The sequence below is a fragment of the Alterinioella nitratireducens genome, assembly GCF_013155465.1.
In the GTDB taxonomy this organism is placed as follows: domain Bacteria; phylum Pseudomonadota; class Alphaproteobacteria; order Rhodobacterales; family Rhodobacteraceae; genus Alterinioella; species Alterinioella nitratireducens.
Window position 1 is genome coordinate 1 of record NZ_JABJVX010000014.1, and the last position, 55,139, is coordinate 55,139.

Here is a 55,139-nt window from a genome sequence, read left to right on the forward strand (position 1 = left end):
GGTTCGTTCCTTCCTCCTTTGAACACCGACACCCTACACGAGCGGCGGCGGGAGGGGCGGGCCATCCATAAAGGGGGCAGACCCGCACCTGCCCCCATCGTCTTCGTTTCGGGCTTTTCAGGGTCCGGTCGAAACGGGGGATCGGTTTTCGCGTTCGAGCGCAAAGCGCGGGAGGCAGAGAAAACCGATGCATCTCGACCCTGAAACGATCAAAATACCTGAAATCCCGACCGCGACGCCGGGCGCGCCGTCTATTGTGACGCCTTCAGTTCCAGCCTGCGCCGATGCAGCACCGGCTCGGTATAGCCCGAGGGCTGCACCCGCCCCTTGAACACAAGGTCACAGGCCGCCTGGAAGGCAATCCCGTCGAACCCCGGTGCCATCGGCACGTAAGCGGCATCGCCCGCGTTCTGCTTGTCCACCACGGCGGCCATCTTCTGCATCGCCTCCATCACCCGGCCCTCGTCGACGACGCCGTGATGCATCCAGTTGGCGATGTGCTGCGCCGAGATGCGGCAGGTCGCGCGGTCCTCCATCAGGCCGACATCGTTGATGTCGGGCACCTTGGAACAGCCGACGCCCTGGTCGATCCAGCGCACGACATAGCCCAGGATCCCTTGCGCATTGTTCTCGACCTCGGCGATGATCTGCGCCTCGCTCCAGGCGCGGTAATTCGCCAGCGGAATATCAAGGATATGCTCGACAAAGGCGCGCTTGCCGCCCGCCCTGATCGCATCTTGCCGCGCGAAGACATCGACCTGGTGGTAATGCAGCGCGTGCAGCGTGGCCGCCGTGGGCGACGGCACCCAGGCGCAATTGGCCCCGGCGCGCGGATGCTCGATCTTCTGTTCCAGCATCGCGGCCATCTGGTCGGGGATGGCCCACATGCCCTTGCCAATCTGCGCGCGGCCCTGAAGCCCGCATTCCAGCCCGACATCGACATTCTGCGCCTCATAGGCCGCGATCCAGCCCTTGCGCTTGATGAACTCCTTTCGGCTGAACGGCCCCGCCTCCATGGAGGTATGGATCTCGTCCCCGGTGCGGTCGAGAAACCCGGTATTGATGAAGGCCACGCGGCTTTTCGCGGCGCGGATACATTCCTTGAGGTTGACAGTCGTGCGCCGCTCCTCATCCATGATGCCCAGTTTCACGGTATGGCGCGGCAGGCCGAGCACCTCTTCCACCCGGTCGAAAATCTCATCCGCAAAGGCCACTTCTTCCGGCCCGTGCATCTTCGGCTTGACCACATAGACCGAGCCGTGCAGCGAATTGCCGCCCTCGCGCTGTAAATCGTGCATGGCGATCAGCGTCGTCACCATCGCATCCATCAGCCCCTCGAAGACCTCGCCGCCATCGCGGTCCAGGATCGCGGGGTTGGTCATCAAATGGCCGACATTGCGCACCCAGAGGAGCGCCCGCCCCTTCAGCGTGACCGCCTCGCCATCCGGCCCGGAATAGCTCTTGTCGGGGTTGAGCGCGCGCGTGAACCTCTTGCCGCCCTTCTCGACCTCCTCGCTCAGATCGCCCTGCATCAGCCCCAGCCAGTTGGCGTAGCACGCCACCTTGTCCTCGGCATCGACGGCGGCGACGCTATCCTCGAAATCCATGATCGCGGTCATCGCGGCCTCGATCCGGATATCGGCCATGTTGGCGCGGTCATAGCGGCCGATATAATGGTTGCCGTCAAAGACCAGCTCCACATGCAGCCCGTGATTGACCAGCACCACCGCGTCGGGACACCGCGCCGAGCCGCTATGGCCGACGAATTTCTCAGGGCTCACCAACGGGTGCCCATCCATCACCAGCGCGCCATCGACCACCTCGTAACGGCGAATATCGGCATGGCTCGCGCCCCTGATCGGGAAATGCGTGTCCAGCAGGACGCGGGCCTGCGCCACCACCCGCGCGCCGCGCCCGCGCTCATAGCCCTTGCCCTCGGGCCGGCTGCCAAGCGCATCGGTGCCATAGAACGCGTCATAGAGACTGCCCCACCGCGCATTGGCCGCATTCAGCGCATAGCGCGCGTTCATCACCGGCACGACCAGTTGCGGGCCGGGCACGCGCGCGATCTCGGGGTCGACATTGGCGGTGTCGATGGTGAAATCCTCGCCCTCGGGCACCAGATAGCCGATCTCTTCCAGGAACGCCTTATATGCCTTGCGGTCATGCGGGCCGTCGCGATTGGCAATGTGCCAGGCGTCGATCTTCTCCTGCAGATCCTCGCGTTTTTCCAGCAGCGCCCGGTTCTTCGGCCCAAGGTCATGCACGATCTGCGCAAACCCCGCCCAGAACGCATCCGCCTCCACGCCGGTTCCGGGCAGCGCGCGGGTCTCGATGAAATCCGCCAGGTCCGCAGCCACCTGCAGCCCCTGCTTGTCAATCCGCTTGCTCATCCGACTCTCTCCTACCAATGCCTGACATCCGGTCCGCATACTGTCGCATACCGTGCTTGGCGCAGAGCTAGTCCAAAATCCGCTCAAGGGCAAGAAATCCGCGCGTCAGCGCCCGCGCTCGGCCCCGTGCCTCTCTTCCATAAGCCTATAGAAATCCTGCAATTTCTTGCCCCTTTCGGGTTTGAAAGAGGCACCTTCTTGCATTCCCTGAATCCGGTCCAGCCGGAACATGCGGAAATCCTCGCGCAGTTCGCACCAGCCCACCACGGTCCAGACCGAGCCCCAGAACCACAACCCCAGGGGCCGGATCACCCGATCCGTCCGCGCGCCCTTTTCATCACTGTAATCCAGCATCAGGCGCTGGCCCGCATCCGCGGCCGCCTCGACCCGGTCGATCCTCACCCGCAGATCGTCGGTCATGCGCGGCCCGATGGCGTGGACCGGCACCTGCCCCGCGCGCAACCGCTCGGCCTCGGGCAACACCGCGCCGATCTTGACAAGCGCCTCCTCGGCGCCGCGCGCCATATCCGCGCCGCCAAAGGCCCGGATCAGGCGGGCCCCGGCGACCAGCGCCACGATCTCGTCCCGCGTGAACATCAGCGGCGGCAGGTCATAGCCTTCCTCCATCACGTAACCCACACCCGCCTCGCCGTCGACCGGCACACCGCTGGCCATGAGGTCGGCAATATCGCGGTAGATGGTGCGGGTGCTGACCTCCAGCTTTTCGGCCAGCTTGTCTGCCGTGACCAACCGCCCGCCGCGCATCATCTGCACGATTCGAAACAGGCGGTCGGCCCGGCGCATCCTTCAGGCGACCTCGAAGAGGCCGATGGAATTGCCATCGGGATCGGTGGCGTAGAAGAAACGCCCCGGCGGGATCTGGATGATCGGCGAGACCACGGTGCCGCCCGCCTGTTTCACCCGCTCCATCATCTCCTCCGACGTGCCTTCAGCGGCCAGGTGGATGGTGGGGCCGGTGCCATCGCCCGCGGGCTTGCCCCGGTAGAGGTGTCCCGCGACGCCCTTCATCGGGTCGGCGGGCTTGAAATTGGCGAACACCTCCTCGCCCGAGGTCTCCTTCTCCAACGCCATGCCGGTGATCGCGGCGTAGAATTTCATTCCCTTGTCCAGGTCCGAGACCGGGATTTCGGACCAGACAACGGCATGTTCGGGTGCATGGGTCATGATTGTCATTCCTTCATGTTGAGACATAGCGAATGACAGCGTTTTGACATACCCCTCCTGACAGCATTCTGTCAGGAGGATGTATGATCTCAGTTGAACAGCGCGTTGATCTCGGCGGGGCCGAGGCTGGCGCGGTTGTCGCCCATCCGGCAATCGTCGTTTTGCGGGTTGGCGTCACGCAAAATGTCGGGATCATAGCTGATCTCGACGCCGAAGCCTTCCTGGAACTCGTGACCGGGGTTCCAGCTGCGCTCGGTGGCGAAGACAAAGCTTTCTCCGGGGTTGAGGTTGACGAAGCCGCGATAGCCAATGGGCGCACCGCTGGCATTCATCAGCGTGACAAGCTGCTGCCCGTCGCGCGAGCGGTAGGGCGCGCCGCCGATATTGGCGATCTCCGCCTCGATCCGGATCAACCCCCCGCCGATCCGCCGCGCGGCAAAGGACCGGATGGCGGGCGCGGGGCATTGCACGGCCAGCACACCGGGCTGGACGCTGATCCCCTGCTGTCCGGCGAATCCGGGAACGGCATCGGGCATCAACTGGATCCCCTCCAACTGGATCAGGGATTGCGCCGGCGCGGCGGCAGGCGTGAGGGCGGCAAGCGCAAGACAGGCGGCTTTGAGGGTCAGGGGGCGCATCGGGACATCTCCTTTGGTTGAATCGGGGGCGCTGTCCATGGGTCGGGTGACGCAGGGGAAAGGTTCAATCGGACCCGCGCCCGACCTTGCACCTGCGCGCCCATCCGCTACTCATTGGGGCGACCAAACGCGAAGGAATCCCCCATGCAAGCCGACGCCCCCCAGACCGTCCACCTGGCCGATTACACCGCCCCGAACTGGTGGGTGGAAAAGGTCGAGCTTGCCTTTGACCTGCACCCGACCGCGACCCGCGTCCGCTCGAAAATCCGGTTCATACGCAACCCGGATGCCGAGGGGCGCGACCTGCATCTGGACGGGGAAAATCTTTCGCTCATCACTTTAGCTGTGGACGGCAAACCCCTCACCGGTAACGAATATCGGAAAACCGACACAAGCCTGACCGTCCCCGGCGACACCCTGCCGCAAGACGCCTTCACCTGGGAGGCCGAGGTCGAGATCAACCCCGAGGCCAACACCGCGCTGGAGGGGCTCTACATGTCCAATGGAATGTTCTGCACCCAATGCGAGGCCGAGGGCTTTCGCAAGATCACCTATTACCCCGACCGCCCCGATGTGATGGCCCCCTTCGAGGTGCGGATCAATTCCGACCTGCCGGTGCTCCTGTCCAACGGCAACCACGCCGAGCGCGGCAATGGCATGGCCGTCTGGTCCGATCCCTGGCCGAAACCCGCCTACCTCTTCGCGCTTGTCGCGGGCGACCTGGTGGCGATCTCGGACCGCTTTACCACCCGCTCGGGGCGCGACGTGGCGCTCAACATCTGGGTCCGGCGCGGCGATGAGGGCAAATGCGCCTTCGCCATGGACGCGCTGAAACGCTCGATGCGATGGGATGAGGAGGTTTACGGGCGCGAATACGACCTCGACATCTTCAACATCGTCGCGGTCGACGATTTCAACATGGGCGCGATGGAGAACAAGGGGCTCAACATCTTCAACTCCTCCGCCGTGCTGGCCAGCCCCGAGACCTCCACCGACGACAATTTCGCCCGTATCGAGGCGATCATCGCGCATGAGTATTTCCACAACTGGACCGGCAACCGCATCACCTGCCGCGACTGGTTCCAACTGTGCCTCAAGGAAGGGCTGACCGTGTTCCGCGATCAGCAGTTCTCCGGCGACACGCGCGGGGCGGCGGTCGAGCGCATCGGCAACGTCCTGTCCCTGCGCGCGCGCCAGTTCCGCGAGGATGCGGGGCCCCTGGCGCATCCCGTCCGGCCCGAAAGCTTCGTCGAGATCAACAATTTCTACACCGCCACGGTCTATGAGAAGGGCGCCGAGATCATCGGGATGCTCAAGCGCCTGGTGGGCGACGACGCCTATTACAAGGCGTGCGATCTCTACTTTTCCCGCCACGACGGTGACGCCGCCACGATCGAGGATTGGCTCAAGGTGTTCGAGGATACGACCGGCCGCGACCTGACCCGGTTCAAGCGCTGGTACACCCAGGCCGGAACCCCGCGCGTGACGGTCACCGACAGCTTCAAGGACGGCACATACCGGATTGATTTTGAACAGGTAACACCGCCCACACCCGGTCAGCCCGACAAGGAACCGCAACTCATCCCGATGGCGATGGGGCTGATCAATCCCGACGGATCCGAAGCGCGCCCGACGCAGGTGGTGGAACTGACCGAGGCCCGCCAGAGCCTGCGTTTCGACGGCCTCGACGCGCGCCCGATCCCCTCGCTCCTGCGCGGCTTCTCGGCCCCCGTGATCCTCGACCACAGCCCCGGTTTCAACGACCGCGCCACGCTGCTGGCGCATGACACCGACCCTTTCGTGCGGTGGGAGGCCGGACGCGCCCTGACCCGTCAGACCGTCCTGGCGATGCTGACCGACCGCGCCGCCCCCGACCCCGCCTATCTGGATGCGCTGCAGATGGCGGCGGCGAATGACACCCTCGACCCCGCCTTCCGCGCGCTGGTGCTGTCGCTGCCCTCGCAGGACGACATCGCGCAGGGCTGCGTCGATGCGGGCGTGGTGCCCGACCCGACCGCCATTCACCACGCGCTGAAGGCGCTCGGGCGCTCGATCGGCGACCACATGGAGGGGCTCTTCACCACGCTTTACGACCGCCTCGCCAGCGACGCGCCCTACCGGCCCGATGCCGCGCAATCCGGCAAACGCGCCTTGCGCAACATGGCCTTGAGGCGCCTCACCCCGCGCGACGGCGCGACCCGCGCCCGCGCCCAGTTCGACACCGCCACCAACATGACCGATCAACTTGCCGCCTTCGCCTGCCTGCTGGAGGCGGGCGACCCACAGGTGGCCGCGCAGTTCGAGGCGCAATGGCACGGTGACCGCCTGGTGATGGATAAATGGTTCATGCTCCAGGTCGCGCAGGCCGAGCCGAAAGACGCCGTATCCCGCGCGAAGATACTGACAGAACACCCTGATTTCACGATGAAAAACCCAAACCGCTTCCGCGCGGTGATGGGCGGGCTGACAGGCGGCAACCCGGCGGGCTTCCACGACCCTTCCGGCGCGGGCTACCGCTTCCTCGCCACCTGGCTGATCCGCCTCGATGCCGCCAACCCGCAGACCGCCGCCCGCCTCTCCACCGCGTTCGAGACCTGGAAACGCTACGATGCCGACCGCCAGACCCTGATGCGGACAGAGCTTGAGCGCATCCTCGACACAGACGGCCTCAGCCGCGACCTGGCCGAGATGACCAGCCGGATGCTGGAGGGGTAAGCGCATAAAAAAGCACGTCTTCTCCGGCTCGGTTTTCGAGGAGAAATATGGCCATTCCCGCGCCGTGGTCGCGGGCGACACGATCTATGTCTCGGGCACGACGGGCTATGACTACGCCACCGGCGCGCTGCCCGAGGAGGCCGCCGAACAGACCCGCCAGACCTTCCGCAATATCGAGGCCGCGCTGCACCAGGCGGGGGCAAGCCTGCACGACCTCGTGCAGATCGTGACCTATTTCACCGATCCCGACGACTGGGACGCCATCGGCGCGGTCCTGCGCGACGAATTGCAGGGCATTCACCCGGCCAATTCGGGCGTTCGCGTCGCGTTGATCGACCCCGCGATGAAGGTCGAGATCTCGGCCATCGCGGTCAGATCGGCCTGACAGGGAATTGCACACAATCCCTGCGCATTCGCCACCCGAGACGCGCAGCCTTGCCACGAAAAAACCCAGATGGCCGCGCAGGATCGCGGTCATGACACCAAGCTTTCAATACCGCGTCCTGGGGCGCGCGCGCTGCGCCTGGCCGGGGCTGGCCGCAGGCACGATCATGGCCGGGGCCGCCGCCTGGTCCGGGGCCGCGCCCTGGGTCTGGGCCGCACTCCTGCCCTGCCTCGGCATCTGCCTGCTGCAACTGGCGCTGCGCCCGATCTACGGCATCCGCATCTCCCCCTCGGCGCTGGAGATCTACGAGGGCTTCGGGGAAGAGGCGCTGCCGCTCTCGGACATCGCGCATCTGCGGATCATCGGCGGCGATGTGCGGGTGGTCATGACCTCAGGCAGCGAACGCGCGCTTCCGCGCCGCGCCCTGCCCAATGCCATCGCGCTCATCCGCGAGATGACGGAACGCGGCATCCCGATCAGACAAGTCTAACCGCGCGGATCGCAATAGCTCTGCGACGACACCCAGTCCCGCATCGCCTCGCGCCGCGTGCGGCTGTGAAACGGTCCCCATTCGGCGGCGACGCCCCGCATGCCCCGGCTGACCACCCCGTCGCGCAGCACGTTCTGCGCCATGATCCGCACGCCGCAGCGCAGATTGGCGGAGCCGTTCATCAGCGCCTCGCCGGTGCCGACCGCGCAATCGCGGTAGCGCGCGGTGGCGGGCGCGATCTGGATCAGCCCGAACCACTGTCCGCCGCCGCCCACGGCGCGGGGGTTATGGGTGCTCTCATACCAGGCCAGCGCCGAGACCAGGCCCGCCCAGAACGCCGCGCGTTCCTCCAGCCCGTTTTCCTCGTATTCCGGACACCATTCGGCAATATCGCCGGGCACGGTGCGCAAAAGTTGCTCGCGGTCGCGGATCGCGGTGATCAGGGCGATGCCCCAGGCCGGGTCGGCGGGCGCCACCATTCCGGGGCGCTGTTCGTCCCAATGCAGGACGGGCACCAAGATCTCGGGCCGGGTCACGGGCCGCAGGCTGGCCAGCGGCGCCGCGGTCGGGCGCTGCACCGGGCGGATGATATCGGGGGCCGAGGCGGTTTCGGGCGCGTCCGGATTGCGCACTTCCTCCTGCGGCCCGATCTCGGCCACCTCGGGCAGTTCGGGCGCGGTCACTTCGGCCAGCGCCACGGTGGACATCCCGAGGGCGAACATCGCCGCAAGGGGCAGGAAACGGCGGGTCATGCGCCTCACCCCTGACAATAGCTCTGCCGATGCAGCCAGGCCCGCATCTCGGCGGCCTTGGCCGGGTCGCGCATCGGCCCCCAATCGGCGGCCACGCCGCGCCTGCCCTGGCTGACCACGCCGTCGCGCGGCACCGTCACCGCCATGATCCGCAAGGCGCAGCGCAGGTTGGCCGCCCCGTCGCGCAGCGCGCTGCCGGTCCCCACGGCGCAATTGCGATACCGCGCCGTCGCGGGCGAGATCTGCAGCAGCCCGAACCAGCGCCCGCCGCCCCCCACGGCATCGGGGTTCCAGGTGCTCTCATAGCGCGCCAGCGCCGACATGAACCCGGTCCAGAAGGCCGCGCGGGTCTCGGCATCGGCATGGGTATAGCCGGGGCACCAATCCTCGGCGTCGGACGGCACCACCTGCGTCAGGATCGCCGCATCGCTGTTCAGCATCTCCATCGAAGCGCGGGTCCAGATCGCCGCTTCGGGCCGGTGATCCCACCGCATTACCGGCTCGGCGACGGGGTCGGGCGCGGGGCGCAGCTCGGCGCAGGCGGCAAGGGCAAAGGCGGACACAAGGGCCAGCAGGACGGGCCGGATGAGACGGGGCATCGTGGTTCTCGTAAAGAAAACTCCCCAATCCGGGGGAGCGACGGCTTTCTCTGCGCGCAAAGCCCCGAGTCGATCCAGCCCGGCAACCGGTGACGGGCTCAAACTGGCAAGGCTCCGCCGATCCCCGCCCCCTCTTGCCCCCTTCCGCCCCCTGCCCTAGAACCGCGGGCGAAACCGCGCCGGAGACCCTTCATGCTTGACCTGACCTATGACACGCCGAAGCCCAAGGTGATCTCGGGCGCGAAACAGGATTGGGAGCTTGTGATCGGGCTGGAGGTTCACGCCCAGGTCGCCTCCAACGCCAAGCTCTTCTCGGGCGCCTCCACCCGCTTCGGGGCCGAACCCAATTCCAACGTCGCCTTCGTCGATGCGGGCATGCCGGGGATGCTGCCGGTGATCAACGAGTTCTGCGTCGAACAGGCGGTGCGCACCGGGCTTGGCCTGAAGGCCGTGATCAACCTGAAATCCGCCTTCGACCGCAAGAACTACTTCTATCCCGACCTGCCGCAGGGCTACCAGATCAGCCAGCTGTATCACCCCATCGTGGGCGAGGGCGAGGTGCTGGTGGAAATGGGCGACGGAACGGCAAGGACGGTCCGCATCGAACGCATCCACATGGAACAGGATGCCGGGAAATCCATCCACGACATGGACCCGGCGATGAGTTTCGTCGACCTCAACCGCACCGGCGTCTGCCTGATGGAGATCGTGAGCCGCCCCGACATCCGTGGCCCCGAGGAGGCCGCCGCCTATGTCTCCAAGCTGCGCCAGATCATGCGCTACCTCGGCACCTGCGACGGCAACATGCAAAACGGCAACCTGCGCGCCGATGTGAACGTTTCCATCTGCCAGCCCGGCGCCTATGAGCGCTACCAGGACAGCCAGGATTTCAGCCATCTCGGCACAAGATGCGAGATCAAGAACATGAACAGCCTGCGCTTCATCCAGGCCGCCATCGAACACGAGGCGCGCCGCCAGATCGCCATTGTCGAAGCGGGCGGCACAGTGGATCAGGAAACCCGGCTCTATGACCCGGACAAGGGCGAGACGCGCTCCATGCGCTCCAAGGAAGAGGCCCACGACTACCGCTACTTCCCCGATCCCGACCTGCTGCCGCTGGAGATCGAACAGGCCTGGATCGACGACATCGCAGCCCGCCTGCCCGAACTGCCCGACGCCAAGAAGGCCCGCTTCATGGCCGATTTCGGCCTCTCGGATTATGACGCCTCCGTGCTCACCGCCGACACCGCCAACGCGGCCTATTTCGAATCCGTGGCCGCCGAGGCGGGCGACGGCAAGCTCGCCGCCAACTGGGTCATCAACGAGCTTTTCGGGCGCCTCAAGAAAGACGAACGAGGCATCGCCGAAAGCCCCGTCTCGCCGGCGCAACTGGCCGCCATTGTCCGGCTGATCAAGAAGGGCGACATCTCGGGCAAGATCGCCAAGGACCTCTTCGAGATCACCTATACCGAAGGCGGCGACCCCGAACAGATCGTCGAGGCGCGCGGCATGAAACAGGTAACGGACACGGGCGCCATCGAGGCCGCCGTGGACGAAATCATCGCCGCCAACCCCGCCCAGGTCGAAAAGGCCAGGCAAAACCCGAAACTGGCGGGCTGGTTCGTGGGCCAGGTCATGAAGGCCACGGGCGGCAAGGCCAATCCGAAAGCCGTCAACGAAATCGTGGCGCGGAAACTGGCCCTCTAGACCATGCGCCTGCGCGATCCCCTCGCCACGCATAACGAGCGTGTCAAATTGCGCGCAGGCTTCCTGAACGCGCTGGCAATCGGGTTTCTGGGCTTCGCTTTCCTCCGCCCGCTTGTCGAGGGCACGCTGTCGCTGACCGCGCTGACCGCCGCGTTTCTCGCAACGGGACTGGCATTACATGCCGCGGCTCACTATATTCTGAGATACTTGGAAAAGGAGGACACCTGACCATGGACAGCCTCAGCCTTCTGGCCATCCCCGGTTTCGCCCTCGCGCTCGCGGCCTATCTGGTCTGGGACACGCGCCGCACCGCGCGCCGCAACGAATCCCGCGACCATCCCGCCGAGTGATCGCCCCCTCCCCCATTGCCCCGCCCCCTAACCTCGGCTTAACCTTCGCCCAACAATAATCGCGCAGGACCAGGGCGAGGGGCAAAGACCATGAGCAACCACCTCTATTACGGCGACAACCTCGCCGTGCCGCCGCCTTCACATCCGATTCCACTACCTGATCTTGTTGCCCCTACCCGCAAAGTGTCGATATACAGGCACCCGAGGGGTCAATGCGCCAGTTAGAATCAATAGAGTTTTGCGCTGGCGCCGGTGGCCAGGCGCTCGGGTTGGAACAGGCCGGTTTCAGTCATGTCCTGCTTGTGGATAACGATCTGGATTGCTGCGCAACGCTGCGCGCAAACCGTCCCGGCTGGAACGTCCATTGCTCCGATATGACGGAAGTGTCCAACCTGGGCATCAAGGGCATTGACCTGTTTGCAGCGGGCCTCCCGTGCCCGCCCTTCTCGATTGCCGGCAAGCAGCTGGGTGCGAAGGACGAACGCAATCTGTTTCCCGCCGCCCTTCGCCTGATCGCGGAAACGCAGCCGAAATTTGTGCTGATCGAGAATGTTCGGGGCTTCCTGGCCAAATCCTTCGCGCAATATCGCGCCGAATTGCGTGCAGCCCTTGCTCAGCTTGGATATGAAGTTGATTGGTGCCTACTGGATGCCAAGAACTTCTCGGTGTCCCAGAGCCGTTCGCGTGTTGCCATTGTCGCGGCACGCAAACCCTATTGGAAACACTACTCCTTTCCGAAATCCACAGGTAAATCACCACAAAACGTGGGGGAATTGCTCTCCGATCTCATGGCGGCAAACGGATGGGAGGGTATCGACACCTGGCAATCCGGCGCGAACGCTATAGCCCCCACAATCGTTGGCGGGTCGAAAAAGCATGGGGGACCGGACTTGGGCCCGACCCGCGCCCGCGAAGCCTGGCGAAAACTGGGGGTCAATGGTGGCTCCATCGCCGAGGACGCGCCCATGCCGGGATTCGACGGCCCTCCCCGACTGACGAACCGTATGGTTGCGCGCGTCCAAGGGTTTCCCGATTCCTGGATGTTCACCGGCAAGAAAACCGCAGCCTATCGACAGATCGGCAATGCCTTTCCGCCACCGGTTGCGCGCAGCTTGGGCGTCTCCATTCGACAGGCAATCGTCGCCGCCGAGGCGTTTGACGAAGCGCCGCTTGCTGCCGAATGAAAGGTCCGAAGAACCAGGGCGCTCGGGCGAAGCTGCGCCTTCACTTCCTTGAAAACCTGAACCGGGTCATGGACTCGGATGAATTGCGGGAGGTTTCGGGCGGAATCACGGAATGGGCGCGACGGGTTCGGGAACTCCGCTCGGAAGAAGGCTACAAGATTCTAACCCACAATGACCTTTCGTCGTTGAAGCCCGGTCAGTATCTTCTCCGCGACCCCAAGCCGGAACCCGCCTTTGCCCGCGGCATTTCCAAGGAAACCCGCGCTTTGGTGTTGGATCGCAACGGGTTTACCTGCCAGCAATGTGGGGCTGTGGCGGGCGAGGCCCATCCATTCGATCCAACGCGCAAGACCCGACTGCAAATCGGGCATGTCATCGACAAGTCGCAGGGTGGCACCGATGACGCCCATAACCTTCGCGCCCTATGTTCCGTTTGCAACGAGGGGGCGGCCAACTTGACGCTGGACCGTCCGTCCCTGCACAAGTTGTTGGTTCAGGTCAGACGCGCGACAAGCGATGATCAGCGCCGCGTCCTGGAATGGCTCAAGTCCAAGTTCGAGCCGTAGCAGAGAGACAAGGCGCCATGGCGACACCTACAAACGCGCCGCGCCCGAGGAGGATCGCACCGCGCAGGGCAAGCTCGACCTGTAGGGCGCGCACGTCCCCCCCCCCCGCGCGCCATCAAACCCCGCCTTCCCCCCGCCCCCGATCCCGCCTACACTCGGCGCCATGCTGACCCTCAAGGCCCTCCATATCCTCGCGCTTGCCGCCGGTCTCGGCCTTGGCCTTGCCAACCTGGTCATCGGCGCGATGTCGACCGATCCCGCCATCACCCGCCCGATCCAGAAACGCCTCTCGCGGGTCGCCTTCGCCGCGCTGATCGTGCTCTGGATCACCGGCGTCTGGATGGCCGTTATCGCCTACACGCTCTCCACCCTGCCGTTCTGGTTCTGGGTCAAAATCCTCGTCGTGCTCGCCATGACCGCCGCCGCCGTCACCGCGCAGGTGGCGCTCATCCGCGCGCCGGACCCCGAGACGCCCGCGCGGCTCAAGCGCCTGACCCATATCGTCACCGGCAGCGCCGCGCTGGCGGTGATCCTGGCGGTCATCGCCTTCGGCTGACTTCGCAAACCCGCACATATACTGCGCCAATCATCCGGAAGCGTGCGTGAATTTGTATGAACGGGGGGCGCATCGAGGGGTGTACGGGGGGTGCACATCACCGTTTCCACATTGGAAACACTGCCCACACCGCCCAATCAACGCTTTGGAATTGCCAATGAGGCCCCTAGAGTGGCTGCCGCGTTAACCATTTGGGGGCTCATGCCCAGATATGAATACAAGGTCGTCCCGGCCCCGGCCAAGGGCCTGAAAGCCAAGGGAATCCGCAGCCCCGAGGCGCGGTTTGCCCATGCCCTGGCCAGTGCCATGAACGAATTGGGGGCCGAGGGCTGGAGCTACCTGCGCACCGATACGCTGCCCGCCGAGGAGCGCGTCGGCCTGACCCGGACAAGGACCACCTATCACAACATGCTGGTCTTCCGCCGCGAAGTGCAGGAAGACATGCAATTGCAAGAGGTTGCGCAATCCTCTCCGCCGCCGCCCACGGCGCTGGAACTGGCCTTCCAGGCCCCGCAGCCGGTCCCGCGGATCGCCTATGAGGACACCCCCGAGGACGCGGAGGACGCCCCCTCCGCCTCGATCCTGACCATCTTGCAAGCGCGCCGCGCCGAGACCGAGGACGTTAACGAAATCGCCGCCGAATGAGGCCTAGCCGCGGAACTCCACCGACAATGCGTGGATCTCGGTCATCAGATCTTTACCAATCGCCTCATGCACCGCCCGATGCCGCGCGATACGCGACAGGCCCATGAGGCTATCGGCTTGAATAACCACATGAAAATGGCTCTGCCCGCCCTCCTGGTACCCGGCATGACCGCGATGCTTCTCGCTCTCGTCGATCACCTCCAGATGCCCCGGTTTCAACGCCCGCAGCAAATTCTCCCGGATTTTCTCTACCCGCCCCATCAATTCTCCCCCTCCCCTCTTCATCCCCTCTGCGAAAAACTCTAGAGTGTCCGCTCCGAGTCGAAAAGGGATGACCCATGGCCGAAAATGATCCGTTCAATTTCGATCTCCGCGTGTCCACGGACAAGAAGAAACGCCGCGGCGGACGGCGCGGCATGTCGGGCGCGTTCGAGACCTCGCAGCGCCCCTGCGCCCATGCGGGATGCGACGAGCCCGGCCAGTACCGCGCGCCGAAATCCCCCGATGTGCTGGACGATTACCTGTGGTTCTGCAAGGAACATGTGCGCGAATACAACCTGAAATGGAACTTCTTCGACGGCACCACCGAGGCCGAGATGGAGGACCAGATGGAGCGCGCCCGCGTCTGGGACCGGCCCACCAAGCCGTTCAAGAAATCGGCCGAGGAACGCGCCTGGTCGCGGCTCGGTGTCGATGATCCGCACCAGGTCCTGGGCGAGAACGCCACCCGAAACCCCGGCAAATCCATCACCGGCACCCGCCGCCTGCCGCCGACCGAGCGCCGTGCCATCGACATCCTGGACGCCAAGGATCACTGGACCAAGGCCGAGGTGCGCAAGGCGTACAAATCCCTGATCAAGGTGCTGCACCCCGATATCAATGGCGGCGACCGCAGCCAGGAGGAACAGTTGCAGGAGGTTGTCTGGGCCTGGGACCAGATCAAGGACAGCCGCAACTTCAAGTGAACCGCCCCGGCTTCCTCTTCACCCCCGATTAACCTTAACGCGCGCGCCCCCCTTCATTTTGCCGAAAATACCTCCGCCGGAGGCTCCCGCACTCCATACCCGGCGCCACATCCGAACCGGAGAGACCCGCTTGCCTCCCAAACCGGTCAACACGCTCATCCTCGGTGCCGGTGCGGCGGGGCTGATGGCCGCCGCCCATGCCGGGCCCGACACGCTGGTGATCGACCACGCGAAAGCGCCGGGCGAGAAGATCCGCATCTCCGGCGGCGGGCGCTGCAATTTCACCAATCTGCATGCCGGGCCGGACAACTTCCTGTCCGAAAACCCGCATTTCGCCAAATCCGCGCTCAGCCGCTATACGCAGTGGGATTTCATCGACCTGGTGGATCGCCACGGTATTGCCTGGCACGAAAAGACCCTGGGGCAGCTCTTCTGCGACGGCTCGTCGAAAGAGATCATTGCCATGCTGCTCGATGAGATGCGGCCCGCCGATCTGTGGCTGAATACCTCGATTGACGAGATCGCCCATGACGGCAGCCGGTTTCGCGTCGCGCTGACGCGGCAGGGCAAGCCGGTCACGGTCCATGCCCGCAACCTGGTGGTGGCGACGGGCGGCAAGAGCATCCCAAAGATGGGCGCGACCGGGCTTGGCTACCGGATCGCCGAGCAATTCGGCCATGCCCTGACCGAGACCCGCCCCGCCCTTGTGCCGCTGACCTTTGACGAGACCACGAAGGAAGTGTTCCGTCCGCTCTCCGGCGTTTCCCTCCCGATCCGCACGCGCTGCAACGGGGTCGGCTTCGACGAGGCGCTGCTCTTCACGCATCGCGGCCTGTCCGGTCCGGCGATCCTGCAAATCTCGTCCTACTGGCGCGAGGGCGATGCGATTTCGCTGCATCTCAGGCCCGACCTCGACCTCTACACCGCCCTGCGTGACCGGCGGGCCGAGAAGGGCGGCAAGGCGCTGGCCACGGTGCTATCCGACTACCTGCCGCGCGCGCTGGTGACACAGATGGCGGAAGCGTGGGAGCTGTCGGGGAATCTCGCCGATCAGTCCGACACCGCGTTGCAGCGGCTCTGCGACCGGATCACCGACTGGCAGGTCACGCCGACCTCTTCCGAGGGCTACCGCACCGCGGAGGTCACGCTTGGCGGGGTGTCGACGCAAGAAGTCTCATCGCGGACCATGGAATCGCAGAACCAGCCCGGTCTTTACCTCATCGGCGAAGTGATGGACGTCACGGGCTGGCTCGGCGGATACAATTTCCAATGGGCCTGGGCCTCGGGCGCGGCGGCGGGGCGGGCCATCGCCGCGCAGCGCTGATCAGGCCGCGCGGAAGACCAGCGACACGCCGTTGAGGCAGTGACGCTCGCCGGTGGGTGGCGGGCCGTCATCGAAGATATGGCCCAGATGGCTGCCACAGCGGCGGCAATGGCATTCGGTGCGGGTGATGAAGAAACTGCGATCCTGCATCGTGCCGATCGCGTTTTCCAGCGGCGCGGTGAAACTGGGCCAGCCGGTTTCGCTGTCATACTTGGTTTCCGAGGAATAAAGCGCCAGGTCACAGCCGCGGCAGTGATAGATGCCGTCGGCGTAATTGGCATCCAGCGGGCTGGAATAGGGCTCCTCGGTCGCGCCTTCGCGCATCACGCGGTATTCCAGATCGGTCAGCATCTCGCGCCATTCGGCCTCGGTTCGGGTCACTTCGAAATCGCCCTCGACATACTGGGCGCGGGCTGGAAAGCCGGTGAAGGCGACCGCGCCAAGGGCGGTGGTCAGAAAATGTCGTCTCAACATGTCGGAACTCCTTTCCTGGCTTGTCGTGGTGGGGTCGGAGGCGCGCGCCCCCCAGGGGATGGGAGAGTGCCCCGAAGGGGCGCGCGCCGGGCACGTGGCGGCCTGCCCTTAATTGGCGGGCAGCAGCACCGTGTCGATCACGTGAATGACGCCGTTGGACTGACGCACATCGGCGACCGTCACGGTGGCCACGCGGCCGTTTTCATCTTCCAGCGTGATCATGTCGCCATCCATCCGCGCCATCAGCGTGCAGCCGCCGACGGTTTCCACCGGGTAGGCGCCGCCATCATCCTCGATCATGCCCATGATCGCATCCGACATCGCGCTGTCGGCGACCACATGGCAGGTCAGGATGGTTTGCAGCTGCGCCTGGTTCTCTTCCATCATCACCATCTCGACAACGCCGTCGGGCAGCGCCGCGAAGGCTTCATCGGTGGGTGCGAAGACGGTGAACGGACCTTCGCCCTGCAGCGTCTCGACCAGGCCCGCGGCCTGCACGGCGGCCACAAGCGTGGTGTGGATGGGCGAGTTGCTGGCGTTCTCGATGATGTTCATGTCGGCCATCATCTCGGCCCCGCCCACCATCGGGTTGTCGGGGGAATGGGAAGCGGCGAAGGCGGAGCCAGCGCTCAGGATCAGGGCGGCGGCGGTGGTTTTCAGCAAGTTGGTAGTCATGAAAAATCTCTCCTGCGGGGTTGGGAACGCACCCGTTTCGGGCGGTTCTTGTGAGGAACCACGTAGCGGCTTTGCGGGGGTTTCAACGCGGATGACATTGATGTGAAACCGCTCGGCAAGACGGCGCTCGTGTTTGGCTTGCCCGGCGCGGGTTTGCGCCGGGAAAGGGGGATGCGGGTCTTAGCCTTCCGCGGGCAGCAGGACGCGGTCGATCACGTGGATCACGCCGTTGGACTGATCGACATCGGCGATGGTCACTGTGGCCACGCGGCCGCGCGGATCCTCGATCACGATATTGCCGTTCTCCATGCGGCCCGTCATGGTGCAGCCGCCCACGGTGCGGATCGGGTAGGCCCCGCCGGCATTGGAGATCATGCCGGCAATGGCGTCCGACATCGCGTCGGCGGCCACCACATGGCAGGTCAGGACCAGTTGCAGCTGCGACAGGTTTTCCTCCTGCAGAAGGGCGTTGACCAGCCCATCGGGCAGTTCGTCAAACGCGTCGTTGGTGGGCGCGAAGACGGTGAAGGGGCCGGGGCCGGACAGCGTATCGACCAGGCCCGCGGCCTGCACGGCGGCGACCAGCGTGGTGTGATCGGCGGAATTCACCGCGTTCTCGACGATGTTGCGGTTGGCGAACATCTCGGCCCCGCCGACCATCGGGTTGCCCATGGATTGGGCGCTGGCGGCACTGGCGCCGACGCTCAGGATCAGCGCGGCGGTGGTGGTTTTCAGCATTTTCGTAATCATGACAAATCTCTCCTGTTCTCATTTTCCGGACCCGTTCGATCGGGCCCATGAGAGCAATCACGTAGATTGGCCGGAAAGAGTTTCAGGTCGATTGCCCCGGTCTCACGCAATCGTAATCGGGGCGTGATCGTCAGACTTCGCTGACGGCCCCCACGGCCAGAACATCGCCGGTCGGCGCCCCCGTCGGAGAGCCGCCGCGCGGTTCATCCGAGATCGCCAGGACACCGTCTGAAAGGGCCGTCTCAAGTTCGGGCGCAAGCGCCAGCCGTTCGCGGCCCTGGTCGCGGTTCAGAACGCCGAGCGAGATCGGCGCCTCCTCTCCCGCGATCAGCCAAAGTTCGAGGTCACGGCCCGGCCGCGCGTCGCCTTCCTGCCGCTCGAGATAGAGTTCACCGCGCGCCGCGTCATATTGCGCGATCACCACAAGCGAGCCGTCCTCGGCCGCGATCTGTGCCGAATAGGCCGCGTTTTCAGGCGGATAGGCCGGACGCGGTGGCAGGTCGACCACGACCCAGAGCAGCAATGCCGCCAGCAGGAACACCGCCCCGTAGAGCCGCGCGAGGCCAAAGCGCTCGATCCAGCCGGGGCGCGCCGCAGGCGCCGGGAACAGGCGTCCCAGAAGCGCCTTTTCGACGCGAGCGGGCGGCGTGACCTCCTCGACCTCGGACATGGCGATCTCGGCGAAGCGGGACTGCCAGGCGGCAAGCTCTGCCCGCAGATCGGCATCCGACGCCAGCCGGGCCTCGAACGCGCTGCGTTCGGAGCCGGACAGCAGGCCGAGGGCGTATTCCGCCGCCTCGGCGCTGTCTTCTGGCGATATGTCGGGCCGGTCGCTCATGCGGTCAGGCACTCCTTCAGTTTCATCAGGCTGCGGCGCAGCCAGGTTCGCATCGTGTTGATCGGCACGTCGAAACGGCGCGCCAGATCGGCATATGTTTCCCCCTCCAGGTAGGCCCCGCGCACGGCGGCGGCGCGGTCCTGCTCCAACTCGTCCAGACAGCCCGCGATGCGCGCCGCCTCGCCACTGGCCACGGCTTGCGCCTCGGGGCCCGGAGTGGGATCGGACAGGGCCAGATCCTCGACATCGACCCCACCCGATTCACGCGGGCGCTTGCGCAGTCGGTCGATGGCGCTGTTGCGCGCCACGGTGATCAGCCAGGTCATCGGGCTGTGGCCGGTCACGCGGTAACGGTCGGCGCGATGCCAGATCTTGACGAAGACCTCCTGCAGCGCGTCCTCCGCCTCGGCCCTGTCCTTCAACACACGCAGGCAGACGCCGAATAGTTTCGCCGATGTCGCCGCGTAAAGCGCCTGGAAGGCGGCCCGGTCTTTCAGGGCGGTGCGGGCGATCAACCCTTCGATGGCGCTGGCGTCGGTCATGACCCTCATTTGTAAGGCGGATTGCGGCGAAGGCCAGCCATTTCTTGCGCCCGCCCCCCTCTTGCAGCGCGGGGCAATATCAGGCAACAGGGGAAGCTGCAGATCACCCCGCCGCGACACGCCCGCAGAAGTTGAGGATAGCATGGACCAGACCCTGAAACCGACCGAAGATATCTCGGTCCGCGAGATGTTCGGCATCGACACCGAGATGAAGGTCAAGGGCTTTGCCGAGGCGCAGGAGCGTGTGCCGGATATCGACAGCACCTACAAATTCGACCCCGACACCACGCTGGCGATCCTCGCGGGCTTCTCCGCCAATCGCCGGGTGATGATCCAGGGCTATCACGGTACCGGCAAATCGACCCATATCGAACAGGTCGCAGCACGTCTGAACTGGCCGACGGTGCGGGTGAACCTGGACAGCCACATTTCCCGGATCGACCTGATCGGCAAGGACGCGATCAAGCTGCGCGACGGCAAGCAGGTGACCGAGTTTCACGAGGGCATCCTGCCCTGGGCGCTGCGCAACCCCGTTGCCATCGTCTTCGACGAATACGACGCGGGCCGCGCCGATGTGATGTTCGTGATCCAGCGGGTTCTGGAACATGACGGCAAGCTGACGCTGATGGACCAGAACGAGATCATCACGCCGAACCCGTGTTTCCGCCTCTTCGCCACGGCAAACACCGTGGGCCTTGGCGACACGACCGGGCTTTATCACGGGGTGCAGCAGATCAACCAGGCGCAGATGGACCGCTGGAGCCTTGTGGCGACGCTGAACTACCTCAGCCACGACGCGGAAACCGCCATCGTGCTGGCCAAGAACCCGCATTACAACACCGAGAAGGGCCGCCGTCAGATCAGCCAGATGGTGACCGTCGCCGACCTGACGCGCACCGCCTTCATGAATGGCGAGCTGTCGACGGTGATGAGCCCCCGGACCGTGATCAACTGGGCACAGAACGCCGAGATCTTCCGCAACCTGGGCTATGCCTTCCGTCTCAGCTTCCTCAACAAATGCGACGAGTTGGAGCGCCAGACCGTGGCCGAATTCTACCAGCGCTGCTTTGACGAGGAACTGCCCGAAAGTGCGGCCTCGATGAGCATGGGGTAACTTCCCGCCTGGCACCGTGATCCGAATGGGTCGGGGGTCTCCTCCGGCCCATTTTCGTTAACCCTGCGCGCCCGTTGAGCATTCCCTTCCGGGCGCGGGTCGTGTTAACGATTTGTTCATGATTTACCCCAGGCTCGCCTTTTTGTCCCTGCTCTTGCTGCTCTCCTGCAACGCCGTGCCCGAACCCGAGCCCACCTGTCGCGTTACCCGCGTGATCGACGGCGACACGGTCGACATGGCCTGTGGCGGCGGCGCCCCGTTTCGCGCCCGGCTGATCGGGTTCGACACGCCCGAGACATACGAGCCGCGCTGCACCGCCGAGGCCGATCTGGGCCGGCAGGCCACCGACCGTCTTCGGGGCATGGTCGCCACGGCGCGCGCCACGCAGGCCGATCTGGATGGCGAGGACCGCTACGGGCGGCGGCTGGTCCGGCTAGGCATCGACGGGCGGGATGTGGGCGACGGGCTGATCGCCGAGGGCCTCGCGGTTCCCTATACCGGCGGGCGGCGGATCGACTGGTGCGACCGGCTGGGATGAGGCGGGCGCAAGTTCAGGCTTAATCCTGAACCCATTCCGGGGTAGTCTGGCGCTATTCTTCGAGCCCTTTCACCACAGGATATTTCCATGCACCGCACCTTTCTTGCCCTGTCCTTCGCCCTCGCCTCGCCGCTTGCCGCGCAGGACTTGACCGCGCCCGAGGCCGACCTGCTGCCGCGCGTCATCGACAGTCTGTGCATCGACCTGGTCGAGGCGCATAACGGCTGCGAACAGGTCACCCTCATCGCCAATTCGCAGGAACCCGACACCGCCGACCTGATCATCCTGACCGACCGCCGCACCGATCCCGGTGGCGAACCGCTCGCCGTCATTCGCCAGATCGCCTTCAACGGTGCGATGTGGGGCATGTCGCCCACGCTGGAGGCGGGCGAGGATGGCACGCTGCTGCTCAACTCGGAACAGACCGGCATCGGGCGGCACCCGTGGCTGCAAACCCTCAGGATCGCCTATCTGGACGAGGACACAGGTTTCGCCGGCTTCGCGATCATCGGCTATCACTACACCACCTATGACCGGATGTCGGCGGCGGGCTTTACCTGCGATTTCGACATGGGCAGCGGGCAAGTCCGGATGGAAACCTCGATCATGAACCCCGAGACCGAGCAGACGGAGACCACCGAGGAGGAATATGACCTCGCGCCCGCCCGAATGCCGCTGCATCTGTGGCAGGCATTTCAGGAGTCGCCGGGCCCGTGCGGTGACGGGCTGTCACGGTTCTTCGAGACGCAATTCTAAGGGGATCCCCGTCATGAAAATGCTGTTTCTGATCGTCGCCCTCAGCGTCTTCCCGCAAGCCTGCCGCGCCGAGGATCCGCGCATCGCCGAGGCCGAAGCCATCGCCGAGGAGACCTGCGCCTGCGGGCATCTGGTCTGCGCATTCGAGGCCGGAGGCGAATTCATCGAGTCTCGCGGACTGGAGCAGGAGGATTACGAAAACCTCTCGCAAGACGAGATCGACCGCTTCACCGCGGCCTATGACGCCGCCAGCCTCTGCATCCGCCGCCAGATCCTGGAATAGGGGCGAATCCGCTTTTCTTCACGGGGGCCGCGGCCTAGATTGAGGCCCATGAAAAAGCCGACCGACAACCCTGCCGACCCGTTCAAGAAGGCGCTCGCGGAAACCACCCGCGTAATGGCCGACGACCCCGAGCTTGGGGTTACCTATTCGGTCGATCCGCCGGGGCAAACGGGCGATTCCGTGCGCCTGCCGCAGATCAGCCGCCGCATGACGCGCGAAGAGGTTCTGCTGGCGCGCGGCACGGCGGATGCCTATGCGCTGCGCCACCGCTATCACGATGCAGGCACGGCGGCGCGCTATGCCGCGCAGGGCCAGATGGCGCGCGACCTGATGGACGCGATGGAAACCGCCCGCTGCGAGGCCGTGGGTGCGCGCGACATGCCGGGCACGGCCAAGAATATCGACGCCAAGATCGGCAATGAGGCCCGCCGCAAGGGCTATGGCGAGATCTCCCAGGCCGCCGATGCGCCGCTCGCTACCGCCGCCGGTTACTTGATCCGCCACCTTGCCACGGGCCGCGACCTGCCGCCCGAGGCCGCCAACGTGATGGAGCTGTGGCGCGGCTTCATCGAGGATCGCTGCGGCGACACGCTGGAAAACCTGGGCGACGTGCTGGCCGATCAGACCGCCTTTGCCAAGTTCAGCCGTCAACTGGTCGAGGATCTCGGCTATGGCGACCAGTTGGGCGACGATCCCGACGATCTGGACCAGGAGGGCGAGGACGAGGCCGAACCCGATGACGACGATCCCGACAGCACCGGCGAGGCCGAGGAGGATCAGGACGAGCAGGCCGATGCCAACCCCGAACAGTCCCAGGAAGAGCAACAGGATGCCAGCCAGGCCAGCGTCGAGATGGACGATGCGGGCGACATGGAAGAGGCCGAGGAAACCGAGTTGCCCGAAGGCGAATCCCCGCAGGAGCCGCCGCCCCCCGCGCCCCATTCCGAGGCGGATGAGAATTACCAGGTCTACACCACCGAACATGACGAGGAGATCGCCGCCGAGGACCTGGCCGAGCCGCAGGAACTGGAACGGTTGCGCGCCTATCTCGATCAGCAGCTTGAACCGCTGAAAGGCGCGGTCAGCCGCTTGGCGAACAAGCTGCAGCGCCGCCTTCAGGCGCAACAGAACCGAAGCTGGTCCTTCGATCAGGAGGAAGGGATACTGGACGCCGGACGCCTCGCGCGCGTCGTGGCGAACCCGACGACTCCGCTCTCCTTCAAGGTCGAACAGGATACCGAGTTCCGCGATACCGTGGTGACGCTGCTTCTGGACAATTCCGGCTCGATGCGCGGGCGGCCGATCTCGATCGCCGCGATCTGCGCCGATGTTCTGGCCCGCACGCTGGAACGCTGCGGCGTCAAGGTCGAGGTCCTGGGCTTCACCACCCGCGCCTGGAAGGGCGGGCGGAGCCGCGAGGAATGGCTGGCCGGGGGCCGCGCGCAGCAGCCCGGACGCCTCAACGATCTGCGCCACATCATCTACAAGAAGGCAGACGCCCCGATGCGGCGCACCCGCGACAATCTGGGCCTGATGATGAAAGAGGGGCTCCTCAAGGAGAACATCGACGGTGAGGCGCTGGAATGGGCACATCGCCGGATGCTGGCGCGGCAAGAGCAGCGCAAGATCCTGATGGTGATCTCGGACGGCGCACCGGTCGACGATTCCACGCTCTCGGTCAATGCCTCGAATTTCCTGGAGAAACACCTGCGCGACGTGATCGCCATGGTCGAGAAACGCAAGGCGGTGGAACTGCTCGCCATCGGCATCGGCCATGACGTGACGCGCTATTACGACCGCGCCGTGACGATCACGGATGTGGAACAACTGGCCGGTGCGATGACGGAACAGCTTGCCTCGCTCTTCGACAGCGACCCGCGCGCGCGGGCCCGCGTGATGGGGATCAAGCGCGCCTCATAGGGCGTGGGTGGCGGCTACACCTTGTCCTACGGAGCAACCTGAGTGTCCCGGGCGCAGCTCCCTCCTTCTTTGTTCCGAAAATATCCCCGCCGGAGGCTCCAACCGCATTTCCGGGCGATGGCGTTCGTGCATCCAGGTGCCGCCCGGTGCGATCACGACTATTCCACCGCCCCGGGGCACGAAAACCCCCGCGGAGGGGCATTGCATCCCGCCCGCCTTCTGGTGTCTCTTGCGCGGGGCCGATCCAAGCAAGAGGTGCCGCCGATGTTCCAGTCCTTCACCGAAGCCACATCCCCCGATCAGGGCCCGCCCCGGCTGGCCGCCCTGCGCCGCGTGCTGGCGCAAGACGGGCTGGACGGTTTCCTTGTCCCGCGCGCCGACCGGCACCAGGGCGAATATGTGGCGGGGCGCGATGAGCGGCTGGCCTGGCTGACCGGCTTCACCGGCTCCGCGGGGTTCTGCGCGGTGCTGGCGGAAAAGGCGGCTATCTTCATCGACGGGCGCTACAAGGTGCAGGTGAAATCGCAGGTGGCAAGCGACTTTACCCCGGTGAACTGGCCCGAGACCAAGCTGGAGGATTGGCTGGTCGAGGCGCTGCCGAATGGCGGTGCCGTTGGCTTCGATCCGTGGCTGCACACCAGCGCCGAGATCGAGCGGATGGAAAAAGCGCTGAAGCCCGCGCAGATCACCCTGCGCCCGGTCTCCAACAAGATCGACGCGATCTGGGACGACCAGCCGCCCGCCCCCGAGGCCCCCGCCTATGCCTATCCGCCCGAGATCGCGGGCAAGACCTCGGGCGAGAAGCGCGAGGAGATTGCCGGGGCATTGCGCGATGCCGGGCAGAGTGCCGCCGTGCTGACCCTGCCCGACAGCATCGCCTGGCTCCTGAACATCCGCGGCGGCGACCTGCCGCATCTTCCCGTCACTCAGGCTTTCGCGATCCTGCATGCCGACGCCCGCGTCAGCCTGTTCTCGGACCCCGAGAAATTCGACGACCTCGGCCCCGATCCCTCCATCGACCTTGCGCATTGGGACGCGTTCACCCCCGCGCTTGAGGCGCTGACCGGACCCGTCCGCGTCGATCCCGCCACCGCGCCACATCAGGTCAAGCTGATCCTGGACGGCGCGGGCGTCGAGATCGCCAGGGGAGACGATCCCTGCATCCTGCCCAAGGCCCGCAAGACCGAGGCCGAGATTACGGCGACGAAAGCCGCCCATATCCGCGATGGTGTCGCCATGGCGCGGTTCCTGCACTGGCTGGACGACACCGCGCCGGGGGGCGGCCTGACCGAGATCGACTGCGCCCGGAAACTCGAAGCCTTCCGCGAGGAGACCGGCGCGCTGCGCGACATCTCTTTCGACACGATCTCGGCCGCCGGGGCCCATGCCGCCCTGCCGCATTACCGCGTCAGCGAGGCGTCGAACGCGACGCTTACCCCCGGCGAGGTCTATCTTGTCGATAGCGGCGGGCAGTATCTGGACGGCACCACCGACATTACGCGCACGATTGCCATCGGTGAGCCATCAGAGGAGGTCAAATCCGCCTTCACGCAAGTGTTGCGCGGCATGATCGCCATCCACCGGCTGCGCTTTCCCAAGGGGCTGGCGGGGCAACATCTGGATGCCTTCGCCCGCGCGCCGCTTTGGGCCGCGGGGCGCGATTTCGACCATGGCACCGGGCATGGCGTCGGCGTGTTCCTGTCGGTCCATGAAGGCCCGCAACGCCTGTCGCGCATCTCGAAAACCGTGCTGGAACCCGGCATGATCCTGTCCAATGAGCCGGGCTATTACCGCGAAGGCGGCTTCGGCATCCGCATCGAGAACCTGATCGTCGTGCGCACGGCAGAGCCCGTGGAGGGCGGCGATGACCGACCCATGCTGAAATTCGAGACGATCACCTTCGCCCCCATCGACCGGCGGCTGATCGACGCCACCGCGCTCGACCCAGTTGAAAAGGACTGGATTGACGGGTATCACGCACAGGTTGCCGCAAAGATCGGGCCGCACCTACCGCCCGATACGGCAAACTGGCTGAAACACGCAACCGCTCCGTTGTGACACCTGCCTGTCACGACAATAGGCGAGGATTTGCGTCATCCGAACAGGGACGAGAGGAATGAAAGACATGACCACCGAGATCACCATCCGGCCCGCGTCCGGCACCTGGACCGTGCGCGCAGGCGGCGCCGTCCTGGGTGAGACCACAAATGCGCTGGAACTGGTCGAGGGCGATCTGCCCGCCGTCTATTACTTCCCCCGCGCCGATATCGGCATGGCGTTCCTCGATGCCAGCGACACGCGCAGCCATTGTCCGCACAAGGGCGATGCCAGCTATTTCTCGATCGTGACCAAGAGCCAGGTGCTGAAGGATGCCGCCTGGAGCTACGAGGATCCCAAGCCTGAGGTTGCCGAGATCGCCGGCCATCTGGCGTTCTATTCCACCGACCAGGTGACGGTGGAGAAGATCTAGGGCGCGACCGTCTTGCACCGGTTTGTTCACCGATGCTCCTCCGCTGCCGTTGCCGCAAGGGCGCGGTTATAGGCCTTGAGCGCATCGACCTGGTAAAGCGCGCCCTCCAGCACGGGCGGCGCGTTGCCGGGGGCCAGTGTGACGACCGGGATGAAATCCAGCCCGGCGCTTTCGAACACCGGCATGGCGCGTTCCAGCGTGGCCTGCCGGTCGATATATTGCCCCTGCTCGATCAGCGTCAGCAGCGCCTCCTGTGACGCCGTGTTGTCGCCGTCCACGGGCCGCATCACGTTGCCGACGCGAAACATCGACAGGAGATACGCCTGCGGTCCGGCGGCCAGGTGGATATTGCGCCGCTCAAGCTGCGTCAGGAAGTAGGAGCGATGCACCATCCGGCTGGCCAATGCGGTGGAGAGCGAGACCGAGACCATCACCGCCAGCCCGGTCTGCCAGTCGCCGGTCAGCTCGAACACGATCAGCGTGGTGGAGATCGGCGCGCCGAGCACCGCCGCCGCGACCGCCCCCATGCCCGCCAGCGCATAGAGCGTCTCGGACCCTGACACATCGGGGAAAATGCCTGTCGCGATCATGCCGAAGGCCAGCCCGGTCAGCGCCCCGATCATCAGCGAGGGCGAGAATACCCCGCCCCCCATCCGGCCCGCGAAGGTGATGGCAACGGCGATGACCTTGACTATGGCGAAGATGATCGCCTCATGCAGCAGAAGCTGTCCGGTCAGTGCGTCCGAGGTCGTCTCATACCCCACCCCGATGATATGGTGAAAGACAATCGCGATGCCGCCAAGCAGGACACCGGCCAGCGCGGGGCGCAGCCAGCGCGGCATGCCGGTGCGCCGTTGCAGATCATTGCCAATATCCTCGGCCCAGAAGGTCGCCCGCATGAAGACGGCGGCCACGACGCCCGCGACGAGGCCCAGGATCAGGAAGGCCGGAAGCTCCCAGTAAAACTCCAGCGCGCTGTCCGACCCGAGGCTGAACTCGGTCACGTCGCCGAACTCCAGCCGGTTGATGACGGTGCCCGCGACCGAGGCGATGACGATGGGCGCGAAGGCGTTGATGGCGAAATGGCGCAACACCACCTCCAGCGCGAAAAGCGCGCCCGCAATCGGCGCGTTGAACGAGGCCGAGACGGCGGAGGCCACGGCGCAGCCCATCAGGTCGCGGCCCGTGATGCCATTGGCGTTGATCTTGTCCGACACATAGGTCGAGATCACGGCGGCCAGGTGGACCACCGGCCCCTCCCGCCCCGACGACCCACCGGAACTGAGCGTGATCAGCGAGGCCGCCGCCGAGGCCCAACCTTCGCGTTTCTCGACCCGGCCATCGGCCAGCGCCGCGCCCTCGATCACGTCGGCCACGGTGCGCACACGGCCATCGGGGGTGAACCAATGCAGGATGAGGCCGACCACCAGCCCGCCGATCACAGGCAGCATCCAGATCCAGTACCAGGGCAGCCCGGCGGCGAAACTGTGCAGAAGCTGCGTGTCATCGACCCCGTAAAGCGTGGATTGCAGCCACTCGATCCCGCGCCGAAAGAAGAGCGCGGCAAAGCCTGCGGCGATGCCCACCATCAGCGCGATGAACCAAAATTGCACCTGCCCCGGACCGCGCTCGCGCAGCACGCGCCAACTGCGGCGGGCGGCGGAAACGGCGTCTGCCATGGTGCTGGTCAGAAAGGACGGCCGGTCCTGGCTCAATCGGGGTCGCGTCCTCTGGCGCGGTCTGTCCAAGGGGTTCCGTCAAGGCTAGCGGGTTTTACCGGGGCTGCCTATCGGGTGCGGCCCGAAAATCCTGCCCCAAGGCGGGTTTAGCCCGTGGCCGCGGCCGGGAGCAGCGCCTTGGCCGCCGCGCGCGCGGCCTCGGTCACGGTATCGCCCGACAGCATCCGCGCCACCTCATCGACGCGCGCGGAGGCATCCAGAGGCACCACGCGCGACAGCGTCATGCCCCCCGAGACCGCCTTTTCCACCCGCCAGTGATGCGCGCCAAGGGCGGCCACCTGCGGCGAATGGGTGACGACCAGCACCTGGCCATCCTCTGCCAGCGCTTTCAGCCTGCGCCCGACCGCATCCGCCGTGGCCCCGCCGACGCCGCGGTCGATCTCGTCGAAGATCATGGTGAGGCCCGTCGCCCGTTCGCTCAGACAGACCTTCATGGCCAGCAGGAAGCGCGACAGTTCCCCACCCGAGGCGATGCGGTTGAGCGGCCCGGAAGGCGCGCCGGGATTGGTGGCGACGGTGAAGGTCACGGCGTCGGTGCCGGTGGGGCCCGGCGCGTCTTGCGTGATCTGGGTCGAGAACACGGCGCGGTCCATCTTGAGCGGCGCAAGCTCGGCCATGATGCGTTTGTCGAGCGTTCCGGCGGCGGCCTTGCGCGCCGCGCTCAACGCTTCTGCCGCATGTGCGTAGGCCGCATCCGCCGCCTCCAGATCACGGCGCAAACCCCCGATCTGCTTGTCAGATCCGTCCAGCGCCTCCAGCCGCGCGCGCAGATCACCCGCGAAGGCCCCCAGATCGTCCGGGGCCACGTCATGCTTGCGGGCCAATGCGCGCAGCGCGAAGAGGCGTTCCTCGGTCTCTTCCAGCTCATGCGGATTGAAGGACAGCGCATCGGCAAAGCGTTCGGCCCCCTGCTGCGCCTCATCCAGTTCGACCATCGCGCGTTCCAGCGCCGCCATGGCCGCGTCCAGGCCGCCCTCGGCGCGGTCGGCCAGCCCGTCGAGCCAGCGCAGCGCGTCGCCCATGGCGCCCTCTGCCCCCTGGCTGCCAAGCGCCTCGATCGCGCGGGCGAGGTCGGCGCGCATCTTCTCGGCGCCCTGCATCAGGCGGCGGCGGGTATCCAGCGCCTCCTCCTCGCCGGGTTCGGGTGCCAGCGCGTCCAGTTCCGCCACCGCATGGCGCAGGAAATCCTCCTCGGCGCGCATCTCGGCCAGCCGCTCCTGTGCCGCTTGCAGCGCCGTCCTCGCCTGCGACCGTGCCCGCCAAGCAGCCGCGACCTGGCCCCGCGCCTCACCAAGCTGGCCATAATCATCCAGCATCGCGCGATGGCCCTTGGGATCCAGCAGACCGCGGTCATCCTGTTGCCCGTGCAGTTCAACCAGCGTGTCGGACAATTGCCGCAGCACATCGCCCGAGGCGCGGCGGTCATTGACCCAGGCCGTCTTGCGCCCGGCGCCCGTGTTGACACGGCGCAGGATCAGTTCCTCGCCGCTTGGCAACCCTGCCTCGGCCAGCACGCCATGCGCGGGGTGATCGGGGGAGAGGTCGAAGACCGCCTCGACCTCACCCTGCTCGGCCCCGCTGCGCACCAGATCGGCCCGCCCGCGCCAGCCGAGGACGAAGCCGAGCGAGTCGAGCAGGATCGACTTGCCCGCGCCGGTTTCCCCCGTCAGCACGTTGAGACCCGGCTGGAACGCCAGGTCCAGCCGGTCGATGATCAGCATGTCGCGAATGGTGAGGCTGCGCAGCATCCCCTGTCCCTTGATCGGGGGCCCCGGCCTAGAGCCAGGCCCCGCGCACGGTCTGTTGCCAGATCTCGCGCAGCCAGCTTTCGCCCGCTGCCTCCGGTGCCAGGTCCTGGTCGGTCAGCAGGCGGAAGGCATCGTCATAGAAGGGCGAGGCCTGGAAGTTGTAGCCCAGGATGGCGCCCGCGGTCTGCGCCTCGTTTGTCAGGCCAAGCGCGAGGTAGGATTCGACCAGCCGCAGCAACGCCTCGGGCGTATGGCTGGTGGTCTGGAACTCCTCGACCACGACGCGGAAGCGGTTGATCGCGGCGGCGTAGTTCTGACGGCGCAGGTAGTAGCGCCCGATCTCCATCTCCTTGCCCGCAAGATGGTCGAAGGCGAGGTCGAATTTCAGGATCGCCGAGGCGGCATATTCGCTGTCGGGATATTGTTCGATCACGACGCGCAGCGCCTGCAAGGCCTGGAAAGTGATCCCCTGGTCGCGACCGACCTGGTCGATCTGGTCGTAATAGGACAGCGCCAGCAGATATTGCGCATAGGCCGCATCCTCGGTGCCGGGGTAGAAATCGAGATAGCGCTGCGCCGAGGCGCGCGAGTTCTCGTAATCGCGGTCCTGATGATAGGCCATCGTCGCCATGATCAGCGCCCGGCTGGCCCATTCGGAATAGGGGTGCAGGCGTTCGACCTCGATGAACAGTTCCGCCGCGCGGTCGGGGTTGCCCGCCTCAAGCTGCGCTTCGGCCTGCTGGTAGATCGGCTCCGCCTCCAGCTCCTCAAGCGCGATCTCGCGGTTGCGTTCGCGCGCGCCGGAACAGGCGGCCAAGGCCAGAATGAGGGTCAGGGCAAGGCCCGTCTTCCCCGATCTCAGCAAAAAAGCCCCGCCTTTCATCGCCTGCAACCCCATGCGTCAAATACAGCAGGCTTTCACGCCCGCCCTGTCTGGTATCGGTCCTAGCACATTAATTCTGAGGGCAAAACGCCTGAATCGCGTGGGCTGGCGCTCAGGCAACAGCGGCCAGGTCCTGCGGGTGCAGGTTGACGCCGGGAAGGCGCGCCCTTTGACCGGCATCGCATTCCACCAGACGCCAGGCACCGGGCGTCGCGAAGAGCTTGCGCAGAAGCTGGTTGGTCAGCATGTGACCGGCCCGCGTGCCCTCATATTCGGCCAAAAGGGGTGCCCCCGCCAGCGCCAGATCGCCAAGCGCGTCCAGCATCTTGTGACGCACCGGTTCATCCACGTGGCGCAGCCCGCCGGGGCTGGTGATGGCGTCGCCGTCGAACACCACCGCGTTTTCGCCCGGCACGCCGCCAAGCGCCAGCCCGCTGGCCTGCATCGCATCGACATCGGCCTGACGGCAGAAGGTGCGGCTGTCGCAGAGCTCGCGCACGAAATGACCGTTGGAGAGGTCGAGCTCGCGCGCCTGGCGGCCAATCGCGGCGTCGGGAAAGTCGATCTCGAACCGGATCTTGAGGCCGTCGGAAGGCTTGAGCGTCGCCACCGCATCGCCGGAGCGCACCGTCACCGGCGTCAGCACCTCGATCGCGTGGATCGCGGCACCTTGATCCTGCACGCCGCGCGCAAGGAAGCCGCGCACGAAATGCGCCGAGGAGCCATCCATGATCGGCACTTCCGGCCCGTCGATCTCGATCATCGCATTATGGATGCCGCATCCGGCCAGTGCCGCCATGACATGTTCGACGGTCGAGACCTCGACGCCCGCCTCGTTGCGCAGTTTGGTACATAGCTGGCTTGGCGGAACCATGTCGTAGCGGGCGGGGATCAGCGTGTCGCCATTCTCGATTTCGGTGCGGCGGAACCAGATGCCGAAGGAGGCGGCGGCGGGATGCACCGTCATGCGCACAGGACGCCCGGAATGGAGGCCCATCCCGGAGAACTGAACGGAAGATCTGAGTGTTGCCTGCACGGGGGAACCCTGCCTGTCATTTCCTGAACCTGGGGACAGAGGGGTGCCATTCGGCCTGCCTGATCTGTCCCGGCGCATCTGCAATCTGTCCCGCAGAGGGCGCTGATCGTGAAATAGCCCCCGCGGGAATTAATCTCAATTCAACCTTTGTGACGTGCTGCAACAAAGCGGAAAACTGTCGGCAAATTCTTGCCACCCTGTGCAATAGCGCCCTGCACAACCCTGAAAACAAAAGAAAACGGCCAGCGCGGGGGCTGGCCGTTTCCGATACGTCACCTTTGGTAAATCAGTTCGCCTGACGCCGCAGGAAGGCCGGGATTTCGATGCGCTCCTGATCGGGATCGACGCTGTCATCCTCCTGCGGCGCGGGCCGCGCGGACATGTTCGGCTGGCGGCGCGGCTGTGCCACGGGCGCGTCCTCGGCATGGCCGGTCATGCGGTTGATCAAGGAATTGATGCCGAAGGGCTTGCGCGCGCCCTGCCCCTCTTCCGCCGCGGGGCGGGGTGCGGGGCCTGCCGCGCGATGCGGATTGTCGCGCGAAATGGCGTCCTTCAGCCGGGCCAGCGTCTCGGGCGACGGCGCGCCCGTGCGGTGCCGGGGGGCGACATAGTCTTCGGCTTCCGGCTCGGCTTGCTGCTGCGCGACCTCCTGGGTCTGCTCGGGCTCGGGGCGGTAGGCGGGGGCCGGAACCTCGTCGTCGTCGAACAGATCCTCGGCCTGCTCATGCGCGGTTTCGCGGTCCATCTCGTTGAACAGGCTCGGCTCGGGCGCGGTTTCAACCGGCTCGGGCATGGCCACGGCGGCGGCGGTGCCACCCACTTGCGACACCGGGGCCGAGGGAACGGTGCGGCGGATCGGGGCGGGCATGTCATGCATCACGTCCACCGCGTCGATGCCGGTGGCCACGACCGAAACGCGCATCTGGCCTTCCATGTTGGTATCGAGGGTCGAGCCGACGATGATATTGGCCTCGGGGTCCACTTCCTCGCGGATGCGGTTGGCGGCCTCATCCAGCTCGAACAGGGTCAGGTCATAGCCGCCGGTGATGTTGATCAGCACGCCCTTGGCGCCTTTCAGGCTGATCTCATCCAGGAGCGGGTTGGCGATGGCACGCTCGGCGGCCTGGACGGCGCGATCCTCGCCCTCGCCCTCGCCGGTGCCCATCATGGCCTTGCCCATCTCGTTCATCACGGCGCGGACATCGGCGAAATCGAGGTTGATCAGGCCGGGGCGCACCATCAGGTCGGTGACCCCCTTGACGCCCTGGTAGAGCACGTCATCGGCCAGCGCGAAAGCCTCGGTGAAGGTGGTCTTCTCATTGGCCAGGCGGAACAGGTTCTGGTTCGGGATGATGATCAGCGTATCGACGACCTTCTGCAGCGCCTCGATGCCCTCATCGGCCTGGCGCATCCGCTTGGCGCCCTCGAACTGGAACGGCTTGGTGACGACGCCGACAGTCAGGACACCCAGTTCGCGCGCGGCCTGTGCGATGATCGGAGCAGCCCCGGTGCCGGTGCCGCCGCCCATGCCGGCAGTGATGAAGCACATATGCGCGCCGACCAGGTGATCGACGATGGTCTCGATGCTTTCCTCGGCGGCGGAGGCGCCAACGGCGGGGCGCGCACCGGCCCCCAGACCTTCCGTCACCTTCGCGCCCATCTGGATGCGCGATTGCGATTTGGACTGTTGCAGGGCCTGCGCGTCGGTATTGGCGACCACGAATTCGCAGCCGTCCAGCTCCTGGTCGATCATGTTGTTGACCGCGTTGCCACCGGCCCCACCCACACCGAAGACAGTGATACGGGGCTTCAGGTCCGGCTGGTCAGCCAAGGTAAGGTTCAGTGTCATGGATTTTGTCCGCCTGTAGTGTTTCGTTCTGGCCCCGATCTTGCCGTCGGATCACCGGTTTCTGCCTTGTTTGACAGCGATGCTACCGCGTTAACCCCGGCAGGTCACGCGAAAATTGGCGGAAAACGTCGAAATATGGGGCCAAATTAAGGCGCGTTAGCGGGATTTTGCCGGTCCCCCCTGCATATAGCGTAAACCGACCAGCCCCGCACCATGGGTGCGGGGACGGGAATCGGCACTGGCGCGACACCTACCAGTTGTCGCGGAACCATTTCACGGCGCGTTTCAGCGACCGTGCCGGGTAGCGGTCGGCGGGCACCTCGAAGTCCCACCATTCGTCCTGCGGATAGGCGGCGAAAAGCGCCAGGCCCACGCTGGCCGAGAAAGCCGGCCCGCAGGCCGATTGCGGCAGGCCCTGCACCCGCAGGGGCCGCCCGAGCCGGACCTGGTTGCCCAGGATGCGGCTGGCCAAGGCATCGAGCCCGGGGATCTGGCTGGCCCCGCCGGTCAACACGATGCGTTGCGACGGCAGGTGGTCAAAGCCTGCATCCTCCAGGATGGCGCGCACCTCCTCCAATATCTCCTCGACACGCGGGCGCATGACGCCGATCAGTTCGGCCCGGCTGATCGTGCGCCGGTCATGTTCCCAATCGCCGGTGTCGCTTTCCAGCTCGATCCGCTCGCGGTCATCCATGCCGGTGGCAACAAGCCCGCCAAAGCGGGTCTTGATGCGCTCGGCATCGCCTGCGGGGATCTGGAGCCCCTGGCTGATGTCCTGCGTGACGTGATCGCCGCCCATGCGCACGGTATCGGCGTAGATCATGTGTTTCTTGATGAAGATCGACACGCCCGTGGTGCCGCCGCCCAGGTCGATGCAGGCCGCGCCAAGTTCCTGTTCATCCTCGACCAGGCTGGAAATGCCCGCCGCGTAGGGCGACGAGGCGATCCCGGCCAGTTCGAGGTCGCAGCGCTTGACGCAGCGCAGGATGGTCTCGATGGCATGGCTGTCGATGGTCAGCATGTGCATGTCGGCGCTGAGGCGGTTGCCGACATGGCCGCGCGGATCCTTCAAGCCCGAGCGATGATCCAGCGCGAAATTCACCGGCTGCGCGTGCAGCACCTCGCGCCCCTCGCCGATATCGGGCAGATCGCAGGCCGCCAGCGCGCTGGCAACGTCGCTTTCGGACACGGTGCCGGTTTGCAGGGAGACCTCGCCCACCAACCCGTAGGAGCGTGGACGCGCACCCGCGAAGCTGACGATGACGTGATCGACGCGCATATTGGCCATCTTCTGCGCCGCCTGCACCGCGGTGCGGATGGCACATTCGGTTTCCTGGACCATGTCGATCTCGCCGAACTTCACCCCGCGCGACTTGGTGGTGGCGGCCCCGATGACGCGGAAATTGCTCTGCCCCGCCATCGCGCCGACGCCATCCGCGGCCAGCAATTCGTCCGAGCTGTCGAAGCGCAGCACCAGGCAGGACGTCTTGTAGCTGCCGATATCCAGGATCGCGATGACGCCGCGGCGCAGGGCCTCCTGGCGTTTCGCCCGCATCGCCCGCTGTGAATGATACAGCATACTCATCCCTGATGATCTCCCAATATCTCGGTCTCCCGCATGCGTCGCAGCTCGGCCAGCGCATCGGGGGTCAGTTGCAGCACGGTGCGCGACGGATCGCGCAGATCGACACGCAGGATGTCGCGGTCGAGAAGTTCCTGGGCATCGTCCTGGGCAAGCACCCAGTCCAGCGCCGGGGCAGGATCGGTTTCGGGCAGCTGGATGCGGATGCCATCCGTCAGCACGACATCCCACCGGCGTTCCCCCATCCGCACGAGGCCGCGCAGACGCTCGCCAAGCGGTTCGGCGGTCTCGAAGAGGGCCAGCGCCTGCGCCGCGGCCTCGTTCGCACGGTCGCCCGCGATGACGGGCAGGTAGTCGAGATCGGGGCGCGCCAGCAGGGGGGCCACGCGTTCGCCTTCCGCATCGACCAGCCACAGCCCCTCGCGCGCCTGCCAGACCAGGACCGGGCGGCGCTCGGTCACGGTGACGGCCAGTTCCCCGCCCGAGCGGATGCGGATCTCGGCCACCGAGACGGCGCGGATGTTCTCAACCCTGCGGCGCAGCCCTTCCAGGTCCAGATCGAACGAAGACAGCGGGAAATCGGGCGAGACGGTGGCCCGGATTTCTTCCGCCAGCACCGGCGAGGCGCCGGTGATCGACATGAAGTTGACGCGAAACTCGGGCCGGTCCTCGATCGAGCGGCGCAGCTCGGCCACGCTGTCTTGCAGGCGCAGCACATTCGCGGGGTCCGAGATATAGACGCCGCCCAGGGCCACCACGGCAAAGGCCGGAACCCCCACCCGCAGGACCGAGCGGAAGATCGGTGTCAGCCACAGCCGTTGAACGCGGTAGGCCCACCGGGAGGGGGCCGGATCATGAGCTTGACGGCGGCGGATCAACGGTCGCATGAGGCATCCTCCACCATCCAGGCGCACATCCGGCCAAACGAAATCCCCACCGCCGCGCCCTGCTCGGGCGACAGCGACGTGGGCGTCATGCCGGGCTGCGTGTTGACCTCCAGCACGATGAGGCCATCGAGCCCCTGCGCCTCGTCCCACCGGTAGTCGATCCGGCTGAGACCCCGGCAGCCAAGCGCGTCATGCGCGGTCACGGCCATCTCCATGCAGGCGTCGTAGATCGGTGCGGGAATATCGGCGGGCACCACATGGCGCGAGCCGCCGGGCTTGTATTTCGCATCGTAATCATACCAGCCATCGGTCAGGATATCGGTCACGCCAAGCGCCCGGTCGCCCATCACCGTGGTGGTCAGTTCGCGCCCCGGCGCGTAGGTCTCGACCATCACCTGATCGGGCATCTCCGCGCCCAGTTGCGGCGGGCTGTTCGCGCCCTCCATCACCAGGTAGACCCCGACCGAGGAGCCTTCGTTATTGGGTTTCACCACATAGGGCGCGTCCATCATGTGGCGGGCCATCACGTCCGGTTTCGCGGCGATCAGGCTATCGGCCACGGGGATACCGGCGGCGCGGAAGGTGGCCTTGGAGCGCTGCTTGTCCATCGCCAGCGCCGAGGCCAGCACGCCGGAATGGGTGTAGGGGATGCGCAGCCATTCCAGGATACCCTGCACGCAGCCATCCTCGCCCCATCTTCCATGCAGGGCGTTGAAGGCGACATCGGGTTTCAGATCGGCCAGACGCGTGGCGAGGTCGGGGCCGGCATCGACCTCGATCACGTCAAATCCCTCGTCCCGCAGCGCGGCCGCGCATTCATGCCCTGACGACAGAGACACCTCGCGCTCAGCCGAGGGTCCGCCCATCAATACCGCAACTTTGGGGGGTGTTCTGCCCGAACGTACCGCCACCATCGCCTCTTTCAGCCCCAGGGCTTTTGCGCCCTTATCGGCTTGTTATTCTCGCCGGTTATTCCGGCTTCGTCGCACGGACCGCATCGCCGACCCGCTTGATTTCCCATACTAGCTCTATTCCGCTGTTTTGGAAAACCCTTTTTCGGACCTCCTCGCCCAGGGATTCGAGGTCATGCGCCGTGGCCCCGCCCGCGTTGAGCAGGAAATTGCTGTGTTTCTCGGACATCTGGGCGCCGCCTTGCCGGGCCCCGCGCATCCCCGCCTCGTCGATCAGTTTCCAGGCCTTGAGGTCATGGGTGTCGTCATCGCGTCCCGTGCTGGAAAACCCCGCCGGGTTGCGGAAGGTGGAGCCTGCGCTGCGTTCTTTCGTCGGCTGCGTCGCGTCGCGCTTGGCCAGTTGATCCTGCATCCGCGCCTCCAGCGCCTCCGGGTCGCCGGGATCCGCATGGAATGTGACCGAGGTGACCACCGCGCCTTCGGGCAGGTCGGTCTGGCGGTACTGGAAATGGATGTCGTCGGGCGTCAGCGTCACGGCCGTGCCGTCGCGCAGCACCGCCTCGGCGCTCTGGAAATGATCCGCGACGTAAGAGCCATAGCAGCCCGCATTCATGACAAGCGCGCCGCCGATGCTGCCCGGAATGGTGCGCAGGAAGGTCAGGTCAAGGCCGGCACTGGCCGCCTTGCGTGCGACATGGGCATCCAGCGCCGCCGCGCCCGCCGTGACGGTCCCCTGGCCCGTGTCGATCCTGTTGAAACCTCGGCCAAGCCGGATGACGACCGCGCGCAGCCCCCCGTCGCGGATGATGAGATTGGACCCGACGCCGATGGGAAAGACCGGGATGGCGGGGTCGAGGGCCTTGAGGAAATCCGACAGGTCGTCCGCATCCGCGGGCTGGAACAACACATCCGCCGGCCCGCCGACACGCAGCCAGGTCAGGTCCGACAGGTCGCGGTCACGGGTCAGGCGGCCTCGGGTTTCGGGAAGGGCAAGCTCACTCATCGCGTGGGGGCCCTGCCCGCACCGCGCGGCGTCCGCGCATTCCGAACCAGCCCGCGAGGATCGAGGCCGCCAGCGCGGGGGCGAGGAAGATCCAGGACAGGAACACATAGGCCGCCCGGCTGAAGCCGTCCTGCTCCAACCCCGCCAGCGCCCCGAGCGCGGGGATCAGGAACAGCAGCAGCGCGCCGACAAGGGCCGCCCAAAGCAGCCACAGGATCGCGCCCGAGGTGAAGCGGCCCAGGAAGAACCCGGCAACGGCCCCAAGGACCAGGCTGGCGATGACATAGGTGATGACGGTCACGTCCATCGCGCTACCCTTTCCCGGCGCGCCTGCGCTGCCTCAGCCCCAAAGCGCCGAGCAGCACCGCCCCCGCCAGCCCCGGCGACAGGGCGCTGTAGGCCACGATCCGGTTGCCGCGCGTATCGTCGCCCAGGATCGCCGAGGTGTCGACGCCGATCGCAGGCAGGACCAGCATCCCGAGGATCGCAGCACCCAGGAGCAGGCAGAATATCACCAGCGGCAACCGTCCGACCGCGCGGCCAAGGATATATCCGACGATGCCGCCGACCCCGAAATAGACCGCCATGACCAGGACGATGACAAGAACCATCGCGCTACCCCTGCAAGAACCGCCGCCGCAGCCAGCGGCCCGCATAGAAGACCGGCCAGCGCAGGACGGAGATTCCGGCGGCCAGCATCACGAACCCCCAGACCGGCCCGACCTGCCATGTGACATAGCCCAGGATCGGAATGCCGGTGGCGATCAGGCACACGGCCGCGGGCCAATGAACGCGGGCCGGCGCGAGCCCCAACAGGCAGGCGGTCAGGCCCCAGAGGCTGGCAAGGGGCAGCGACAGCGGCATCAGCTTGCTCCCTCGCGCATCCGCGTCATGAGGCGGCGCGCGAAATAGGCCAGCGGACGGCGGAACATCGAGACGATCCCCGCCACCACCAGCGCCACGATCCAGGGCCCGTGCTGGACCCCGATGAAGACCAGCAGGGGAAGTGCCAGAACCAGAAGCACAATCCCCGGCGCGAATTGCAGCCGCATCGGCAGGAAGGCAAGAGCCGTCGCCAGGATCGCCCAGACAGAGGCAAGGATCAGCGACAGCGTCATGCGGCGGCTCCCTTCTTCAGGCGCTCCGGCAGGCCATGCGCCCAGGAACTGATCGTGCCCGCCCCGAGGCAGACCACCATGTCACCGGGCCGCGCCTGTTCGCGCACGAGGCGCGCCAGGTCATCCTCGTCCAGGATGGCACGGGCGTGGCGGTGACCATGGGCCACCAGCCCCGCGACCAGATCGTCGCGGCTGGCGCCCTCGATGGGCTCTTCGCCCGCCGCGAAGACCTCGGCGATGGCCACCACGTCGGCCTCGTTGAAACAGGCGCAGAACTCCTCGAAGAGGGAATGCAGCCTTGTGTAGCGATGCGGTTGATGCACCGCGATGACGCGGCCCTCGCAGGCCTGGCGCGCGGCTTTCAGCACGGCGGCAATCTCGACCGGGTGATGGCCGTAATCGTCGATGATGGTGACGCCCTCCACCTCGCCCACCTTGGTGAAGCGGCGGTTGACGCCCTTGAAATTGGCCAGGGCCGCGCGGATCTCGGCGTTCTTCATGCCCAGGTGACGGGCCACCGCGATGGCCGAGAGCGCGTTCGAGACGTTGTGATCGCCCGGCATCGGCAGGCGGCAATCCTCGATTACCATATCCTCGGCGCGCAGCACCACGTCGAAATGCGCCACGCCGCCCTTGTAGGTCAGGTTCACCGCGCGCACATCGGCCTGCGCGTTGAAGCCATAGGTGATCACGCGCCGGTCTGTGATCTTGCCGACGAGGCTCTGCACCTCGGGATGGTCGGTGCAGCAGACCGCGAGCCCGTAGAACGGGATGTTGGAGACGAAATCCAGGAACCCCTGCCTGAGCGCGTCGAAGCTGCCCCAATGCTCCATATGCTCTGGGTCGATATTGGTGACGATGGCGATGGTCGCGGGCAGGCGGTTGAAACTGCCGTCGGACTCGTCGGCCTCGACCACCATCCATTCGCCCTGCCCCATGCGCGCGTTGGAGCCATAGGCGTGGATCACGCCGCCATTTATCACGGTCGGATCGACCCCGCCCGCATCCAGCAGCGTCGCCACCATGGTCGTGGTCGTGGTCTTGCCATGGGTGCCCGCGATGGCGATGTTGGATTTCAGCCGCATCAGTTCGGCCAGCATCTCGGCCCGGCGCACGACCGGCAATCCTTGGGCGCGGGCGGCGTCCTTTTCCGGGTTGCCATCCTTGATCGCGGTCGAGATCACGACGACCTCGGCCCCTTCGAGGTTTTCCGCCTTCTGCCCGATGAAGATGCGCGCGCCCAGGGATTCCAGCCGCTCGGTGATTTTCGAGGGTTTCAGGTCCGAGCCCTGCACTTCGTAGCCATGGTTCAAAAGCACCTCGGCGATGCCCGACATGCCGATACCGCCGATGCCGACGAAATGGATGGCCCCCAACTGGGTCGGCAGTTTTGTCGCTGCGTTCATGGTGCTTGGTCCTCTGGCGGGCCAACGGGCCCATATGTCATGCTGTATATTCATGGATGTGCAAGCCTTTCCACAAGGGCCACCAGACGATCCGTCGCGTCCGTGATGCCGGATTGGGTCGCGGCACGGGCCATTTGCTGCGCCAGGTCGGGCTGGCTGAGGACGGTGTAGATCGCCTCGGCCAGCGTCTCGGGCGACAATTCCTCCTCGCTCAGACGCAGCGCCGCGCCTGCATCGACCAGGCCTTGCGCATTGGCGCTCTGGTGATCGCCGGTCGCGGCGGCAAAGGGGATCAGCACCGAGGGCCGCCCGATGACGGATATGTCGGCCACGGAGGAGGCGCCCGCGCGGCTGATCACAAGCTGCGCTTCGGACAGGCGCCGGGGGATGTCGCGGAAGAAGGGCTCGACCTCGCAGGGCACGCCGGTCTCATAGTAGGCGGCGATGACGCGGTCCTGATCCTCGGGGCGGGCCTGTTGCGCGATGCGCAGGTGTTGCCGGATCTCCTCGGGCAGCAGTGCGATGGCCGCGGGAACCGTATCGGCCAGGATGCGCGCGCCCTGGCTGCCGCCGATGGCCAGCAGGCTCATCGGGTAATCGCCGGGGGTGATATAGGCCGCGCCCGCCCGCTCCAGCACCGCCGCGCGCACCGGGTTGCCGGTGTGCTCATGGGTGGTGCCCTCGGGCAGATCGGTGGGCCAGGTGCCGCAGGCGACCATCTGGACGCGGCGCGCAAAGAGCTTGTTGACCCGGCCGAGCACGCCGTTTTGCTCATGGATCATGCGCGGGCGGCGGGTGATATACGCGGCGGCCAGCGCCGGGATCGTCGGATAGCCGCCGAACCCCACCACGATGGCCGGCCTTTCCCGCATCATGCGCAAGGTGGCGGAAAGGATGCCGCCCAGGATCTTGAACGGCGCGGTGATCTTGCCCGCCACGCCACCGCGCGCGAAACTGGCGGAGGCGACCTGGACCACCTCGACCACATGCGGAAACCCGCCCGCATAGCGCGCGCCGCGGGCATCGGTCGACAGCCGCACCCGCCAGCCCTTGCGGATCATCGCCTCGGCCAGCGCCTGCGCCGGGAACATGTGCCCGCCCGTGCCGCCCGCCGCGATGATCATGAGAGGATTGCCCGACATAGCCGCCTCATCCGCGCCGCTGGAAAAGAATGTCCGAGATGTCGCCCTGCGGACGCGACCGGGTGAAGGCCAGAAGCATACCCACCGCAACCCCCGTCGCGATCAGGCTGGAGCCGCCATAGGAGACAAATGGCAGCGTCATGCCCTTGGCGGGCAGAAGCCGCACGGCGACGCCCATGTTGATGATCGACTGCAACGCGAAGACGGCGGCCAGCCCGGCCCCCGCAAGCCGCGTGAAGGGGTCGCGCTCGCGCATTAGGCGGAAGAACCCCCGCAGCGCCACGATGGCAAAGAGCGCGATGATCAGCAGGACCAGGACCAGCCCGTATTCCTCGGCCGCAACCGCGATGATGAAATCGGTATGGGCATCGGGCAGCGTCCATTTGACCGACCCCTCGCCAAGCCCGGTGCCGAAGAATCCGCCCTCGCGGATGGCGTTTTCGGCATAGGCCAGCTGCGTGTTGGGATCGACCTCGGCGGACAGGAACCCGTCGATCCGCCGCGCCACATGCTCGACCGTCGTATAGGCCAGGATGCCACCGCCCGCGACGATGATCGAGATCAGGCCGAGGATCCAGATCGGCGCCCCGGCGACGAAATAGATCACCATCCAGGAAAAGAGGACCAGCGCCCCCTGCCCGTAATCGGGCTGCATCACCAGGAACCCCACAACAACCGTCATCACGATCAGCGACAGCGTCTTGCCGGGGGGGCCGTTGATCTCCTGGCTGGCGGCGACCATCCAGGCGGTGAAGATAATGAAGACGGGTTTCAGGAATTCCGAGGGTTGCACCGACGCAAATCCAAGCGAATACCAGCGCGCCGCGCCCTGCCCGTAATCGGTGCCGAAAACCGGCAACAGCGCCAGCGAGGCGAAGGCCCCGAAAAAGCCGAGCACGCCAAGGCGGCGCACCTGTTGCGGGCTCATCATCGAGGTCAGGATCATGGCCACGAAAGCCAGCCCGCCGAAGAACGCCTGCCGGTAGACATAGTAGAACGGATCGAGCCCGTTGCGCGCGGCCAAGGGCGGCGAGGCGGCGAAGCCAAGCAGCAATCCGATCAGGAAAAGAGTGAAGATACAGGCCAGCGTGACCCTGTCGACGGTCCGCCACCACCGCGGCAGAATCGCCTCGCCCGATTGCACAAGTACTGTGCCATGCGCCATTTCCGTCATGGGTTCCGCCCGATACTGCCTCTGCCTGTCCGGTTTTGTCCCGGATCTGGGGGCAAGCCTAACGCGAAATGCCGCGCGGGGCCAGAGAAATGGCACATCTCCGCCGGTTGGCCGGACGAATCTCGACAGCCCGCCCCATTCCGTGGAAGCCTTGCTGCAAAACATGGGACAAGGAGAGCAGCGATGAAACCGACGGTCATGGGAATGGCGCTGGCAGGGCTTTCGGCCTGCGGCATCGTGTATAACGCGGTCGATCAGATGGACCCGGAGCAGCGCGCGGTCTGGATCGCGTCGCAGAATACCGACACGCTCTGTGCGACCTATGCCGGTGGCGCGGCCGTGGGGCGCGACACCGACATGATGCTGGAGGTCGAACTGATCGAGCGGGGCCTGGCCAGTTGCGACGGGCGGCCCGTCGGCGTCGTCTCGCGCGGGCTGCGGGGCAGCGCCACCTTCCCGCGCGCGCAGACCGGCACCTTGGTCGATGACCGCGATTGCAGCGATTTCAGCAGCGCCGCCGACGCGCAGCGCTTCTTCCTGGCGCGCGGCGGTCCGGCCCGCGACGCCCATGCGCTGGACCCCGATGGCGACGGGCTGGCCTGCACCTGGGGGCAGGCGCTTGGCTGAGATCGCGGATGCCGAGATCGCGGCGCGGTTCGCGGGCTTCCCCGACCCGGCCCGCGCGGGCCTCCTGCGTCTGCGCGCGCTGATCTTCGAGGTGGCCGAGGAGACCCAGGGCGCGGGCCGGATCGAGGAAAGCCTGAAATGGGGCCAGCCCACCTATGCGACGGTGCCGAAGACCGGCAGCCCGCTGCGATTGGGCGTGCCCAGGACCGGCGGCTACGCGATCTTCGCGCATTGCCAGACCAGCCTGATCAGTGATTTCCGCAGCCTGTTCCCAACCGATTTCCGCTATGACGGCAACCGGGCGGTGCAGTTTCAGAACCTTGAGGCCCCCGACATGGACAAGCTGCGCCTGCTGATCTCAAGCGCCCTGACCTATCACCGGCGGCACGACTAGCCCGCCAGCACAGCCGCGACGCAGGCCACGAAATCCTCGCCCCGCCGCTCGAAATTGTCGTATTGGTCAAAGCTCGCCGCCGCGGGCGCCAGCAGCACGACCTCGCCCGGTTCGGCCTCGCGCGCGGCCTCGGCCACCGCCCGCTTCATCGTGCTGCAGACCGAGACCGGAACTTCGCCAAGCCCAAGCGCGAAGCCCTCCGCCTCGCGTCCGATCACATAGGCCTTGGCCACGCTGCCGAGCGCCGGACGCAAGCCTTCCAGCCCGCCCTCTTTCTGTAAGCCGCCGCAGATCCAGCGTACCCGCGGAAACGCCGCCAGCGCCTTGGCCGCGGCATCCACATTGGTGGCCTTGCTGTCATTGACAAAGCGCACTCCGTCCCTCTCGCCCACGAGCTGGCTGCGATGCGGCAGACCGGCGAAGCTATGAAACGCGGCCTCGATCAGCTTGGGCGCCAGCCCCAGGGCGCGAACCGCCGCATAGGCGCAACAGGCGTTCTGATGATTGTGCGATCCCGGCAGGCCCGCCACGCCGCGCAGGTCGATGGAGGCCACTTGCCGCCCCTTGCGCGTCTCCGAAAGCCACCCCTTGCGCGCAAAGACGTTCCAGCCCGGCCCGGCCAGCTTGCGCGCCACCGAGACCCGGATCAGCCGCCCATCCGCCGCCACCTCGCTCATCTGTCCGGCCAGATAGGCGCCTTCCACCTCATCCACACCGATGATGGCGCGATCCGGGCCGCCCTCCGCGAAAAGCCGCCGCTTGGCCGCGAAATAGCCGCCCATGCCGCCATGCCGGTCCAGGTGATCGGGGCTCAGATTGGTGAAGACGGCGATATCGGGCGTCAGCGCGCGGGCCAGTTCGGTCTGGTAGCTGGACAGTTCCAGCACGATCACCTCACCATTGCCCGGCGGCTCGATATCCAGAACCCCGCGCCCGATATTGCCGGCCAGCTGGCAGGGTGTGCCCGCCTCCGCCAGGATATGCGCGATCAGCGCCGAAGTGGTGGATTTGCCGTTCGACCCCGTCACCGCGACCACGCGCGGGGCGATGTCATGCAGCGCCCAATCGCCCGCCCCGAAGGAGCGGAAGAAGAGGCCGATATCATTGTCGACCGGCACCCCCGCCTCGTAGGCCGCCGCAATCGCGGGGTGCGGCGCGGGGTAGAGATGCGGGATACCGGGCGAGGTCACTAGCAGATCGACCCCGTCAAACGCCCCGCCGCGGGTCAGGTCGCGCAAGGCGAAGCCCTCCGCTTCCGCCGCCGCGCGCCCCCCCGCGCCATCGTCCCAGAGCAGCGGCTCGGCCCCGCCCGCGCGCAAGGCCCGCGCCGCCGACAGGCCCGACCGTCCCGCCCCGAGCACCGCAATGCGTTTGCCCTCAACTCCCTGCACCGGGATCATCGCGATCCGCCCCTTCTTCCCATCATCTGCTTGGTGAAAATACTCATCCACGCTTGCCCCGAATACCAGCCCCGGCTGCGGACCAAACCGTCAATACCGTTCACCGTCCAAACCAACCAGCGGCCCGCAGGGCCACAATCAGGTCAAGGGCCCTTAGCGCAGCTTCAGCGTCGCCAGCCCGATCAGCGCCAGGATCAGCGAGATGATCCAGAACCGGATCACGATCTGCGGCTCGGCCCATCCGCGTTTCTCGAAATGATGATGAATCGGCGCCATCAGGAAGACCCGCTTGCCGGTGCGTTTGAAATAGAGCACCTGGATGATCACCGACAGCGCCTCGGCCACGAAAAGCCCGCCGACGATGGACAGCACGATCTCGTGCTTCGCGGCCACCGCGATCGCGCCAAGCGCGCCGCCAAGCGCCAGCGACCCGGTATCGCCCATGAAGACGGCGGCAGGCGGCGCATTATACCACAAAAAGCCAAGCCCGCCGCCGATCAGCCCCGCCGTGAAGATCAGCAGTTCCCCCGTGCCCGGCACGTAATGCACGTCGAGATACTCGGTGAAATCGACCCGTCCCACGGCATAGGCGATCACGCCAAGCGTTGCGGCGGCGATCATCACCGGCATGATGGCCAGCCCGTCCAGCCCGTCGGTGAGATTGACCGCATTGGCGCTGCCGACGATAACCAGCATGGAAAACGGCACGAAAAAATAGCCGAGGTTCAGCAAGAGCTCCTTGAAGACCGGAAAGGCCAGTTGCCCCGACAGCTCCTCGGGATGGAGCAGCATCGCCATGATGCCCGCGAAAGCCGCGATCAAGAGGCCGATGCCGAAACGGATGCGCCCCGGCACACCGTTGGTGCTGTTCTGGCTGACCTTTCGGTAGTCATCCAGAAACCCGACGCCCCCGAAGGATACGGTGACGAACAGCACCATCCAGACATAGGCATTGTCCCACCGCGCCCAAAGCAGCGTCGAAAAGGTCAGCGCGGCCAGGATCAGGAGGCCCCCCATGGTGGGCGTGCCCGCCTTGGTTTCCAGATGGCCCTCGGGCCCGTCCGAGCGGATCGGCTGCCCGTACTGGTATTTCCTGCGCAACAGGTTGATCAGCGGCTGGCCGAAGACGAAGCCGATAATCAACGCGGTGAAAAACGCCCCGCCAGCGCGGAAGGTTATGTAGCGAAACAGATTGAAAAAATCGCCGCCATCCGTCAGATCGCTCAGCCAATACAACATCTAGGGGGTTTCCTCGCGCGTTTCACCAATCGATTGGCCCAATTTTCTCAGCGCGTCAACTGCCAGCGAGAGTTTGGCGCCCTTGGAGCTTTTGATCAGCACGATGTCGCCGGGCCAGAGCAACCCCGGAAGCGCGCGCGCCATCTCCTGCGGGGTGTCCGTGTGCAGCCCCCGTTTTGCGATGGGCAGGGCCGCATCCAGATGCGCCATCAGGGGCCCGGAGGTGCAGATCAGGTCGATCTCCGCCACCGCCTCCAGATCGGCGATCCCGGCGTGGAGCGCGGGGCTTGTCGGCCCCAGTTCCAGCATGTCGCCCAGAACCGCCACCCGCCGCCCCCGGCCCCTGGGCCGGCTCGCCGCCAGAACTTCCAGACTGGCCGCCACCGAGGTTGGGCTGGCGTTGAAGGCGTCGTCGATCAGTTCCACTGCCTGGTCGTCGGGGACGTTCAGCACGATGCGCTCGCGCAGCCCGCGCCCCGCGCCCGATTTCCAGCCCGCAAGCGCCATGACGGCGCGGGCAAGGTCGCCCTCCAGCGCGGCCACGCAGGCCAGCGTCGTCAGCGCGTTATGGGCCAGATGCCGCCCCGGCGCGTTCAGCTTGAAGAGGACCGGCGCGCCCGCGATCTGTGCCTGCACGACCGTCACGTCATCGCCGAGCGTGACCTCCTCAAGGCGCGCCCCGGCCCCCTCCGCCGCGCCGACATGGACGATCCGCGCCTGCCCCGCGGCTGCGTCAAGCAGCCCGGTCACGTCCAGATCGGCATTGATCACCGCCACGCCGCCGGGCTCCAGCCCCTCGAAAATCGCCGCCTTCTCGCGCGCGATCCCCTCGACCGACTCGAAGGCCTCCAGATGCACCGCCGCGACCGTCGTGATCACGGCGACATGCGGGCGGGCCAAGCGCGAAAGCGGGCCGATTTCACCCGGCGCGTTCATGCCGATCTCGATCACCGCGAATTCCGTCTCGCGCGGCATCCGCGCCAGCGTCAGCGGCACGCCCCAATGGTTGTTGTAGCTCGCCTCTGCCGCATGGGTCGGCCCGAGCGCCGACAGCGCCACGCGCAGCATGTCCTTGGTCGTGGTCTTGCCGACCGAGCCCGTCACGGCCACCACCCGCGCCCCGGTCCGCGCCCGCGCCGCATTCCCCAAGGCTTCCAACGCGGGCAAGACCTCGGGCACGATCAACAAGGGCGCATCCTTGGCCACGCCCTCGGGGATGCGGGCCACCATCGCGGCCGCCGCCCCCTTGTCCAGCGCCTGGGCCACGAAATCATGCCCGTCCCGTTCGGCACTGAGGGCGACGAACAGATCGCCCGGCTCAATCGTGCGCGTATCAATCGACACGCCCGTCACCCGCCAATCGCCGCGCGCCTGCCCGCCCGTGGCCTCAGCGGCCTCCCCGGCGGTCCAGAGCGGTCTCATTCCATGCCCTCAAGGGCGGCCACCGCGACAGAGGCTTGTTCAACATCGTCAAAGGGATAGACCACATCGCCCACCTGCTGGCCGGTCTCGTGCCCCTTGCCCGCAATCAGCAGCGCATCGCCCGGCGCCAGCGCGTCGATGCCGCGCAGGATCGCCTCGGCGCGGTCGCCCACCTCGGTCGCACCGGGGCAGCCTGCCAGCACCTGCGCCCGGATCAGGCCGGGGTCTTCGCTGCGCGGGTTGTCATCGGTCACGATCAGCACATCGGCGTTTTCCGCCGCCGCCTGCCCCATCAGGGGCCGCTTGCCGCGATCGCGGTCGCCGCCCGCGCCGAGCACCACCACCAGACGGCCAAGAACATGCGGGCGGAGCGCCTGCAACGCGATGGCGAGGCTGTCGGGCGTATGGCTGTAATCGACATAGATCGGCGCGCCGTTCCTGCGCCGCGCGGCCAGTTCCATCCGGCCCCGCACGCCGGTGATCTGTCCCAGCACGTTGAACACGGCCTCGGGTTCCTCGCCCGCGCCGATGACCAGCCCCGCCGCCGTCAGCACGTTCATCGCCTGGAACCCCCCGATGAGGTCCAGCCGCGCCTGGTAGGGCCTGTCCTGCCAGCGGAAAAGCACATCCTGCCCGGTCTCATCCATGCGCCGCCCGGTGATCTTGAGGCGCGCGTCATCCGCGTACTGCGCCAACGTCAGCACCTCGATCTCGCGCCTTTCGCAGGCCGAGGCGACCTCGGCCCCGTGCGGGTCGTCCATGTTGACCACGGCGGTGGTTTCCTCGGGCAGAAGCTCGGTGAAGAGGCGCAGCTTGGCGGCGAAATAGGCCTCCATCGTGGCGTGGTAATCCAGGTGATCCTGGCTGAAATTGGTGAAAGCGGCGGCGGCCAGATGCACCGCCTCCATCCGCGCCTGGTCCAGCCCGTGGCTGGAGGCCTCCATCGCCACATGCGTCACACCCTCGCTGGCCATATCGGCCAGCAGGCGGTGCAGGGTCAGGGGATCGGGCGTGGTGTGGATGCCGGGGGCGGAATAGGCCCCTTCAACGCCGGTGGTGCCGATATTCGCCGCCTCATGGCCAAGCGCCGCCCAGATTTGCCGGGTGAAGCTGGCCACGGATGTCTTGCCATTGGTGCCGGTGACGGCGACGACTTGGGCAGGCTGCGCCCCGAACCAAAGGGCCGCCGCATGGGCCAGCGCGGCGCGCGGGTCTTCCACCGTGATCAGGACCGCATCCGAGGCCGCAAGCTCATCCGCCGCGATCTCGGCCCCCTGCCGGTCGGTCAGGACGGCGGCGGCCTTCATGCGCAGCGCGTATTGGATGAACTCGCCGCCATGCACCCGGCTGCCCGGAAGCGCCGCGAAAAGATGGCCGGGTTTGACCTGGCGGCTGTCGATGGAGAGGCCGGTGACGGACCGGTCGCCGCCCAGGGGGGCGGTCAGCCCCAGTTCCGATAGCAATTTCTCGGTCATCCTGCCCCCGCCCGCGACTCAGCTTCTATTCTGAGGCGCTGGTTAGCTGATAGGCAACCTCGGGATCAACGTCCTGTGGCGGCATCCCCAGAAGGGGTGCCACCCGGCGGATGATCTCGGCTGCGACCGGCACGGCGGTCCAGCCGGCGGTGCGGCGTTCCTCGCCCAACATCATCACGCTTGGCTCGTCCAGCGTCACGATCAGCACATATTGCGGGTCGTTCGCGGGAAACACGCTGGCAAAGGTCGAGATCAGCCGGTCCACGTAATAGCCGCCCTCCGGGTTGGGCTTGTCCGCTGATCCGGTCTTGCCGCCGACCTCGTAGCCCGCGACCTCGCCCATCGAGGCGGTGCCATCGGTCACCACCTGGCGCAGCATATGCGCGGCCTGGGCCGAGACCTCCTCCGATATGATCCGCTCCCCCTGCTGGGGGCTGTCGCGGCGCAAAAGCGTCGGCTCGACCCGGGTGCCGCCATTGACGATCGTGGAATAGGCGGCGGCCAGGTGCAGCGGGCTGACGGAAATGCCGTGGCCATAGGAGATCGTCGCGGTCGACAGGTCGGTCCAGCGATGCGGGTACAGGGGCCGTCCGGCGCGGCTCTCGATCATCTCGATACTGGTGGGCTCCATCAGGCCGAGCTCTCCGAGGAAGCTCTGCTGTCTCTCGGTCCCGATCATCTCGGCAATCCGCGCGGTGCCGATATTCGAGGAATACACGATCACATCCGTCACCGAATTGGACGGCCCGTAATCGTCGTAATCCGAGATCGCAAACCCCGCCATGCGCAGCGGGCCTTGCGTGTTGATCATCGTCTGCGGCGTCACCAGCCCGAGGTCCAGCGCCTGCGCGACAGGGAATATCTTGAAGGTGGAGCCAAGCTCGTAGACGCCCTGCACCGCGCGATTGAACAGCGGGCTTTCCGACTGGTCCCCTTCCAGGAGGGGGCGGGGCCGTGCGTTGGGGTCGAAATCGGGCAGGCTCGCCAGCGAGATCACCTCGCCCGTGTTCACATCCATCAACACGGCGGCGGCCCCTGCCGCGTTCATCAGCGTCATGCCGCCGGCCAGAACCTCTTCGACCGCCGATTGCACGGTCAGGTCGAGCGACAGTTGCAACGGCTCGGCCCCGCGCGCCGGATCGCGCAACTCGGCGTCGAAATACGCCTCGACCCCCGCCACGCCGAGGATTTCCGCGGCATTCACCGCCTGTTCGCCGAAGCGCGCGCCGCCAAGCACATGCGCGGCCAGCGCGCCGTTGGGATATAGCCGCATGTCGCGCGGACCGAACAGCAGGCCCGGCTCGCCCAGGTCATGCACGCGCTGCTGCTGTTCCGGGCTGATCGAGCCGCGCAGCCAGGCGAAGGTGGACCCTGAGGTGAACCGGCGGATCAGCCAGTCTTCATCGAGATCGGGGAAGATCTCGGCCAGGCCGGCGGCGGCGGCCTCGGGGTCGATCAGATCCCGCGGCTGCACGTAGAGCGCATTGGTCACGAGGTTGGTGGCCAGCACCCGCCCCTGCCGGTCGACGATATCGGCGCGCGCGCCCAGGACGGAACTGCCCGCGACCGAAATGTGCGGCTCTTCCGGGTCCGATCCGGCCAGCATGGTCATCTTGGCGCCCACGGTCAGGAAAGCCGCGAAAAAGCAGATCGCCAGCATGAGAAGGCGGCTTTCGGCGCGCTGGCGCATCTTGTCGCGCGCCTGTTCGTGCCGCCGCGCCAGGTTCTCGCGTTCGATCTCGTCGGGGTTCTCGCCCTTCTGGCGGGCTTCCAGGATGCGCGCCAGCGGGCGCAGGGCGATGCGGCGGCTCATGGCGTGTCCTCCGGTTCGGATGCGCTGAACAGGATCTCGTCCCCGGCCTCGGTATCCATCGGCTCGGGCCGATCCTCGGGGCGCCAGACTAGCTCATCGAGATGGGCGAATTGCTCGGGCCCCATCGGCAAGAGGCCGAGACGGTCGAAATTGAGGTCCACCAGCTCGCGCAAGCGGTCCGGCCGGTTGAGATAGGCCCATTCGGCGCGCAGAACGCTGAGTCGCTCGCGCTCCACCCCGATAGCCATTTGCAGCCGGTCGATCTGGCGGATCGCGGTCTGGGTCTGGATGTTCTGATGATAGGCCCAATAGCCAAGGGCGATGACGGCTAGGGCGGCAAGGAAGGTCACGAGGCCACGCATGAACTACAGAATCTCCGTCAAGGGGGGCACGCCAAGGATGTCGGTTTGCGGGGCGCCGGCGGGCACGTCGGTGCGGCGCGCAACGCGGAGCTTGGCCGACCGCGCGCGCGGATTGCTGGCGACCTCACCCTTGTCCGGCGCGATGGCGCGGCGCGGGGTCAGGGTGAAGGTCGGCATGCGCTCGGCCTCGGCGGGGGCATGGCGCGAACCGCCGCCGCCCGTGCTGGCGCGATCTTGCAGGAACCGTTTGGCGATCCGGTCCTCCAGCGAATGGAAGGTGACGACGGCAAGCTGCCCGCCGGGTTTCAACGCGCGCTCGGCGGCCATCAGCCCCTCGGCCAGTTGCCCGAACTCGTCATTCACCGCGATGCGAATCGCCTGGAAGGAGCGGGTCGCGACATGGGATTGGCCGGGCTTGGCGCGTGGCAGGTTTTTCTCAATGATCTGAACAAGCTGCGCGGTGGAGTTGATGCGGGTTTCAGCGCGTTCCGCGACGATCGCCCGCGCAATCCGGCGCGCCGCGCGTTCCTCGCCGTAGTGGAAAAGAATATCGGCCAGCGCCGCCTCGGGCGCATCATTGACCAGGTCTTCCGCCGACGGCCCCGCCTGCCCCATCCGCATGTCGAGCGGCCCGTCGCGCATGAAGGAAAAGCCGCGCTCGGCCCGGTCGAGCTGCATCGAGGAGACGCCCAGATCCAGCACCACGCCGTCCAGTTGCGGATGGCCGATGCTGGCCGCCAGGTCGTCGAGATCGGAGAAGGTGCCTTCGACCAGCTTCAGCCTTTCGCCGAAACCTCCCGCCCACTCGGTCGCCATTTCAAACGCCAGCGGGTCGCGATCGACACCGATGACGCACGCCGCGCCTGCCTCCAGCAACCCGCGCGCGTAACCACCCGCGCCGAAAGTGCCGTCCAGCCAGACGCCCTCGACCGGCGCGACGGCATTCAGGATGGCGTCAAGCAGCACAGGCGTGTGGGGGGCGGGGGTATCGGATGCCGGGGCGGGCATCACGGCTCGACCTGCGCGGGTTTGCTGGCCATGCTGAGCGGGTCGAAGAACTCGTTATCCCCGCCAAGCTGCGCCATCAGTTTCTCGATCGTGTCCTCTGCGGCGCGGCCCTCGTCGGCGCTGAGGATGTGGAACTTGTCGCCCTTGCCCTGGAACAGCGCCTCGCCGCTCAGGTTGATCTTGTCGCGCGCGGCGGGCGGCAGGACCAGGCGGCCGGTATCGTCCACGGTGGTCTCGTCGCATTTGGAGTAATAGAGCGTTTCCAGCAGGGTGCGCAGCGGCGTGCCGCGCCCTTGCGCCTGGATCATGGCGTCGATCTCGTCATAGGCGTCGCCGGACAGACATTCGAGGTAATTTTTCTTGGGGTCGCCATAGGCGATATAGAGGCGCGGCGCGCCGCCGGGGGAATACTGGCTGTCGGAGTTCTGAAGCACACGGCGGAACTTGACCGGGATCGAGACCCGGCCCTTTCCATCCACCTTGTTCAGGCTTTCGCCCTGAAACCTGCGCTCCACTGTCCCCGGCCCCTTTTCTGCCGCATTTTGGCCCTAGAATGGGCCGGGTCTTTCGTGCCCGGAAAACGGGTCACGTTTCTTGTGCCCGGAAACGGACAACGGCGGATCGAGCTAGCTGCCACTGCTCAATCCGCCGCCCTCGTCCCATTTCTGGGGTTTCCGGCGGGCGCGCATACCTGGGGGGGATGTCTGCTCTGCCCGCGCGCCGGATCTCAGTTTTCAGCGTTAGAGGTGCCTGTATGAAACCTGCTTTTATTATTGTTCCGGTCAGTGATTTTTCTCTGTCCCGGTGCGTCTCTGCTGCTGTGAGATACTTGTGCCATGGCAGGTTTTCCCACGCAATCCCTTTTTATGGGAAATGTTCCCACTTCTTGTGTCAGACGGGTCCGAAAATCAGCATATAGGGGCGATTTCGACCGGGACCGGCGCACAGGTTGCGGAAGGCGACCACTTGCCACACAACATCTAGTTGTGATCTTCCCGCCACAGGGGGTGGGATTTTTTTCCTTCCGACACGAAAAAACCCCCGATGCGGCGGGCACCGGGGGCGAAACCGTCGGGAATCGAGCGGCGTGATCAGGCCATGCCGCCCTCGACCAGGCGCGCGGCCAGCGTCGCATAGGCCTCGGCCATTGGCCCCTCCCCCATAGCCACCGGCGTGCCGCTGTCGCCCGCCACGCGCGTCTCCAGCGAAATGGGCAGCGCGCCCAGGAACGGCACGTCCAGCCGCGCCGCCTCGGCCCGCACGCCACCCTCGCCGAAGATATGCGCCTCATGCCCGCAATTCTCGCAGACATAGCCCGACATGTTCTCGATCAGCCCCAGGATCGGCGTCTTGAGGGTCTGGAACATGTCGATCGCCTTGCGCGCATCCAGCAGCGCCACGTCCTGCGGCGTCGAGACGATGATCGCGCCCGTCACCTCGGATTTCTGGCACAGGGTCATGGCGACATCGCCGGTGCCGGGCGGCAGATCGACGATGAGGACATCCAGATCGCCCCACGCCACCTGCGTCATCATCTGCTGCAACGCCCCCATCAGCATCGGCCCGCGCCAGACCACGGCCTTTTCCTCGGGCAGCATCAGGCCAAGCGACATCATGGTGACGCCATGGTTGTGCAAGGGCAGGATGGTTTTGCCATCGGGCGAGGCCGGGCGCTTGGAAACCCCCATCATGCGCGGCTGCGACGGTCCGTATATATCGGCGTCCAGCAGCCCCACCCGGCGCCCCTGACGCGCCAGCGCCACGGCAAGGTTCGAGGAGACGGTGGATTTGCCCACCCCCCCCTTGCCAGAGCCCACGGCCAGGATGCGCTGCACGCTGGCCGGTTTCATGGAGCCCTGCTGCGGCTTGGCATGGCCCCCGATCTTCAGGCTCGGCGGCTCGCCCCTGGGCGCGGCGGGCGCCGCGGGTGCGGCGGGTTTGCCCGAATGCGCGGTCAGGGCGACGGTCACGCCGGTCACGCCCTCCAGCCCCTTGACCAGCGCCTCGGCGGCATCGCGCACCGCGCCAAGGCGCTGCGCCTCCTCTGCGTTCGGGGCCTCGATCACGAAGGAGACCTTGCCATCCGTCACGCTCAACGCCCGGATCA

Annotated in this window: 57 protein-coding genes (1 of these 57 running past the window's edge); 20 read left to right on the forward strand and 37 right to left on the reverse strand. The window is 66.1% G+C overall.

All coding sequences use genetic code 11. From position 1 onward, the window contains the following. Positions 1-251: 251 nt before the first annotated feature. The 4 genes from HNS34_RS17190 to HNS34_RS17205 all read right to left on the reverse strand — a co-directional run bounded on the left by HNS34_RS17190 (position 252) and on the right by HNS34_RS17205 (position 4,216). Complete coding sequence (locus HNS34_RS17190) at positions 252-2,393, reverse strand: malate synthase G (RefSeq protein ID WP_172321330.1); 2,142 nt, start codon at positions 2,391-2,393, stop codon at positions 252-254. A gap of 105 nt (positions 2,394-2,498) precedes the next feature. Next, entirely contained in the window at positions 2,499-3,197 is a 699-nt protein-coding gene (locus HNS34_RS17195) for a helix-turn-helix transcriptional regulator (protein WP_172321331.1), read from the reverse strand. Positions 3,198-3,200: 3 nt separating this feature from the next. Further along, positions 3,201-3,578 (reverse strand): VOC family protein, encoded by a 378-nt coding sequence (locus HNS34_RS17200; protein WP_172321332.1) that lies wholly within the window; start codon positions 3,576-3,578, stop codon positions 3,201-3,203. An 89-nt stretch (positions 3,579-3,667) separates the two neighbouring features. Beyond that, positions 3,668-4,216, reverse strand: a complete 549-nt coding sequence (locus HNS34_RS17205; protein WP_172321333.1) for a hypothetical protein — start codon at positions 4,214-4,216, stop codon at positions 3,668-3,670. A gap of 144 nt (positions 4,217-4,360) precedes the next feature. Between HNS34_RS17205 and pepN the strand changes: the two genes are divergently transcribed. The 3 genes from pepN to HNS34_RS17220 all read left to right on the forward strand — a co-directional run bounded on the left by pepN (position 4,361) and on the right by HNS34_RS17220 (position 7,806). Further along, on the forward strand, positions 4,361-6,931 hold the full coding sequence (gene pepN / locus HNS34_RS17210; protein ID WP_172321334.1) for an aminopeptidase N: 2,571 nt from the start codon (positions 4,361-4,363) through the stop codon (positions 6,929-6,931). A gap of 64 nt (positions 6,932-6,995) precedes the next feature. Further along, complete coding sequence (locus HNS34_RS17215; protein WP_328700563.1) at positions 6,996-7,316, forward strand: Rid family hydrolase; 321 nt, start codon at positions 6,996-6,998, stop codon at positions 7,314-7,316. A gap of 91 nt (positions 7,317-7,407) precedes the next feature. After that, the gene (locus HNS34_RS17220) at positions 7,408-7,806 is read left to right on the forward strand and encodes a hypothetical protein (protein WP_172321335.1); all 399 of its coding nucleotides are present in this window, start codon (positions 7,408-7,410) and stop codon (positions 7,804-7,806) included. Here HNS34_RS17220 and HNS34_RS20790 read toward each other — a convergent pair. Together HNS34_RS20790 and HNS34_RS17230 are read right to left on the reverse strand one after the other, a co-directional pair. Then, positions 7,803-8,558 (reverse strand): transglycosylase SLT domain-containing protein, encoded by a 756-nt coding sequence (locus HNS34_RS20790; protein WP_235952787.1) that lies wholly within the window; start codon positions 8,556-8,558, stop codon positions 7,803-7,805. The genes HNS34_RS17220 and HNS34_RS20790 overlap by 4 nt on opposite strands. 5 nt (positions 8,559-8,563) lie before the next feature. Continuing rightward, complete coding sequence (locus HNS34_RS17230) at positions 8,564-9,157, reverse strand: transglycosylase SLT domain-containing protein (RefSeq protein WP_172321336.1); 594 nt, start codon at positions 9,155-9,157, stop codon at positions 8,564-8,566. Positions 9,158-9,349: 192 nt separating this feature from the next. Here HNS34_RS17230 and gatB point away from each other — a divergent pair, with 192 nt between their 5' ends. The 6 genes from gatB (at position 9,350) to HNS34_RS20565 (ending at position 14,165) form a co-directional block, all read left to right on the forward strand. Then, the gene (gene gatB / locus HNS34_RS17235; protein WP_172321337.1) at positions 9,350-10,864 is read left to right on the forward strand and encodes an Asp-tRNA(Asn)/Glu-tRNA(Gln) amidotransferase subunit GatB; all 1,515 of its coding nucleotides are present in this window, start codon (positions 9,350-9,352) and stop codon (positions 10,862-10,864) included. 3 nt (positions 10,865-10,867) lie between these two features. Next, positions 10,868-11,092, forward strand: a complete 225-nt coding sequence (locus tag HNS34_RS17240; RefSeq protein WP_172321338.1) for a hypothetical protein — start codon at positions 10,868-10,870, stop codon at positions 11,090-11,092. Between the two features lie 334 nt (positions 11,093-11,426). Further along, a complete protein-coding gene (locus HNS34_RS17245; RefSeq protein WP_172321339.1) occupies positions 11,427-12,398 on the forward strand; it encodes a DNA cytosine methyltransferase in 972 nt (323 codons plus the stop codon). Further along, entirely contained in the window at positions 12,395-12,964 is a 570-nt protein-coding gene (locus tag HNS34_RS17250; RefSeq protein ID WP_214647521.1) for an HNH endonuclease, read from the forward strand. Before HNS34_RS17245 ends, HNS34_RS17250 begins: the two co-directional genes overlap by 4 nt. A gap of 163 nt (positions 12,965-13,127) precedes the next feature. Continuing rightward, complete coding sequence (locus tag HNS34_RS17255; RefSeq protein ID WP_172321340.1) at positions 13,128-13,520, forward strand: CopD family protein; 393 nt, start codon at positions 13,128-13,130, stop codon at positions 13,518-13,520. 201 nt (positions 13,521-13,721) lie between these two features. After that, entirely contained in the window at positions 13,722-14,165 is a 444-nt protein-coding gene (locus HNS34_RS20565; RefSeq protein ID WP_214647522.1) for a DUF4177 domain-containing protein, read from the forward strand. 3 nt (positions 14,166-14,168) lie between these two features. Here HNS34_RS20565 and HNS34_RS17265 read toward each other — a convergent pair whose 3' ends face one another. Continuing rightward, positions 14,169-14,426, reverse strand: a complete 258-nt coding sequence (locus tag HNS34_RS17265) for a BolA family protein (RefSeq protein WP_172321341.1) — start codon at positions 14,424-14,426, stop codon at positions 14,169-14,171. Positions 14,427-14,503: 77 nt separating this feature from the next. Here HNS34_RS17265 and HNS34_RS17270 point away from each other — a divergent pair, with 77 nt between their 5' ends. Both HNS34_RS17270 and HNS34_RS17275 read left to right on the forward strand, forming a co-directional pair. Beyond that, entirely contained in the window at positions 14,504-15,130 is a 627-nt protein-coding gene (locus HNS34_RS17270) for a J domain-containing protein (protein ID WP_172321342.1), read from the forward strand. Between the two features lie 130 nt (positions 15,131-15,260). After that, positions 15,261-16,454: a BaiN/RdsA family NAD(P)/FAD-dependent oxidoreductase gene (locus tag HNS34_RS17275; protein WP_268879106.1), complete on the forward strand. Its 1,194-nt coding sequence runs from the start codon at positions 15,261-15,263 to the stop codon at positions 16,452-16,454. Here the strand turns inward: HNS34_RS17275 and msrB are convergent, their stop codons facing one another. The 5 genes from msrB to HNS34_RS17300 all read right to left on the reverse strand — a co-directional run bounded on the left by msrB (position 16,455) and on the right by HNS34_RS17300 (position 19,733). Then, on the reverse strand, positions 16,455-16,928 hold the full coding sequence (gene msrB / locus HNS34_RS17280) for a peptide-methionine (R)-S-oxide reductase MsrB (RefSeq protein WP_172321344.1): 474 nt from the start codon (positions 16,926-16,928) through the stop codon (positions 16,455-16,457). A gap of 108 nt (positions 16,929-17,036) precedes the next feature. Continuing rightward, positions 17,037-17,603 (reverse strand): fasciclin domain-containing protein, encoded by a 567-nt coding sequence (locus HNS34_RS17285; protein ID WP_172321345.1) that lies wholly within the window; start codon positions 17,601-17,603, stop codon positions 17,037-17,039. Positions 17,604-17,783: 180 nt separating this feature from the next. Continuing rightward, complete coding sequence (locus tag HNS34_RS17290; RefSeq protein WP_235952788.1) at positions 17,784-18,353, reverse strand: fasciclin domain-containing protein; 570 nt, start codon at positions 18,351-18,353, stop codon at positions 17,784-17,786. Positions 18,354-18,483: 130 nt separating this feature from the next. Continuing rightward, complete coding sequence (locus HNS34_RS17295) at positions 18,484-19,191, reverse strand: anti-sigma factor (RefSeq protein WP_172321346.1); 708 nt, start codon at positions 19,189-19,191, stop codon at positions 18,484-18,486. After that, positions 19,188-19,733 (reverse strand): sigma-70 family RNA polymerase sigma factor, encoded by a 546-nt coding sequence (locus tag HNS34_RS17300; protein WP_172321347.1) that lies wholly within the window; start codon positions 19,731-19,733, stop codon positions 19,188-19,190. Before HNS34_RS17300 ends, HNS34_RS17295 begins: the two co-directional genes overlap by 4 nt. Before the next feature lie 142 nt (positions 19,734-19,875). Between HNS34_RS17300 and cobS the strand changes: the two genes are divergently transcribed. The 7 genes from cobS to HNS34_RS17335 all read left to right on the forward strand — a co-directional run bounded on the left by cobS (position 19,876) and on the right by HNS34_RS17335 (position 26,814). Further along, on the forward strand, positions 19,876-20,847 hold the full coding sequence (cobS, locus tag HNS34_RS17305; protein ID WP_172321348.1) for a cobaltochelatase subunit CobS: 972 nt from the start codon (positions 19,876-19,878) through the stop codon (positions 20,845-20,847). Positions 20,848-20,989: 142 nt separating this feature from the next. Continuing rightward, the gene (locus HNS34_RS17310) at positions 20,990-21,385 is read left to right on the forward strand and encodes a thermonuclease family protein (protein WP_235952789.1); all 396 of its coding nucleotides are present in this window, start codon (positions 20,990-20,992) and stop codon (positions 21,383-21,385) included. An 87-nt stretch (positions 21,386-21,472) separates the two neighbouring features. After that, positions 21,473-22,141 carry a hypothetical protein gene (locus HNS34_RS17315; RefSeq protein ID WP_172321349.1) on the forward strand — a complete coding sequence of 223 codons (669 nt, stop codon included), beginning with the start codon at positions 21,473-21,475 and terminating at the stop codon, positions 22,139-22,141. Between the two features lie 13 nt (positions 22,142-22,154). Further along, positions 22,155-22,424, forward strand: coding sequence for a hypothetical protein (locus tag HNS34_RS17320; protein ID WP_172321350.1), 270 nt, complete (start codon positions 22,155-22,157; stop codon positions 22,422-22,424). 48 nt (positions 22,425-22,472) lie between these two features. After that, the gene (cobT, locus tag HNS34_RS17325) at positions 22,473-24,344 is read left to right on the forward strand and encodes a cobaltochelatase subunit CobT (RefSeq protein WP_172321351.1); all 1,872 of its coding nucleotides are present in this window, start codon (positions 22,473-22,475) and stop codon (positions 24,342-24,344) included. A gap of 264 nt (positions 24,345-24,608) precedes the next feature. Continuing rightward, complete coding sequence (locus HNS34_RS17330) at positions 24,609-26,402, forward strand: aminopeptidase P family protein (RefSeq protein ID WP_172321352.1); 1,794 nt, start codon at positions 24,609-24,611, stop codon at positions 26,400-26,402. Positions 26,403-26,469: 67 nt separating this feature from the next. Further along, positions 26,470-26,814, forward strand: coding sequence for a DUF427 domain-containing protein (locus HNS34_RS17335; RefSeq protein WP_172321389.1), 345 nt, complete (start codon positions 26,470-26,472; stop codon positions 26,812-26,814). A 26-nt stretch (positions 26,815-26,840) separates the two neighbouring features. On the opposite strand, the gene HNS34_RS17340 is transcribed toward HNS34_RS17335, so the two are convergent. The 16 genes from HNS34_RS17340 to ftsW all read right to left on the reverse strand — a co-directional run bounded on the left by HNS34_RS17340 (position 26,841) and on the right by ftsW (position 43,292). Continuing rightward, positions 26,841-28,493: a chloride channel protein gene (locus HNS34_RS17340; RefSeq protein ID WP_172321353.1), complete on the reverse strand. Its 1,653-nt coding sequence runs from the start codon at positions 28,491-28,493 to the stop codon at positions 26,841-26,843. Positions 28,494-28,639: 146 nt separating this feature from the next. Beyond that, positions 28,640-30,301, reverse strand: coding sequence for a DNA repair protein RecN (recN, locus tag HNS34_RS17345; RefSeq protein WP_172321354.1), 1,662 nt, complete (start codon positions 30,299-30,301; stop codon positions 28,640-28,642). Positions 30,302-30,329: 28 nt separating this feature from the next. Beyond that, a complete protein-coding gene (locus tag HNS34_RS17350; RefSeq protein ID WP_268879107.1) occupies positions 30,330-31,166 on the reverse strand; it encodes an outer membrane protein assembly factor BamD in 837 nt (278 codons plus the stop codon). 130 nt (positions 31,167-31,296) lie between these two features. Then, a complete protein-coding gene (lpxC, locus tag HNS34_RS17355; protein WP_172321356.1) occupies positions 31,297-32,220 on the reverse strand; it encodes a UDP-3-O-acyl-N-acetylglucosamine deacetylase in 924 nt (307 codons plus the stop codon). 286 nt (positions 32,221-32,506) lie between these two features. Beyond that, positions 32,507-34,069, reverse strand: a complete 1,563-nt coding sequence (gene ftsZ, locus HNS34_RS17360) for a cell division protein FtsZ (protein WP_172321357.1) — start codon at positions 34,067-34,069, stop codon at positions 32,507-32,509. A gap of 250 nt (positions 34,070-34,319) precedes the next feature. Next, positions 34,320-35,654: a cell division protein FtsA gene (gene ftsA, locus HNS34_RS17365; protein ID WP_172321358.1), complete on the reverse strand. Its 1,335-nt coding sequence runs from the start codon at positions 35,652-35,654 to the stop codon at positions 34,320-34,322. Continuing rightward, a complete protein-coding gene (locus HNS34_RS17370; protein WP_172321359.1) occupies positions 35,651-36,538 on the reverse strand; it encodes a cell division protein FtsQ/DivIB in 888 nt (295 codons plus the stop codon). The genes ftsA and HNS34_RS17370 overlap by 4 nt, the downstream gene beginning before the upstream one ends. Beyond that, on the reverse strand, positions 36,526-37,452 hold the full coding sequence (locus HNS34_RS17375) for a D-alanine--D-alanine ligase (RefSeq protein ID WP_172321360.1): 927 nt from the start codon (positions 37,450-37,452) through the stop codon (positions 36,526-36,528). Before HNS34_RS17375 ends, HNS34_RS17370 begins: the two co-directional genes overlap by 13 nt. Before the next feature lie 55 nt (positions 37,453-37,507). Continuing rightward, positions 37,508-38,452, reverse strand: a complete 945-nt coding sequence (murB, locus tag HNS34_RS17380; protein ID WP_172321361.1) for a UDP-N-acetylmuramate dehydrogenase — start codon at positions 38,450-38,452, stop codon at positions 37,508-37,510. After that, positions 38,445-38,759, reverse strand: a complete 315-nt coding sequence (locus HNS34_RS17385) for a Z-ring associated ZapG family protein (RefSeq protein WP_172321362.1) — start codon at positions 38,757-38,759, stop codon at positions 38,445-38,447. The genes murB and HNS34_RS17385 overlap by 8 nt, the downstream gene beginning before the upstream one ends. Before the next feature lie 4 nt (positions 38,760-38,763). Then, positions 38,764-39,063, reverse strand: coding sequence for a hypothetical protein (locus tag HNS34_RS17390; RefSeq protein WP_172321363.1), 300 nt, complete (start codon positions 39,061-39,063; stop codon positions 38,764-38,766). Positions 39,064-39,067: 4 nt separating this feature from the next. Next, complete coding sequence (locus HNS34_RS17395; RefSeq protein WP_172321364.1) at positions 39,068-39,316, reverse strand: DUF2484 family protein; 249 nt, start codon at positions 39,314-39,316, stop codon at positions 39,068-39,070. Beyond that, a complete protein-coding gene (locus HNS34_RS17400; protein WP_172321365.1) occupies positions 39,316-39,570 on the reverse strand; it encodes a DUF2484 family protein in 255 nt (84 codons plus the stop codon). The genes HNS34_RS17395 and HNS34_RS17400 overlap by 1 nt, the downstream gene beginning before the upstream one ends. Beyond that, entirely contained in the window at positions 39,567-40,976 is a 1,410-nt protein-coding gene (gene murC, locus HNS34_RS17405) for a UDP-N-acetylmuramate--L-alanine ligase (RefSeq protein ID WP_172321366.1), read from the reverse strand. The genes HNS34_RS17400 and murC overlap by 4 nt, the downstream gene beginning before the upstream one ends. Positions 40,977-41,026: 50 nt before the next feature. Next, positions 41,027-42,118 carry a UDP-N-acetylglucosamine--N-acetylmuramyl-(pentapeptide) pyrophosphoryl-undecaprenol N-acetylglucosamine transferase gene (locus HNS34_RS17410; RefSeq protein WP_235952791.1) on the reverse strand — a complete coding sequence of 364 codons (1,092 nt, stop codon included), beginning with the start codon at positions 42,116-42,118 and terminating at the stop codon, positions 41,027-41,029. A gap of 7 nt (positions 42,119-42,125) precedes the next feature. Then, complete coding sequence (gene ftsW, locus HNS34_RS17415) at positions 42,126-43,292, reverse strand: putative lipid II flippase FtsW (RefSeq protein ID WP_172321367.1); 1,167 nt, start codon at positions 43,290-43,292, stop codon at positions 42,126-42,128. 183 nt (positions 43,293-43,475) lie between these two features. Between ftsW and HNS34_RS21045 the strand changes: the two genes are divergently transcribed. Continuing rightward, positions 43,476-43,919, forward strand: a complete 444-nt coding sequence (locus tag HNS34_RS21045) for an excalibur calcium-binding domain-containing protein (RefSeq protein ID WP_172321368.1) — start codon at positions 43,476-43,478, stop codon at positions 43,917-43,919. After that, positions 43,912-44,313 (forward strand): DUF1801 domain-containing protein, encoded by a 402-nt coding sequence (locus HNS34_RS17425; RefSeq protein WP_235952792.1) that lies wholly within the window; start codon positions 43,912-43,914, stop codon positions 44,311-44,313. The genes HNS34_RS21045 and HNS34_RS17425 overlap by 8 nt, the downstream gene beginning before the upstream one ends. Here the strand turns inward: HNS34_RS17425 and murD are convergent. From murD to HNS34_RS17470, 9 genes are all read right to left on the reverse strand, one after another. Continuing rightward, entirely contained in the window at positions 44,310-45,713 is a 1,404-nt protein-coding gene (gene murD, locus HNS34_RS17430; protein WP_172321369.1) for a UDP-N-acetylmuramoyl-L-alanine--D-glutamate ligase, read from the reverse strand. The genes HNS34_RS17425 and murD overlap by 4 nt on opposite strands. Before the next feature lie 153 nt (positions 45,714-45,866). Beyond that, positions 45,867-46,952: a phospho-N-acetylmuramoyl-pentapeptide-transferase gene (gene mraY, locus HNS34_RS17435; protein WP_172321370.1), complete on the reverse strand. Its 1,086-nt coding sequence runs from the start codon at positions 46,950-46,952 to the stop codon at positions 45,867-45,869. Beyond that, positions 46,953-48,374: a UDP-N-acetylmuramoyl-tripeptide--D-alanyl-D-alanine ligase gene (locus HNS34_RS17440; RefSeq protein WP_172321371.1), complete on the reverse strand. Its 1,422-nt coding sequence runs from the start codon at positions 48,372-48,374 to the stop codon at positions 46,953-46,955. It lies immediately after the preceding gene. Beyond that, positions 48,371-49,849 (reverse strand): UDP-N-acetylmuramoyl-L-alanyl-D-glutamate--2,6-diaminopimelate ligase, encoded by a 1,479-nt coding sequence (locus HNS34_RS17445; RefSeq protein ID WP_172321372.1) that lies wholly within the window; start codon positions 49,847-49,849, stop codon positions 48,371-48,373. Before HNS34_RS17445 ends, HNS34_RS17440 begins: the two co-directional genes overlap by 4 nt. 25 nt (positions 49,850-49,874) lie before the next feature. Beyond that, positions 49,875-51,662, reverse strand: coding sequence for a peptidoglycan D,D-transpeptidase FtsI family protein (locus HNS34_RS17450; RefSeq protein ID WP_172321373.1), 1,788 nt, complete (start codon positions 51,660-51,662; stop codon positions 49,875-49,877). Further along, complete coding sequence (gene ftsL / locus HNS34_RS17455) at positions 51,659-52,024, reverse strand: cell division protein FtsL (protein WP_172321374.1); 366 nt, start codon at positions 52,022-52,024, stop codon at positions 51,659-51,661. Before ftsL ends, HNS34_RS17450 begins: the two co-directional genes overlap by 4 nt. 3 nt (positions 52,025-52,027) lie before the next feature. Then, positions 52,028-53,032 carry a 16S rRNA (cytosine(1402)-N(4))-methyltransferase RsmH gene (gene rsmH, locus HNS34_RS17460; RefSeq protein WP_172321375.1) on the reverse strand — a complete coding sequence of 335 codons (1,005 nt, stop codon included), beginning with the start codon at positions 53,030-53,032 and terminating at the stop codon, positions 52,028-52,030. Further along, the gene (locus tag HNS34_RS17465) at positions 53,032-53,547 is read right to left on the reverse strand and encodes a division/cell wall cluster transcriptional repressor MraZ (protein ID WP_172321376.1); all 516 of its coding nucleotides are present in this window, start codon (positions 53,545-53,547) and stop codon (positions 53,032-53,034) included. The genes rsmH and HNS34_RS17465 overlap by 1 nt, the downstream gene beginning before the upstream one ends. Before the next feature lie 576 nt (positions 53,548-54,123). Continuing rightward, positions 54,124-55,139: the 3' portion of an Mrp/NBP35 family ATP-binding protein gene (locus HNS34_RS17470; RefSeq protein ID WP_172321377.1), read on the reverse strand. The gene runs 82 nt beyond the window's last position; only the last 1,016 of its 1,098 coding nucleotides appear in the window; the start codon falls outside the window, past its right edge; it ends in the stop codon at positions 54,124-54,126.

Excerpts from the sequence above, each read along its gene's own strand:
- HNS34_RS17230 (WP_172321336.1), bottom strand. The coding sequence starts at position 9,157 with ATGCCCCGTCTCATCCGGCCCGTCCTGCTGGCCCTTGTGTCCGCCTTT.
- murD (WP_172321369.1), bottom strand. The coding sequence starts at position 45,713 with ATGATCCCGGTGCAGGGAGTTGAGGGCAAACGCATTGCGGTGCTCGGG.
- cobT (WP_172321351.1), top strand. The coding sequence starts at position 22,473 with ATGAAAAAGCCGACCGACAACCCTGCCGACCCGTTCAAGAAGGCGCTC.
- ftsL (WP_172321374.1), bottom strand. The coding sequence starts at position 52,024 with ATGCGTGGCCTCGTGACCTTCCTTGCCGCCCTAGCCGTCATCGCCCTT.
- ftsW (WP_172321367.1), bottom strand. The coding sequence starts at position 43,292 with ATGACGGAAATGGCGCATGGCACAGTACTTGTGCAATCGGGCGAGGCG.
- HNS34_RS17450 (WP_172321373.1), bottom strand. The coding sequence starts at position 51,662 with ATGAGCCGCCGCATCGCCCTGCGCCCGCTGGCGCGCATCCTGGAAGCC.
- HNS34_RS17390 (WP_172321363.1), bottom strand. The coding sequence starts at position 39,063 with ATGGTTCTTGTCATCGTCCTGGTCATGGCGGTCTATTTCGGGGTCGGC.
- ftsZ (WP_172321357.1), bottom strand. The coding sequence starts at position 34,069 with ATGACACTGAACCTTACCTTGGCTGACCAGCCGGACCTGAAGCCCCGT.
- msrB (WP_172321344.1), bottom strand. The coding sequence starts at position 16,928 with ATGTTGAGACGACATTTTCTGACCACCGCCCTTGGCGCGGTCGCCTTC.
- HNS34_RS17320 (WP_172321350.1), top strand. The coding sequence starts at position 22,155 with ATGAAAATGCTGTTTCTGATCGTCGCCCTCAGCGTCTTCCCGCAAGCC.
- HNS34_RS17400 (WP_172321365.1), bottom strand. The coding sequence starts at position 39,570 with ATGACGCTGTCGCTGATCCTTGCCTCTGTCTGGGCGATCCTGGCGACG.
- HNS34_RS17195 (WP_172321331.1), bottom strand. The coding sequence starts at position 3,197 with ATGCGCCGGGCCGACCGCCTGTTTCGAATCGTGCAGATGATGCGCGGC.
- HNS34_RS17205 (WP_172321333.1), bottom strand. The coding sequence starts at position 4,216 with ATGCGCCCCCTGACCCTCAAAGCCGCCTGTCTTGCGCTTGCCGCCCTC.
- HNS34_RS17410 (WP_235952791.1), bottom strand. The coding sequence starts at position 42,118 with ATGTCGGGCAATCCTCTCATGATCATCGCGGCGGGCGGCACGGGCGGG.
- recN (WP_172321354.1), bottom strand. The coding sequence starts at position 30,301 with ATGCTGCGCAGCCTCACCATTCGCGACATGCTGATCATCGACCGGCTG.
- rsmH (WP_172321375.1), bottom strand. The coding sequence starts at position 53,032 with ATGCCCGCCCCGGCATCCGATACCCCCGCCCCCCACACGCCTGTGCTG.
- HNS34_RS17245 (WP_172321339.1), top strand. The coding sequence starts at position 11,427 with ATGCGCCAGTTAGAATCAATAGAGTTTTGCGCTGGCGCCGGTGGCCAG.
- HNS34_RS17290 (WP_235952788.1), bottom strand. The coding sequence starts at position 18,353 with ATGATTACGAAAATGCTGAAAACCACCACCGCCGCGCTGATCCTGAGC.
- HNS34_RS17440 (WP_172321371.1), bottom strand. The coding sequence starts at position 48,374 with ATGAGACCGCTCTGGACCGCCGGGGAGGCCGCTGAGGCCACGGGCGGG.
- HNS34_RS17445 (WP_172321372.1), bottom strand. The coding sequence starts at position 49,849 with ATGACCGAGAAATTGCTATCGGAACTGGGGCTGACCGCCCCCCTGGGC.
- HNS34_RS20565 (WP_214647522.1), top strand. The coding sequence starts at position 13,722 with ATGCCCAGATATGAATACAAGGTCGTCCCGGCCCCGGCCAAGGGCCTG.
- murB (WP_172321361.1), bottom strand. The coding sequence starts at position 38,452 with ATGAGTGAGCTTGCCCTTCCCGAAACCCGAGGCCGCCTGACCCGTGAC.
- HNS34_RS17200 (WP_172321332.1), bottom strand. The coding sequence starts at position 3,578 with ATGACCCATGCACCCGAACATGCCGTTGTCTGGTCCGAAATCCCGGTC.
- HNS34_RS17295 (WP_172321346.1), bottom strand. The coding sequence starts at position 19,191 with ATGAGCGACCGGCCCGACATATCGCCAGAAGACAGCGCCGAGGCGGCG.
- pepN (WP_172321334.1), top strand. The coding sequence starts at position 4,361 with ATGCAAGCCGACGCCCCCCAGACCGTCCACCTGGCCGATTACACCGCC.
- HNS34_RS17300 (WP_172321347.1), bottom strand. The coding sequence starts at position 19,733 with ATGACCGACGCCAGCGCCATCGAAGGGTTGATCGCCCGCACCGCCCTG.
- mraY (WP_172321370.1), bottom strand. The coding sequence starts at position 46,952 with ATGTTGTATTGGCTGAGCGATCTGACGGATGGCGGCGATTTTTTCAAT.
- HNS34_RS17240 (WP_172321338.1), top strand. The coding sequence starts at position 10,868 with ATGCGCCTGCGCGATCCCCTCGCCACGCATAACGAGCGTGTCAAATTG.
- HNS34_RS17190 (WP_172321330.1), bottom strand. The coding sequence starts at position 2,393 with ATGAGCAAGCGGATTGACAAGCAGGGGCTGCAGGTGGCTGCGGACCTG.
- cobS (WP_172321348.1), top strand. The coding sequence starts at position 19,876 with ATGGACCAGACCCTGAAACCGACCGAAGATATCTCGGTCCGCGAGATG.
- HNS34_RS20790 (WP_235952787.1), bottom strand. The coding sequence starts at position 8,558 with ATGACCCGCCGTTTCCTGCCCCTTGCGGCGATGTTCGCCCTCGGGATG.
- HNS34_RS17255 (WP_172321340.1), top strand. The coding sequence starts at position 13,128 with ATGCTGACCCTCAAGGCCCTCCATATCCTCGCGCTTGCCGCCGGTCTC.
- HNS34_RS17375 (WP_172321360.1), bottom strand. The coding sequence starts at position 37,452 with ATGGTGGCGGTACGTTCGGGCAGAACACCCCCCAAAGTTGCGGTATTG.
- HNS34_RS17395 (WP_172321364.1), bottom strand. The coding sequence starts at position 39,316 with ATGCCGCTGTCGCTGCCCCTTGCCAGCCTCTGGGGCCTGACCGCCTGC.
- HNS34_RS17340 (WP_172321353.1), bottom strand. The coding sequence starts at position 28,493 with ATGGCAGACGCCGTTTCCGCCGCCCGCCGCAGTTGGCGCGTGCTGCGC.
- HNS34_RS17250 (WP_214647521.1), top strand. The coding sequence starts at position 12,395 with ATGAAAGGTCCGAAGAACCAGGGCGCTCGGGCGAAGCTGCGCCTTCAC.
- HNS34_RS17220 (WP_172321335.1), top strand. The coding sequence starts at position 7,408 with ATGACACCAAGCTTTCAATACCGCGTCCTGGGGCGCGCGCGCTGCGCC.
- HNS34_RS17385 (WP_172321362.1), bottom strand. The coding sequence starts at position 38,759 with ATGGACGTGACCGTCATCACCTATGTCATCGCCAGCCTGGTCCTTGGG.
- murC (WP_172321366.1), bottom strand. The coding sequence starts at position 40,976 with ATGAACGCAGCGACAAAACTGCCGACCCAGTTGGGGGCCATCCATTTC.
- HNS34_RS17265 (WP_172321341.1), bottom strand. The coding sequence starts at position 14,426 with ATGGGGCGGGTAGAGAAAATCCGGGAGAATTTGCTGCGGGCGTTGAAA.
- HNS34_RS17330 (WP_172321352.1), top strand. The coding sequence starts at position 24,609 with ATGTTCCAGTCCTTCACCGAAGCCACATCCCCCGATCAGGGCCCGCCC.
- HNS34_RS17315 (WP_172321349.1), top strand. The coding sequence starts at position 21,473 with ATGCACCGCACCTTTCTTGCCCTGTCCTTCGCCCTCGCCTCGCCGCTT.
- gatB (WP_172321337.1), top strand. The coding sequence starts at position 9,350 with ATGCTTGACCTGACCTATGACACGCCGAAGCCCAAGGTGATCTCGGGC.
- HNS34_RS17270 (WP_172321342.1), top strand. The coding sequence starts at position 14,504 with ATGGCCGAAAATGATCCGTTCAATTTCGATCTCCGCGTGTCCACGGAC.
- HNS34_RS17370 (WP_172321359.1), bottom strand. The coding sequence starts at position 36,538 with ATGCGACCGTTGATCCGCCGCCGTCAAGCTCATGATCCGGCCCCCTCC.
- HNS34_RS17335 (WP_172321389.1), top strand. The coding sequence starts at position 26,470 with ATGACCACCGAGATCACCATCCGGCCCGCGTCCGGCACCTGGACCGTG.
- HNS34_RS21045 (WP_172321368.1), top strand. The coding sequence starts at position 43,476 with ATGAAACCGACGGTCATGGGAATGGCGCTGGCAGGGCTTTCGGCCTGC.
- HNS34_RS17285 (WP_172321345.1), bottom strand. The coding sequence starts at position 17,603 with ATGACTACCAACTTGCTGAAAACCACCGCCGCCGCCCTGATCCTGAGC.
- ftsA (WP_172321358.1), bottom strand. The coding sequence starts at position 35,654 with ATGAGTATGCTGTATCATTCACAGCGGGCGATGCGGGCGAAACGCCAG.